This is a genomic window from Rhodanobacter sp. Root627, from assembly GCF_001427835.1.
In the GTDB taxonomy this organism is placed as follows: domain Bacteria; phylum Pseudomonadota; class Gammaproteobacteria; order Xanthomonadales; family Rhodanobacteraceae; genus Rhodanobacter; species Rhodanobacter ginsenosidimutans.
Genome location: NZ_LMGW01000002.1, coordinates 226384 through 284054 on the forward strand (window position 1 = coordinate 226384; position 57671 = coordinate 284054).

46 protein-coding genes (1 of these 46 running past the window's edge) are annotated in these 57671 nt (G+C 67.1%); 16 read left to right on the top strand and 30 right to left on the bottom strand.

The genetic code is table 11. The features are described from left to right. The first annotated feature begins 53 nt into the window (after positions 1-53). Positions 54-1085 carry a putative sulfate exporter family transporter gene (locus tag ASD68_RS08450; protein WP_056605666.1) on the top strand — a complete coding sequence of 344 codons (1032 nt, stop codon included), beginning with the start codon at positions 54-56 and terminating at the stop codon, positions 1083-1085. 8 nt (positions 1086-1093) lie between these two features. Here the strand turns inward: ASD68_RS08450 and tsaB are convergent, their stop codons facing one another. The 6 genes from tsaB to ASD68_RS08480 form a co-directional block, all read right to left on the bottom strand. Continuing rightward, positions 1094-1789: a tRNA (adenosine(37)-N6)-threonylcarbamoyltransferase complex dimerization subunit type 1 TsaB gene (gene tsaB, locus ASD68_RS08455; RefSeq protein ID WP_056605669.1), complete on the bottom strand. Its 696-nt coding sequence runs from the start codon at positions 1787-1789 to the stop codon at positions 1094-1096. Then, entirely contained in the window at positions 1786-3147 is a 1362-nt protein-coding gene (creD, locus tag ASD68_RS08460) for a cell envelope integrity protein CreD (protein ID WP_056605672.1), read from the bottom strand. The genes tsaB and creD overlap by 4 nt, the downstream gene beginning before the upstream one ends. Before the next feature lie 134 nt (positions 3148-3281). Continuing rightward, positions 3282-5285 carry a discoidin domain-containing protein gene (locus ASD68_RS08465; RefSeq protein ID WP_200945359.1) on the bottom strand — a complete coding sequence of 668 codons (2004 nt, stop codon included), beginning with the start codon at positions 5283-5285 and terminating at the stop codon, positions 3282-3284. A gap of 297 nt (positions 5286-5582) precedes the next feature. After that, positions 5583-6395 carry a class III extradiol ring-cleavage dioxygenase gene (locus ASD68_RS08470; protein ID WP_056605675.1) on the bottom strand — a complete coding sequence of 271 codons (813 nt, stop codon included), beginning with the start codon at positions 6393-6395 and terminating at the stop codon, positions 5583-5585. A 64-nt stretch (positions 6396-6459) separates the two neighbouring features. After that, positions 6460-6849 (bottom strand): DoxX family protein, encoded by a 390-nt coding sequence (locus ASD68_RS08475; protein ID WP_056605677.1) that lies wholly within the window; start codon positions 6847-6849, stop codon positions 6460-6462. A 45-nt stretch (positions 6850-6894) separates the two neighbouring features. Next, positions 6895-7527: an NAD(P)-binding domain-containing protein gene (locus ASD68_RS08480; RefSeq protein WP_056605680.1), complete on the bottom strand. Its 633-nt coding sequence runs from the start codon at positions 7525-7527 to the stop codon at positions 6895-6897. A 123-nt stretch (positions 7528-7650) separates the two neighbouring features. Between ASD68_RS08480 and ASD68_RS08485 the strand changes: the two genes are divergently transcribed. Further along, the gene (locus ASD68_RS08485) at positions 7651-8559 is read left to right on the top strand and encodes a LysR family transcriptional regulator (RefSeq protein WP_056605683.1); all 909 of its coding nucleotides are present in this window, start codon (positions 7651-7653) and stop codon (positions 8557-8559) included. A 524-nt stretch (positions 8560-9083) separates the two neighbouring features. On the opposite strand, the gene ASD68_RS08490 is transcribed toward ASD68_RS08485, so the two are convergent. The 4 genes from ASD68_RS08490 to ASD68_RS08505 form a co-directional block, all read right to left on the bottom strand. Beyond that, positions 9084-13640: an AAA domain-containing protein gene (locus tag ASD68_RS08490; protein ID WP_056607414.1), complete on the bottom strand. Its 4557-nt coding sequence runs from the start codon at positions 13638-13640 to the stop codon at positions 9084-9086. Between the two features lie 572 nt (positions 13641-14212). Beyond that, entirely contained in the window at positions 14213-15586 is a 1374-nt protein-coding gene (locus ASD68_RS08495) for a sorbosone dehydrogenase family protein (RefSeq protein WP_056605685.1), read from the bottom strand. Beyond that, positions 15583-15999, bottom strand: coding sequence for a hypothetical protein (locus tag ASD68_RS08500; RefSeq protein ID WP_056081643.1), 417 nt, complete (start codon positions 15997-15999; stop codon positions 15583-15585). The genes ASD68_RS08495 and ASD68_RS08500 overlap by 4 nt, the downstream gene beginning before the upstream one ends. 80 nt (positions 16000-16079) lie before the next feature. Beyond that, complete coding sequence (locus ASD68_RS08505; protein WP_056081646.1) at positions 16080-16349, bottom strand: metal/formaldehyde-sensitive transcriptional repressor; 270 nt, start codon at positions 16347-16349, stop codon at positions 16080-16082. 54 nt (positions 16350-16403) lie between these two features. Here ASD68_RS08505 and dmeF point away from each other — a divergent pair, with 54 nt between their 5' ends. From dmeF to ASD68_RS08520, 3 genes are all read left to right on the top strand, one after another. Continuing rightward, on the top strand, positions 16404-17357 hold the full coding sequence (gene dmeF / locus ASD68_RS08510; RefSeq protein ID WP_056605688.1) for a CDF family Co(II)/Ni(II) efflux transporter DmeF: 954 nt from the start codon (positions 16404-16406) through the stop codon (positions 17355-17357). An 80-nt stretch (positions 17358-17437) separates the two neighbouring features. Then, positions 17438-18364: a rhodanese-like domain-containing protein gene (locus tag ASD68_RS08515; RefSeq protein WP_056605690.1), complete on the top strand. Its 927-nt coding sequence runs from the start codon at positions 17438-17440 to the stop codon at positions 18362-18364. 64 nt (positions 18365-18428) lie between these two features. Continuing rightward, a complete protein-coding gene (locus ASD68_RS08520) occupies positions 18429-19322 on the top strand; it encodes a pirin family protein (RefSeq protein WP_056605693.1) in 894 nt (297 codons plus the stop codon). Positions 19323-19435: 113 nt separating this feature from the next. Here ASD68_RS08520 and ASD68_RS08525 read toward each other — a convergent pair whose 3' ends face one another. Beyond that, positions 19436-21382 (bottom strand): ATP-dependent DNA helicase, encoded by a 1947-nt coding sequence (locus tag ASD68_RS08525; protein WP_056605696.1) that lies wholly within the window; start codon positions 21380-21382, stop codon positions 19436-19438. A 107-nt stretch (positions 21383-21489) separates the two neighbouring features. Here ASD68_RS08525 and ASD68_RS08530 point away from each other — a divergent pair, with 107 nt between their 5' ends. Beyond that, a complete protein-coding gene (locus tag ASD68_RS08530; protein WP_235578687.1) occupies positions 21490-21933 on the top strand; it encodes a pyrimidine dimer DNA glycosylase/endonuclease V in 444 nt (147 codons plus the stop codon). 66 nt (positions 21934-21999) lie between these two features. Here ASD68_RS08530 and ASD68_RS08535 read toward each other — a convergent pair whose 3' ends face one another. The 6 genes from ASD68_RS08535 to ASD68_RS08560 form a co-directional block, all read right to left on the bottom strand. After that, complete coding sequence (locus ASD68_RS08535; RefSeq protein WP_056605699.1) at positions 22000-22527, bottom strand: tetratricopeptide repeat protein; 528 nt, start codon at positions 22525-22527, stop codon at positions 22000-22002. Between the two features lie 2 nt (positions 22528-22529). Next, a complete protein-coding gene (mrcB, locus tag ASD68_RS08540) occupies positions 22530-24911 on the bottom strand; it encodes a penicillin-binding protein 1B (protein ID WP_056607417.1) in 2382 nt (793 codons plus the stop codon). Positions 24912-25164: 253 nt separating this feature from the next. After that, complete coding sequence (locus tag ASD68_RS08545) at positions 25165-26007, bottom strand: NAD-dependent epimerase/dehydratase family protein (protein WP_056605701.1); 843 nt, start codon at positions 26005-26007, stop codon at positions 25165-25167. Positions 26008-26095: 88 nt separating this feature from the next. Then, positions 26096-27811: a hypothetical protein gene (locus tag ASD68_RS08550; protein WP_056605704.1), complete on the bottom strand. Its 1716-nt coding sequence runs from the start codon at positions 27809-27811 to the stop codon at positions 26096-26098. Positions 27812-27896: 85 nt separating this feature from the next. Beyond that, positions 27897-30041, bottom strand: coding sequence for a bifunctional (p)ppGpp synthetase/guanosine-3',5'-bis(diphosphate) 3'-pyrophosphohydrolase (locus ASD68_RS08555; protein ID WP_056605708.1), 2145 nt, complete (start codon positions 30039-30041; stop codon positions 27897-27899). A 58-nt stretch (positions 30042-30099) separates the two neighbouring features. Next, entirely contained in the window at positions 30100-30336 is a 237-nt protein-coding gene (locus ASD68_RS08560) for a glutaredoxin family protein (RefSeq protein WP_056605715.1), read from the bottom strand. A gap of 72 nt (positions 30337-30408) precedes the next feature. Here ASD68_RS08560 and ASD68_RS08565 point away from each other — a divergent pair, with 72 nt between their 5' ends. Then, positions 30409-31791: an L-serine ammonia-lyase gene (locus ASD68_RS08565; RefSeq protein WP_056605719.1), complete on the top strand. Its 1383-nt coding sequence runs from the start codon at positions 30409-30411 to the stop codon at positions 31789-31791. Between the two features lie 226 nt (positions 31792-32017). On the opposite strand, the gene ASD68_RS08570 is transcribed toward ASD68_RS08565, so the two are convergent. The 4 genes from ASD68_RS08570 to ASD68_RS08585 all read right to left on the bottom strand — a co-directional run bounded on the left by ASD68_RS08570 (position 32018) and on the right by ASD68_RS08585 (position 36404). Continuing rightward, on the bottom strand, positions 32018-32587 hold the full coding sequence (locus ASD68_RS08570; protein WP_056605722.1) for an SCO family protein: 570 nt from the start codon (positions 32585-32587) through the stop codon (positions 32018-32020). 9 nt (positions 32588-32596) lie between these two features. After that, positions 32597-33361: a formylglycine-generating enzyme family protein gene (locus ASD68_RS08575; RefSeq protein WP_056605728.1), complete on the bottom strand. Its 765-nt coding sequence runs from the start codon at positions 33359-33361 to the stop codon at positions 32597-32599. 153 nt (positions 33362-33514) lie between these two features. Continuing rightward, positions 33515-35038 (bottom strand): copper-containing nitrite reductase, encoded by a 1524-nt coding sequence (gene nirK, locus ASD68_RS08580; RefSeq protein ID WP_056081694.1) that lies wholly within the window; start codon positions 35036-35038, stop codon positions 33515-33517. Between the two features lie 118 nt (positions 35039-35156). Beyond that, entirely contained in the window at positions 35157-36404 is a 1248-nt protein-coding gene (locus tag ASD68_RS08585) for an NnrS family protein (protein ID WP_056605730.1), read from the bottom strand. Positions 36405-36591: 187 nt separating this feature from the next. Between ASD68_RS08585 and ASD68_RS08590 the strand changes: the two genes are divergently transcribed. The 5 genes from ASD68_RS08590 to ASD68_RS08610 all read left to right on the top strand — a co-directional run bounded on the left by ASD68_RS08590 (position 36592) and on the right by ASD68_RS08610 (position 43026). Next, positions 36592-37353, top strand: a complete 762-nt coding sequence (locus ASD68_RS08590) for a glucose 1-dehydrogenase (protein ID WP_056081699.1) — start codon at positions 36592-36594, stop codon at positions 37351-37353. 26 nt (positions 37354-37379) lie between these two features. Then, positions 37380-37814 carry a universal stress protein gene (locus ASD68_RS08595; RefSeq protein ID WP_056605735.1) on the top strand — a complete coding sequence of 145 codons (435 nt, stop codon included), beginning with the start codon at positions 37380-37382 and terminating at the stop codon, positions 37812-37814. Positions 37815-37836: 22 nt separating this feature from the next. Then, positions 37837-40362: a cation-translocating P-type ATPase gene (locus ASD68_RS08600; protein WP_056605738.1), complete on the top strand. Its 2526-nt coding sequence runs from the start codon at positions 37837-37839 to the stop codon at positions 40360-40362. Between the two features lie 67 nt (positions 40363-40429). Continuing rightward, on the top strand, positions 40430-41836 hold the full coding sequence (locus tag ASD68_RS08605; RefSeq protein ID WP_082546010.1) for a bifunctional enoyl-CoA hydratase/phosphate acetyltransferase: 1407 nt from the start codon (positions 40430-40432) through the stop codon (positions 41834-41836). Continuing rightward, the gene (locus ASD68_RS08610; protein WP_056605740.1) at positions 41833-43026 is read left to right on the top strand and encodes an acetate/propionate family kinase; all 1194 of its coding nucleotides are present in this window, start codon (positions 41833-41835) and stop codon (positions 43024-43026) included. Before ASD68_RS08605 ends, ASD68_RS08610 begins: the two co-directional genes overlap by 4 nt. Positions 43027-43052: 26 nt before the next feature. Here ASD68_RS08610 and ASD68_RS08615 read toward each other — a convergent pair whose 3' ends face one another. After that, positions 43053-45452 (bottom strand): phosphoketolase family protein, encoded by a 2400-nt coding sequence (locus tag ASD68_RS08615; RefSeq protein WP_056607420.1) that lies wholly within the window; start codon positions 45450-45452, stop codon positions 43053-43055. 155 nt (positions 45453-45607) lie between these two features. On the opposite strand from ASD68_RS08615, the gene ASD68_RS08620 reads away from it, so the two are divergent. Both ASD68_RS08620 and ASD68_RS08625 read left to right on the top strand, forming a co-directional pair. Then, positions 45608-46888, top strand: coding sequence for a divalent metal cation transporter (locus ASD68_RS08620; RefSeq protein WP_056605744.1), 1281 nt, complete (start codon positions 45608-45610; stop codon positions 46886-46888). A gap of 100 nt (positions 46889-46988) precedes the next feature. Then, the gene (locus tag ASD68_RS08625; RefSeq protein WP_056605747.1) at positions 46989-47732 is read left to right on the top strand and encodes an STAS/SEC14 domain-containing protein; all 744 of its coding nucleotides are present in this window, start codon (positions 46989-46991) and stop codon (positions 47730-47732) included. 9 nt (positions 47733-47741) lie between these two features. Here ASD68_RS08625 and ASD68_RS08630 read toward each other — a convergent pair whose 3' ends face one another. From ASD68_RS08630 to ASD68_RS08660, 7 genes are all read right to left on the bottom strand, one after another. Next, the gene (locus ASD68_RS08630; RefSeq protein ID WP_343123440.1) at positions 47742-49412 is read right to left on the bottom strand and encodes a L,D-transpeptidase family protein; all 1671 of its coding nucleotides are present in this window, start codon (positions 49410-49412) and stop codon (positions 47742-47744) included. 80 nt (positions 49413-49492) lie between these two features. Beyond that, positions 49493-49924: an OsmC family protein gene (locus ASD68_RS08635; protein ID WP_056605750.1), complete on the bottom strand. Its 432-nt coding sequence runs from the start codon at positions 49922-49924 to the stop codon at positions 49493-49495. 37 nt (positions 49925-49961) lie between these two features. Next, entirely contained in the window at positions 49962-51338 is a 1377-nt protein-coding gene (locus ASD68_RS08640) for an ATP-binding protein (RefSeq protein WP_056605753.1), read from the bottom strand. Further along, on the bottom strand, positions 51335-52009 hold the full coding sequence (locus ASD68_RS08645; protein WP_056605758.1) for a response regulator transcription factor: 675 nt from the start codon (positions 52007-52009) through the stop codon (positions 51335-51337). Before ASD68_RS08645 ends, ASD68_RS08640 begins: the two co-directional genes overlap by 4 nt. Positions 52010-52013: 4 nt before the next feature. Continuing rightward, positions 52014-52610 carry a cytochrome b/b6 domain-containing protein gene (locus tag ASD68_RS08650; protein ID WP_056605762.1) on the bottom strand — a complete coding sequence of 199 codons (597 nt, stop codon included), beginning with the start codon at positions 52608-52610 and terminating at the stop codon, positions 52014-52016. 30 nt (positions 52611-52640) lie between these two features. After that, the gene (locus ASD68_RS08655; RefSeq protein WP_056081726.1) at positions 52641-52913 is read right to left on the bottom strand and encodes a PepSY domain-containing protein; all 273 of its coding nucleotides are present in this window, start codon (positions 52911-52913) and stop codon (positions 52641-52643) included. Between the two features lie 68 nt (positions 52914-52981). Further along, positions 52982-54355 (bottom strand): GGDEF domain-containing protein, encoded by a 1374-nt coding sequence (locus tag ASD68_RS08660; RefSeq protein ID WP_056605768.1) that lies wholly within the window; start codon positions 54353-54355, stop codon positions 52982-52984. 182 nt (positions 54356-54537) lie between these two features. Here ASD68_RS08660 and ASD68_RS08665 point away from each other — a divergent pair, with 182 nt between their 5' ends. Together ASD68_RS08665 and ASD68_RS08670 are read left to right on the top strand one after the other, a co-directional pair. Beyond that, positions 54538-55929: an MBL fold metallo-hydrolase gene (locus tag ASD68_RS08665; RefSeq protein ID WP_056605771.1), complete on the top strand. Its 1392-nt coding sequence runs from the start codon at positions 54538-54540 to the stop codon at positions 55927-55929. A gap of 334 nt (positions 55930-56263) precedes the next feature. Further along, entirely contained in the window at positions 56264-57022 is a 759-nt protein-coding gene (locus tag ASD68_RS08670; RefSeq protein WP_056605773.1) for a cyclic nucleotide-binding domain-containing protein, read from the top strand. Between the two features lie 12 nt (positions 57023-57034). Here ASD68_RS08670 and ASD68_RS08675 read toward each other — a convergent pair whose 3' ends face one another. Next, a protein-coding gene (locus tag ASD68_RS08675; protein ID WP_056081737.1) for a helix-turn-helix domain-containing protein crosses the window boundary here: on the bottom strand, positions 57035-57671 show its 3' portion. 125 nt of this gene lie beyond the right edge of the window; only the last 637 of its 762 coding nucleotides appear in the window; its start codon lies beyond the right edge, outside the window — the gene reads right to left on this strand; the stop codon is at positions 57035-57037.

Sequence of the window (57671 nt, forward strand, 5' to 3'; positions counted from 1 at the left end):
ATTTTGTTGATCGCCGGCGGCGGCCACAATGCACGGGTTCCCACGGAATCCCCATGCACGCCACCGCTTTCGTACCCACGCATCCACGCACTGTTCTGCCCGGCCTGGTGCTGGCGGCGGCGATCGCCGTGCTTGCGCTGCTGCTGGGTCGCTGCCTGCCGCTGATCGGCGGGCCGGTGTTCGGCATGGTGCTGGGCTTGCTGGTGCGCAGCGTGTTGGCGCCTGACGCGCGGTTTGTCTCGGGCATCGCGTTTGCCAGCACCACCGTGCTGCAGGCGTCGATCATCGCGCTGGGCTTCGGGCTGAGTCTCGATCAGGTGGTGGCGACCGGAATGCGTTCGCTTTCGGTCACCGTGGTCACCCTGAGCGTGGCTTTCTTCAGTGCGTGGCTGCTGGGCCGCTGGCTCGGCGTGCACGACAAACTGAAGATCCTGGTCGGGGTGGGCACGGCCATTTGCGGCGCCTCGGCGATCGCCGCGGTGACACCGATCATCCAGCCGGATGAACACGACACGGCGTACGCGATCTCCACCATTTTCCTGTTCAACATCGTGGCCGTGCTGTTGTTTCCGCTGCTCGGCCACCTGATGCACATGGGCGACCTGGGCTTTGGCCTGTGGGCCGGCACCGCCATCAACGACACCTCGTCGGTGGTCGCCGCCGGCTACAGTTTCAGCAAGGCGGCGGGCGACTACGCCACCATCGTGAAACTGACCCGCGCCACGCTGATCATCCCGGTGTGCCTGCTGCTGGCGCTGGTAGCTGCCGTCCGCGCACGGCGACAGCGTCGGCTGGACGGGTCGGCCAGCCAGTTCAGCCTGCTGCGCATCTTTCCCTGGTTCATCCTGTGGTTTCTAGTGGCGTCGGCGCTGCGCACGGCGGGGCTGATTCCCGCCGCGATCCAGCCCGACCTGCACCTGGCCGCGGAATTCCTGATCGTGGTGGCGCTTGCCGCCATCGGCCTGTCGGCGAACCTGCGCAGGATGATCGCCAGCGGCCCGCGCCCGATCCTGCTGGGCCTGGGCGTATGGATCGCGGTAGCGACGAGCAGCCTGCTGGTGCAGGTGATCACCCGCCAGCTATAGCGGCAGGCTCAGGCTTTGCCCTGCTCCACCAGGGTCAACGCCACCTTGTCGCGCAGATAGACGGGCAAGGCCAGTTCGGGCGCCTGCGCGCGGCCGGCGTTGAATTCCGCCAGCGCCAGTTCGGCCACATGCGCGGCCTGCGGATAACGCACGCCATCGGCCGAGTGCAAGGTGCCGGTGAGGCGCTGACTCAGTTCGGTGGCGTAGGTGGCCCAGCCGGTGCCGACCACCTGCCACGCGGATGCTACGGGCAGTTGCAGCGAATCGGCGGTGCAGATGCGCTCCTCGTCCAGCGCGATCAGGCCACCGTGACCATCGCGCCGATAGCTGGCCGCGTAGATCTCGCCCATGCGTGCATCGATGACCGCCAGGATGGCCGTCTCCTCGCCCTCTTCCGGCGCCTCCAGCGCCAGCGCAGCCAGCGAGGAAATGGTGATGACCGGCAGATCCAGCCCCAGCGCCATGCCTTGCGCCAGCGACACGCCCAGCCGCACGCCGGTGAACGCGCCGGGGCCGCGGCCCACGGCGATCGCATCCAGCGCGTGGCGATCGATGCCGGCCTCGGCCAACAAGGCGTCGGCCATCGGCAGCACCAGCTCGGTGTGACGACGCGGCGCGATCTCGCTGCGGGCGATCAGCTCCTGGCCGTGGATCAACGCAACGGAACAGGCTTCGGTGGCGGTTTCTATCGCGAGCAGGTTCATGATCCGCCCATGATAGCGGCTGGCGCTTCGGTCGACGCAGCCGACGCTTCCGGAATGCTCGCGTACCAGTCGATGCGGCGGGTCAGGTACATCATCAGCGCCACCGTCGCCAGCAGCACCAGCGCGCCGATCAGCAGCGCGTATTGTTCGGCCGCGATCAGCCCGTACAGCATCGCGTAGATCAATCCCAGCACGCCGCCCAGCAACGCACCGGCACGCCACGCGCGCAGTACCGCCATCGCATAGCCGCCCACCATCAGTACCACGGCGGACGCGGCCAACGCGTAGGCCGGGCCGAAACCGATCTGCTCGGACAGCGCCAGCAGCACCACGTAAAACGTGGCCAGCGCCGCGCCCACCAGCAGGTACTGCACCGGGTGCACGCGCAGGCGCTTGAGCACCTCGAACAGGAAGAACGCCACGAAGGTCATCGCGATGAACAGCAGGCCGTATTTCCCCGCGCGCACGTTGCGCTGGTACACGTCGACCGGCTGGTACAGCTGCACGCCGAAGGTCGACGCCTGTAGAGCATCATTCATCCCGGCATCGCCATCGCTCCAGTGCTGGCCATAGCTGCGGTTGAGATCGAGCAGATGCCAGTGCGCGCTGAAACCATCGGCATCGATGGTGTGTTCCAGCGGCAGCGCGGCACCGATGAAACCGGGATCGCTCCACGGCGCACGCATGGTTACGTCGGTGCTGCGCGCCAGCGGCAGCAGCTGCAGCGCTTCGGTGCCGGCCAGTTTCAGCACGATCTGCACGTCGATCGGCTGGTCGACCAGCGTGTCCGGATCGATCGGCACCACCACGGTCGGCCAGTGGCCCAGTCGGTCGGCCGAGGATTCGAAGCGCGCCGGCTGGCCGTTGACGCGCAGTTCGGAAATTTCCTGCAGGCCGCGCAGGTCACCGATCGGCAACCGCAGCTCGGCTTTGCCACCCTGCCACGAAGCATCGCCGGCGTGGCGATACTGGGCGACGTCCTGCGCGCGGAACTGCGCCGCGATTTTCACCGTGGCCACAAACACCGGCGCGCTGTAGATGCCATAGCTGCGCGTGGTCACCACCATCGCCACGTCCTGTTTCAGCGCATCGGCCAGCACGCTTTCGCTGCCAGTCTGCCAGCGCGGCGTCAGTTGCCCTTCCACCGCCACCTGGCGCAGCGTCGGCACCACCAGCACCGGCCCGCCGATGACCTGCTTGCCGCCCCAGCCCTGCGCGATCTGGCTTATCGCATCGCTGCGCAATTGCTGGCGCTCGCTCACCAGCTCGCGCACCTGCAGCAGCGGTATCGTCATCAGCAACGCCAGCGCGCCGATACCCAGCACCTTGGCGGTAACGGTCTGTGTCCACTTGCCCATGTCGCGGCACTCCCCTGATCGGAGCGTCCATCACAACAGCGCCGGCGGCGCCGCAGCGGGCAGACAGGGGCGAAATGCGGGCGGACAGGCGGCGATGGCCTGTCCGCGGTGGTGGGTCAAATCACGCGATGGACCTACGGGTGCTGCGTCGCGCCGACCAACTGATGCACGGGCGCGCTCGCGTACAGCTTCCACTCCAGCAGACGCACGGCGCGCTGACCGGCCGGCGGGGTGAACAGCACGCGGAATCGGCGCGCCGTCACCGGTGCCCAGCCGAGCGCATTCACACCATTGGCCAACGGTTTGCCGACCGGTTCGCTGCCAACCGCGTGCCAGGCGCCATCCTTGAAATACTGGATGGCGTAGGACGCGGGCGCGGCGAAATGCGTGGCGTCATCGAGGAAGTAGATTTGCGACGAAGCGATCGTGGTCGGCGTTCCGAAATCGAGCGCGTACCACTGCGGCTTGTCCGCCGCACCCGCCGTGCTCCAGCCTTCCTGAATCTGCGGAAAGAACCACATGCGGCCGTCGATGCTCTGCCGCAGGACTTTCTTGTCATCACCGTTCACCGACGCCGACGGCTGGGGAAAGCCGTCGGCAACAAGATTCACCGCCAGGTCGACATGACGCGTCACCGGCGGCAACGGCGCCTGATCGATCGGGGGAGTCAGGCGCGCAAGCACGGGCGATGACGCCACCTTGCGACCGTCGATGAACACCTGCAGCCCCGCACCGCGGTGATAGTGGCTGCCATCGCGGTCGTACAGCACCGAAACCAGGTGGCCGTGATACGGCGCGTTCTCCAGCGCAAACCAGGCCATGGCGTTGGGATCGGACGCATCGCGCGGCAGCAGCGGATTGACCTCGAGCACGTTGTCGGCGCGCGGGCGAATGCCGACCAGGCCGGTGATGATCAGGTCGTCGTAGGCGGAGTGGTAATAGTGGTGGCTGCGCGGCAAGCCGACGATGGGCTTGCCGGTGGCGGGGTCGTAGTCTTCCTGGATGTCGGGATGACCGTCGACGTAATGCAGGTCGGTGTATTGCTTCAGCAGCGACATGTAGTCGGCGCGAGTGATCACCGTCTGGCTACTGGTGTTGAGCAGGTTGGCCAGCCCGATCAGCGCCTGCGTGGTCTGGAACGGCCAGACCGGCCCATTCCACTGGCATTCGCGCAACCCGGTGGCCTCGTCGTAGCGGAATTGCTGCATGTAGTGCTTGTAGCTGGGCTCGACCGTGCGCAGGCCATGAGGCCCATGCAGTTGATCGGCCTTCAGCGCGTGCGCCCATGCCACGGCATATTTCGGATCGTCGACGAGCCCGAACGTCCACGGCGTATAGCCGGCCAATTCTCGGCCGCCGACCGGGTCCCAGTAATGCACGAACTCGTTGTCGACCTTGTAGCGGTCGATGAAGTGGCCCAGCTCCGTGCTCCACAGGTGCTGTTCGACATGGCGGCGCAGGTCGTCCGCCTTGGCCGCGTAGCGGCTGGCGGTGGTGTCGTCGCCGGCCAGTGCTGCCAGCCGACTGATGGCGCGGGCGTTGGCAAACATGTAGCTGTTGATCGAGGGGCGGAACGCGTCCCCGCCCCGGAAACCATCCTTGCCGCCGCTGGCGTCGATCGAGGCGATCGAGTACTCGGTGGCATCCAGCAGGGGTTCGATCCAGTACAGGTGCTTGTCGAAATCGTAATGGTCGTCCCACAGGTTGTAGGTCTGCTCCATCGAGGGCAGGAAGCGGGTGGCGAATGCCGCATCGCCGTCGACTTCATAGCGCTGCCAGGTCGCGTCCGCGATGGATTCGGAGAAGTGCCGGTTGTTGCCGCCACCGGTCCACAGGTAGCTGATCCAGTCGTCCAGATAGCTGCGATCACGAAGCCAGCGGCCGTCGTAGATCGGGAAGATGGCCGAGTCGTTGAGCGTGGAATAAGGGTCGCGATCCCACGTCATGTCCTGCAGGAATTCGGTGAACAGGTTCCCCTGCGCACCCACCGCGCGGATATGCGCGCGAAATACTTCCCAGCGGTAGTAGTAGATCTGGTTGGTTTTCGCATCCGGGGAATCGAAGAACGGGATGTTGTTTTCGTACCAGGGCGCGTCATTGCCGAAGTAGCGCCGCGCGATGGCGGCCTGCGGAAGCATCGTGGGAGCGCTGCTGGCCGTGGCGGGCGGCGTGGATCGCGCAGCGCCGCCGTCATTCATCCCTCCGGCCCACAGTGCAAACGGTACCCATGCAGATGCAAGAAGAACGGCCAGGCGCATGAAGATCCCCATCGAATGATTTGCCGCGCGGCGGCAGCGGTTGGCGAAACGCGGCGGGCCGCGACACCGTGAAGTCGAACAGTCACAACCTCATCGACCTTCGATTCTATGTCCCCTGCCCGCGAAACCGCGAGGAAGGACGTCGCAACACCGGCCTTCCCCGCAGCCATCAGCGCTTCACGCCGCATCCTCCAATGCCGCCTGCGCCGCATGGGGCAGGCCGAACGCGAACGAATCCATCGACAGCACGCCGTAGGTCATGCCGCCTTCGACCAGCCGCGGCGCATCCGAATCGGCGCTGGCGCCCACGGCCACCAGCAGCGGCAGGTAGTGTTCCTCGGTGGGATGCGCACGCTCGGCGTGCGGTGCGCGGCGGCGGTAGTCCACCAGCGCCTCGACGTCGCGCGCGGCCACCACATCGCGAACCCAATCCACGAATTCCTGCGCGTATTCCGGGTTGCGAATCTCCTGGCGGAATTCATACAGGTTGTGGGTGAGGCTGCCGGAACCGATCACCAGCACGCCACGCTGGCGCAACGGCGCCAGGGCCTGGCCCATGCGCAAGGCGCCGGCCGCATCGATGTGCTGCGGCAGCGACACCTGGAACACCGGCACGTCGGCGCGCGGGAACAGATAGCGCAGCGGCACCCACGCGCCGTGGTCCAGACCGCGGCGTTCGTCGAGCGCCGCTTCGAAGCCGGCGTCCGAAAGCAGGCGCGCCGCATCCTGCGCCACCGCCGGTGCACCCGGCGCGGGGTACTGCAACTGGTACAGCGGTGCGGGGAAGCCACCGAAATCGTGGATGGTTTCCGGCGCGGCGCTGCTGCCCACGCGCACGCCCCGGGTCTGCCAGTGCGGCGACACCACCAGCACGGCGGTGATGTCCGTCAACGACTCACCCACCGCACGCAGGTTCGGGCCGAGCAGGCCCGGCTCCAGCGCAAACATCGGCGAACCGTGGGAAATGAAGAGCGAGGGGGCGGTAGCCATGGTGTTTCCTCCACAGACGGCGGGCGCAATGGCGCCCGCCGGGTTGAACTGCTCGTTGCGGAACTCAGGCGTTGCGACGCCTGGTCCACAGGTGATCGAGGCTGAGCGCGCCGGCGCCGTGGGCGGCAAGCATCAGGAAGCCACCGGCCATCGCCACGTTCTTCCAGAAGTTGATCGCCTGCGCAGCGTCGCCGAGGTTGGCGTGGAACAGCGCGGCACTGGCCAGCGAGAACGCGGCAAGCGCCAGTGCAATCCAGCGCGTGAACAAGCCGCCAAGGATGGCCAGGCCACCGCCCAGCTCCAGCGCGATCACCAGTGGCAGCAAGGCGCCGGGCACACCCATCGCCTCCATGTATTGCTGGGTGCCGGCGTAACCGGCGATCTTGCCCCAGCCGGAGATGATGAAAACAAGCGAGAGGCCGATGCGGCCGAACAGTGCGAGCGAAGCGTTCATGAGGATTCCTTGGATGACAAGTAGTAAGTGGATGACGCGGATGTGTCAGGCCTTGCTGATCCAGGTCGGCGCGATCGACGTGCCAAGACCGGCGCCGTAGCCAAGGTAGATGTTCAGCGCGGCCAGCGGTTCCAGATAGCGAGAATTTTTCAGCGGGCCGGCATCGACCGGCGTGTAACCGAGGCTTTCGATCAGCGCCTTCGCCGTCTGCTTCGCCCGCTCGCTGTCGCCCGCAAAGAACGCGGGGGCCACCTGGCCATCGGCAAACTGCGGGCCATCCGCCAGCACCTGCGCGAACAGCGTGTTGAACGCCTTCACCACCTCGGCTTCGGGCACGGCCTTGGCGATCTCCTCGGCGGCCGAGGTGTCGTAGCCCAGGGTCAGGCCCATGTAGTCGGCGGTCAGCGGATTGGTGATGTCGATGACGACCTTGCCCGCCAGCGAACCCAGCGAACGCAACGCCGGCACCGCATCGGCGTAACCGGTGGCGACAACGACGACGTCCGAACCGGCCAGCGCCTCGGCCGGGGCCGCAGCCACGGCGCCGGGGTTGGCGGCGGCCAGCGCCTGCGCCTTGGCCAGGTCGCGGGCGGTGATGCGCACGGCGTGGCCGGCGCGGGTGAGTTGTTTGGCAAACGCCGAGCCCATGTTGCCGGTGCCGATCAAAGTGATGTTCATGGAAGTCTCCGTCAGTGGCCCAGGGCGTCCGGGCATGGGACTTACTCTATTGACCAACCAAGCATCGATAAACTAGCTTTGAATTGACTTACTGTCTCGTAATTCGAGATAAATGGAGGCGACGTGGACAAATTCCAGGAAATGACCAGCTTCGTAGCCGTGGTCGACGCCGGCAGCTTTGTCGGCGCGGCCGATGCCATCGGCTTGTCCAAGGCGGCGGTATCGCGCCACGTCGCCGAGCTTGAACAGCGCCTGGGCGCGCGCTTGCTGCACCGGACCACGCGTCGACTGTCGCTGACCGATGACGGCCAACTGTTCTACGCCCGCGCGAAAGAGATGCTGGCCGCCGTCGACGAGGCGGAATCGGAAATCAGCTCGCGCAGCGGCGAACCCAGCGGACGCCTGCGCATCAACGCGCCGCTCAGCTTCGGCGTGCTGCACCTCGCCCCGCTGTGGCCGCGCTTCGCGCAGCTGTACCCCAAGGTGTCGCTGGACATCGAACTCAGCGACCGCGTGGTCGACCTGGTCGAAGAGGGCTACGACCTGGCCATACGCATCACCAACCTGCCCAACTCGCAACTGGTCAGCCGGCAACTCGCCACCACCCGCATGATCGTCTGCGCCTCACCGCAATATCTCGCACAACACGGCACACCCGCGCACCCCGACGAACTGGCGCAGCACGAAGTCATCTCCTACAGCTACTTCGCCGCCCGCGACGAATGGACCTTCACCGCCCCCCAAGAAACCCCCGTCGTCGTGCACACCCACGCCCGCATCCACGCCAACAACGGCGACACCTGCCGCGCCGCCGCGCTGGAACACCAGGGCATCATCCTGCAACCCGATTTCATCGTCGCCGACGACCTGCGCCGCGGCGACCTGGTCGAACTGCTGCCAACCTGGCGCACGATGACCCTGGGCATCCACGCGGTCTATCCCTCACGCAAACACCTGCCGATCAAGACGCGGAGGCTGGTGGATTTTCTGGTGGAGGCGTTCGCGGTGCCGGGATGGGATGTGGCGCGGTGATCGCCATGCAGAGCGGTCGATCGCTTGCAGCGACCGAGTCACTTTTCCTGCAGGAGCGTACCCTGTGCGCGAAGCTCCCTTCCTGCCCTTGCCATTCAGATCTGAAGAGCTTTCGTCTGCCTGCGGCAGCCGAGCCACCTTCTCTGCGTGGCCAGAGAAACGCGGCCCACTGCGCCGCAGGAGCGGCGCGAACGACGAAGCCGGCCCGAAGGGCGAAGGGCTGGATGCCCGGAGTAAAAAAGAGAGGCCATTCCCCCTTCGCGCTTGAGCCGGAACCAGGCTTTTCGGCAGCGTCTCCATGTGCTGACGAAAAGGCATCCATACCGATGCCCGCTACGCGGCCTTCCGTCCCCACCTCACCGCCGCACAGGGGCCCCGGGTAGAGCAGTGGGCCATCCTGAACCGCACTTTTCAGAAGAGCCAGAGCAGAGCCGGAGTAACGCGCCGGCTGCTAACTTTCCAATTCAACTTCCTCCGTCCCGGCTTCCGGATCCGGTTAACCGCGCCCCATTTCCCCGACGGGATCATTCCTGCACCCCCAAGTCGCTCTCATCCTCCTTAACCCTGGCGATGGCTTCACCAATCACTCGATCCACTTCATCTGCTTCACGATCAATTGAGGGAGGTTGCCAGATTCGGCGCTCGACCAAAGTTGCCAGCTGGCCCAGCGCCCCAATCGGCTCGATCTGCATCTGGTGGAGCCGTGAGAGCAGTTCGGCGAATACTTCCTCTTTGTGCAAAGACCACGTGGAGGCAAAGCAGCGCCAGAACGTCCAGCCAGCGCGCTCCAAGATGCGCTGACGGTTCATGTCATGCGTCCAGCGATCGGGACCGTGAAACTCGTCGCCGTCCAATTCGATCGCCAGTCGTTTGTCGTCTGCTCCCTCGACCACCATGTCAATCCGGAAGCCACCGACTTGGACTTGGGGGACTACTCGGTAGCCTCTCTCCGTAAGCCTCGTGTACACGTCCCGCTCGAACCCGGACTCACACAGGTTAATGGGGTTGTCATCCCGCTCCTCTTGGGCCACTGCAGGCTGACTAAAGTGCTCGATCAAGCTGCGGCGAAGATCAACTGCCGAGAGGTCTCCCAACTCGACCGATCTAACCAAGTACATGCGATCGCGGGCTCGGCTGGCTGCCACGTTGAAGCGTTGCTCATGCCCCATGCGCGACAGCGCGTGATGACGCTCCCGATCAGCCACCATTGATAGAAAAACGATGTCCCGCTCACTGCCTTGGAATGCTCGCGGCTCTCCACAGGTGAATTTGCGGTGCAGCAACTCAGTGGCAGGGAAGCGCGACCGGACCAGCTCATCAATATATTTGGCCTGCTCCACGCCGAGAAGCGATACCACGCCGAGGGTTCGACCTTCCAACGCAGGATTGGCCAAGATCGCATCGATCTCATCGGCAATTGCCTCAGCTTCGTACCTGTTGTGTTCCTTGCTATCGCGAAAGCCAGCGGGAACGAAAATATCTACCAGAGGCGGATCTATCCGCTCCGACGCCAAGGGGATGCGGAGCGGGCGGATAGCATTGCCATAGAACCGATTCGAATAGGCAATGATGGGAGCGACGCATCGGAAATGCTCGCGAAGCATCACCTGATTGTTCGCGAAAATCCGTGCAGCTAGATCGTAGAGGGATTTCTCCGGCGTCATGTCTGAGGCGAAGGGCTGATCGCTCAGAAAACGCTGGCGCAATAATGCAATCTGTTGAGCGGCAATAAATCCGCCATCGGGTGAAACTTGCTTGTCGTCGCCCACGACCAGGATCTTCTTGCCACGCAGAATGGCGGGGAGAGCCCACAGGTCCGACTGGCTTGCTTCGTCCACGATCACGAGGTCGAAGGCACCGATGTCTGCCGGCATGGCTTCCGAGATGCGGATATGGGGCATGATCCAGCAAGGCACGGCACTCGCCGCATCGCCCATCGCCTCACGGGCGTCACGCCGGTAACGAGGCGCGTTGGCTCCCGTGCCTTGCCCAATCCGTCGGATGGCAGTGGCGTAGCCGCTCAGTGCCGACAGGATCTTTGGCGCCGCGTTTTCCTTTGTTTTGAGCCAAGCGGATTTGGAGACCAGGTCGGAGTACAGCCGTTGAAGCCCTTTGGACAGCTCCGCTCGACGGTTTGCCAGTTCGCGTAACTCATGACGCGCTTCGATGTGTTCCAAGTGCCCGCGTAGCCGTGCCCAAGTCCAACTCTTGCGCCAATGCGGTGGCAGCACGTGATCGTCGCCAGATGCACCGCAGGGCTGCTGCAGGATGCGCTCGGCCCATCGCACGGCGCCCGCCGTGCGCAAACTCGCGGCTGCCACGGTGATGGTCCGCAGGTGCGACGCCAAACCAGTGACGCGGCGAAGTTCCGCCATCAGCGCGATATATTCGGAACTGACCTGCTCAGCGGGACAGTGCGCCTGACCGAGCATGTGCGTCACGAATTGACGTAACTTTTCGGAGATGACGCCGGTTTTTCCTGCCAGTCGTTCCTGGATTGCGGTCATGCCCTGCGCGGCACGCGCCATCTTCGACCGCTGCAAATGCTTCTTCAGGCATTGCGCGACTTCCCGAAGGCCACCGAGGTCACCTTGAAGTCTTGAGGTCGGCACTTCTACGAAAACCGCCGCCGCCTGGTTCACCAAGAGGCGATCGAGATGGATGCTGAGCCGGTGCGCCTTTCGCGCAGTCGTGGTTAGAGTCTCGATGTTACGAAGATCAAGGGTTCCTTCCGACAGCGAAGGCAGGGATAGGGATTCGGCAAACATATTCCAGCGAGCCACGAAGGACGCAAGCTCCTGATGAAGAGCCACATAGCGCTGCACATGCTGCCAAGCATCCGCATCCTGCGGGGCGAGACCGGAGACCTTCACAGCAGCAAGATGGCGCTTCGCGTCACCAGCGCCGACCGCAATCAGACTGAAGGGTTTGCCGGTCTGCGCCGCACGCACGACGGCCTGTACAGTTTTGGGTGAGTCGATGCCCTCCGCTGGAAAAACGACAGGGCGACGGAGAAACTCCGCTCGCGCGTCCGCTAGACGGTCAATGTCCGCAAACATCGCCTCGAAGGCGAGGCGCTCGGCAGCATAGGCGTCGCTCCTGCATTTTGACCGGAATGATTGTCCCCACTTGGGAGCTGCCTTCTCCAGCGTCTCTACCTCGCGGCAGGCTAATTCGACGCTCTTCAAGAGATCCTGGACAGCCTGATGCACTTCAGAGGTATTTCCTCGAACAGCTAAACCGGAGATTTCCGAAATCTCGTGCTCAAGGGTTTTGAGGCCGGTTAACGTCTGATGCAACTCGCTCAGTTGCTCTGTACTGGGTAAACCGTCGGCTTCTGGCAGCTCGGCTCCCAGATAGGCGAGATCGGGGCCGACTTCGCGCCGCGCAAGACGAAGCGCGGCCATGGTGTCCTCATCCAACGGCGGCTGGTGTTCGGACGCGAGAGTCAGTTCGTCATCGAACCATCCATGCACTTCTTCGCCTTGAATCAGAAGGTCAGCCGCCTTTTGAGCCCTGATCTTTTCGCCGTCCACCTCGATGTCACTCAACTGCGCAGCCGCAATCTCATCCATGCGGCGCCCAATGTCGGATAGCTCGTGGTGCGTACGATCAATGGCAGTCTTCAGGGTCTCGATTTGTCGAGAGGTCTCCTGCCTGTTCAACTGGGAAACGCTGTGTTGGATAGCCTCGATCGACGCTTGGAACTGACGGGTGCCGTCGCGATCACTGGACAGAAGCGCCACGGTTAAGGGGCGGACTTCGGGAGGCAGTTTCTCTTGAAGAACCTGCAACGCAGGTTCGCCGCGAGACGTGACCAACACACGGCGTCCCGTAGCCAAGTAGTGGCAGATTACATTGGCGATCGTGTGAGTCTTGCCCGTGCCGGGAGGGCCTTGGACAGTGACGCCTGGCGCGCGCTCCAGGTGTTCAATGATCGTGATCTGCTCTTCATTGCTAGGCAGGGGGAAATACAACTCCTCCACCTTGGTGGTGCCATCGCTTCCGGCGCTGTTGGTAGACAGACCACGAAAGTGGATCGGATCTGTTATCAAAACTTCGTTGGATGGAGGCGTGACTAGCGCCAAGGGGCCACCAGGCAACTTCGTTGCCTCCTGCACCTTTGCTTTGAGGCGCTTCAGATCTTCCAACAGAAAGTTGTTCTGTCGTGGGCGTGCCAAAAGTATCCAAGCGTCGGACACCACCAGATGAGGTCCGGGCGCCGGCCATGACTCGCCGGCAGCGAGAACTTCACGGTAGATGCCTTTGGCGTCCAAGTTGGAGGCCACCAGCTTGAGGATGTGCGCGTAAGAGCTGGGGTCGAACGGCGACAGTTCAGTCGCTCCCTCCCGGCTTAAAAGCTTCTTAGCCGTCATCTCGACTTCCGCGGCGCCAGCCACCGATGCGGTGACCAAGGCATCCAACTCCAGCCGGGGCTCCACGTCGCGAGGTCGAATCTCAATCGCCATGGTCCGCTCATCTACCGCGATTTCCATGGCTTGGGTCAGCACGGGGTATTCGAAGATCAGCGAGCCCTCATCGGCGGAGCGCTTCCAGGAAGTGACACCGATGCCCCACACCAACTCCAGAGGCTTAGCAGTCTCCTCTGCCTCCATCTGCTGCTTGAGAGCAAAAAATGAGGTGTAGAAATCGATGGAACGTCGGCGAGGCTTTTCCTGCTCGGACCATCCCCACCAGCTGTGTGCGTAGGCGTCGAACTGGTTTGCTAGAGCGACGCGAAATGTCTGCCCGTCCAAATCGGGCTGCGCAGCCAAATGAGCCTCCACGAACGCATCAAGGACAGCGGGCGGTTGGCCGCTCGGATCTTGGGAGATCGATACGAAGGGTGCAAGCTCCGTCGGAGCTGCAGGCGGGGCGAATGCCTCTAGGCGCTCGATGCGAAGCCAAGCGGCTTCGCCAGCGTCGCTCAGATTGAAGCGGAATGCAGGCAGGTTTGCCAAATCCGACGGCGCGAATTTGGGTCCAGGGATCTTGCTGAGCTGGAATCCATCGGGTTTGACGAGTTTCGCTTGCTCGCCGATGTAATCGAGCAGATCCGTGAGTAATTGCTTGGCTGTCATCTCGCGCTCTTCATGGCGTCGCATCAACCAAGGGCGCTGCTCAATCGAGGAAGCGGGCTCGGCGTTGCACCGATAACAGAACAGTAGCGGAACTAAAGAGGGCATGGCTAACTAAACATCTCAATCGAAAACCGAGACGGACGAGGTCAAATTGAGAAGGCAACGGCCGGCGTGCGGCTCCTGTTCTGCTCTGCTCTGGCTCTCCTGATTAGTGCGGGCCAGGATGGCCCGCTGCTCTACCCGGGGCCCCTGTGCGGCGGTGAGTCGGGAACGACAGGCCGCGTAGCGGGCATCAGCATGGATGCCGATGCCTCTTCGCCAGCACATGGCGAGTGCATGGATGCACGAGTTGAGGCAACGCAGGAGCGGCTGCCCAATGCCCGCAAGGCGCGGAAGCGGGGTGCCCCTCTTTGCTCCGGGCATCCCTTCCCTCTGCCCTTCGGGCCGGCGTCGTCGTTCGCTTCGCTCCTGCGCCGCAGTGGCCCACGTTTCTCTGGCCACATCGAGAAGAAACGGGGCTCGGCCAGCAAGAGCGCACTCATCAACCAGAGCGCGCCCTTGCCGCCAGCAGCTTATGGCGCGCTGGACGGCGCCGCCGGCGCGGGCGACGATGCCGCTGGTGCCGGAGGTGTTGCCGCCGGCGCGGCCACAGCCGCCGTTGGCGTGACGCGCCAGATCGTGTTGGAGAGATCGTCGGCGACGATCAGCGCGCCGCGTGGGTCGACGGTGACGCCGACCGGGCGGCCGCGGGTCTTGCCGTCTTCCGTGCGGAAACCGGTGACGAAGTCGATGGGTTCGCCGGATGGACGGCCATCGTGGAACGGCACGAACACCACCTTGTAGCCCACCGGCGGGTTGCGGTTCCAGCTGCCGTGCTCGCCGACGAACACACCGTCACCGAACCGGCCGCCCATCGTGGGTGCCGAGAACGCCACGCCCAGCGCGGCCACGTGCGAGCCCAGCGCGTAATCGGGCTTGATGGCGGCGGCGACCTTGGCCGGGTCCTGCGGCATCACACGGGTGTCCACGTGCTGGCCCCAATACGCATAGGGCCAGCCGTAGAAACCGCCCTCGCGTACCGACGTGAGGTAGTCGGGCACCAGGTTCGGACCGATCTCGTCGCGCTCGTTGACCACCACCCACAAGGTGTCGGTGCCGGGCTGGATCGCCAGCGCGGTGGGGTTGCGCAGGCCGGTGGCGTAGACCTTGTGCGCGCCGGTGGCGGCGTCCACTTGCCAGATGCGCGCGCGGTCGACTTCGGCGGTCATGCCGCGCTCGGTGATGTTGCTGTTGGAGCCGATGGCCACGTACAGGTAACGCCCATCGGGGCTGGCCGCCAGCGCCTTGGTCCAGTGGTGATTGATCGCCGATGGCAGGTCGGTGACCTTCACCGGCGCACCGCTGGCGTGCGTCTGGCCCGCCTGGTAATCGAAGCGCACCAGCTCGCCCTGGTTGGCGACGTACAGGTTGTTGCCGACCAGGGCGAGGCCGTAGGGCGCGTCGAGGTTGTCGGCAAAGACGGTCTTCAGTTCGTACTTGCCATCGCCATCGGCGTCGCGCAGCAGGGTCAGGCGATTGCCGCTCTTGACCGAGGTGTTGCCCTTGGCCTTGATCTTGCCGGCGATCACGTCCTTGGGCTTGAGCTTGGGCGCATGGCCGCCGCGACCTTCGGCCACCAGGATGTCGCCGTTGGGCAGCACCAAAGTCTGCCGCGGAATGCCCAGGTCGGTGGCGATGGCGGTGACGCTGTAGCCCTGCGGCACGGTGGGCACCTGGTCACCCCAGGCGGCAGGTTTGGCGATGATCATGTCCGGCATGACGCCGCGCGCCGGCGACGGCAACTCCGGGCTGGCGCCGTACTGGTTCAGATCGGGTGCCTTGCCGCAGGACGCCAGCAACATCACGGCGGCGGCGATGGGCAGGACTTTCAGGCTGGAAATTTTCATCGTGCACCTCCCGCGCGCAGGCTTGCGAAACCGATCCAGGTCGCCACGAAGGCCAGCACGACGACAATCACCGAGAACACCAGCGCCATGGGCATGATCGCCCACGCATCCCTGGCGTGATACAGCGCATCAAAGAAGCCGACCAGCCAGGTCGCCACCAGCACCACGATATGAACGATGCTGCGCCCGCCACGGACGAGGGCGAAGATTTCGCAGATGACGGCGACGGAAGTGAGCACCATCGCACCAACCAGCAGCCAGGAGGCGAAGTTGCTCCACTGGATCAGGTAGGTGGTCCAGTAGGCGTAGTCGGTCAGCAGCGCACCGAGGAACAAGGCCAACGCGCCGGCCAGGACAGCCGCATGAAAAAGACGCGCGCCGCCGGGGCGCACGCGATCGACGATCGAAACCATATCAGTCTCCTCCGGACGAGTGCCGAGCCCCATGCTGCATGAGTCAAGGGACGTTTGGCGTGAAGACGACAGCCCGGCGACTACTTGAGGTAGCTTTTCAGCACCGCCAGCACCGGCAGCAACTCGTCCTGCCGTTTGCTGCTGCCGGGCCCGGCCACGTGGGCGCGCAGATGACCTTCCATCACCTGCAGGATCAGCCCGTTGACCGCGCCGCGCACGGCGGCCAGTTGCTGCAGCACGGCGCCGCACTCCGTATCACCTTCGATCGCGCGCTCGAGCGAGGCCATCTGCCCATTGATGCGGCGCACGCGGGCGACCAGCTTTTTGCGATTTTCATGGATATGCGACATGGAGTGGCCTCGCGCTCATATACTGCGGGGCAGTATATGGCCCGAGACCACCTCATGCCCGCGCCCGACATCGCCCCGTTCACCCACAGCCACCAGTTCAACCACGTCGATGCGAAGGCGGAGCGCAATACCCGGCGCGTGGTGTACATCACCGCGGCGATGATGGTGGTGGAGATCGTCGGCGGTTACTGGCTGAATTCGATGGCGCTGCTGGCCGATGGCTGGCACATGAGTTCGCATGCGCTGGCGATGGGGCTGTCCGTCATGGCTTATGCGCTGGCGCGGCGCTACGCAAAGGACGGCCGCTTCGCCTTTGGCACGTGGAAGATCGAGATACTCGGCGGCTACAGCAGCGCCATGCTGCTGGCGGTGGTTGCCGCGCTGATGATGATCCAGTCGCTGCAGCGCCTGTTCGTACCCGCCACGATCCACTACGACGAAGCCATCCCGATTGCCGTGCTCGGCCTGGGCGTCAACCTGCTGTGCGCATGGCTGTTGAAGGGAGAGCATGGTCACGGGCACGGGCACGACCACGGGCACGACCACGGACATGCGCACGGCCACGCGCATGGCCATGGTCACCACCACGACGTGAACCTGCGCGCGGCCTACCTGCACGTGATCGCCGACGCGGCCACGTCCGTGCTGGCCATCGTGGCGCTGGTGGGCGGCAAGCTTTACGGCGCCGCATGGCTCGACCCGGTGATGGGTATCGTCGGGTCGATCCTGGTGGCGCGCTGGGCGTTCGGGCTGTTGCGCGAGTCCGGCAAGATCCTGCTGGACGCGGAGATGGATCAGCCGGTGGTCGAGGAAATCCGCGATGTGGTGCGCGGGCAGTTTGCCACCGCTGCCGTCAGCGACCTGCATGTGTGGCGCGTCGGGCGCAACAGCTACGCCTGCATCCTGGGGCTGGTGACGACAACGCCCATCAGCGCCGAGGACGTGCGCCGGCAACTGGCCATCCACGAAGAGCTGGTGCACGTGACGGTCGAGATCGCCGCCGCCTGAGCGCGGTGCGGTCCACTTTCGCCTCGGTGCGCCGGGACAAGTAAGCTGGGCTGACAGGTTCACCCGAGGCGGCATGTCAGATGATCGAAGCGCTGAACGCATTGCTGTCGACCTACGGGCTGTGGCTGGTCTTTCTGGTCGTGCTGCTCGACCAGGGCGGCATCCCGATTCCCGCCTGGCCGCCGCTGGTCGTGGCCAGCGCGCAGGCCATGGAGCGCCAGGAACCGGTCTGGCCGATCCTGCTGGCCGCCACGCTGGCCGCGTTGTTGGCCGATACGTTGTGGTACCTGGCCGGGCGTCGGCATGGCGCGCACATGTTGCGGCTGATCTGCCGCGTCTCGCTGTCGCCCGACAGCTGCGTGTCCAGCACGCGTGCGATCTACGCGAAGTGGGGAGCGCCGTCGCTGGTGCTGGCCAAGTTCATTCCCGGCTTTGCCGCGGTCGGCACCACCCTGGCCGGCCACCAGCGCACGCCACTGCGCCGCTTCGTGGCGTATGACGGCACCGGCGCCGTGCTGTGGGCGGGCGTGGCGATCGCCACCGGCGTGGTGTTCCATGGCGCCGTCAACGAGGCGCTGCTGACGCTGGAATCGCTGGGCCGGGTCGGTATCGGCGTGGTGCTGGTGGCGCTGGCGGTGTTCATCGTCCGCAAATACTGGAAACGGCGGCTGTTCCTGCGCGAGCTGCGGATGGAGCGCATCTCCGTGGCCGAGCTGCAGGCGTTGATGGCCAAGCCCGGCAGCCCGCTGCTGATCGACGTGCGCAGCGCAGCCGAACGCGACGCCTCCGGCTGGATTCCCGGCGCGGTCCACGCGGCGCGCGTGGCGGACCTCGTCGCCGACGCCGGCGCTGAAGTGGTGGTCTATTGCGACTGCCCGAACGAAGCCTCGGCGGCGCGCGTGGCCAGCCAGCTCAAGCAGCTGGGCTTCGTCCGCGTGCGACCGCTGGCGGGCGGGCTGGAGGCGTGGCGTTCGCACGGCCTGCCGGTGGAAACCACCTCCGCCTGACCTTGCCGCACCATGGTGCGATAGTGGTCGCCTGCATTCCCCTGCTGCCACCCGGAGGTACTCCATGATCGAGCTCATCATCGAACAGCGCCGACGCGACCTGGGTTCCTTCGAAGTCGGCCGCGTGCTGCCATTCGCGCAGCGCCGCATGGTCGGTCCCTACATTTTCTTCGACCGCATGGGACCGAAGCAGATCGCGCCGGGCCTGCCGCGCGAGGCGGACGTGCGCCCGCATCCGCACATCGGCCTGTCGACCATCACCTACCTGTTCGACGGCGAGATCATGCACCGCGACAGCCTCGGCTCCGAGCAGGCCGTACGCCCGGGCGAGGTCAACTGGATGACCGCCGGCCGCGGCATCACGCATTCGGAGCGCTTCGAGAAACTGCGCGCACAGGGCGGGCCGCTGGACGGCATCCAGGCCTGGGTGGCGCTGCCGGACGGGCGCGAGGAAATGGACCCGGGCTTCTGGCACTACGCCAACCACGACTTGCCGGTCTTCGACGACGACGGCCTCACCGGGCGGCTGATCGCCGGCAGCCTGGCCGGCGTGACGTCGCCGGTGAAGGTCGATTCACCGCAGTTCTACGTGCACTGGCAACTGCGCGCCGGCGCGCGGGTGTCGCTGCCGGCCGAATACCCCGAGCGGGCGGTCTACGTGGCCAGCGGCGAGGTGGAGATCGACGGCGAGCGGGTCGAAGCGGGCAAGATGGCGGTACTGGTGCCCGGCAAGGCCGCCACCATCGCCACCCGCAGCGGTGCGGTGGTCATGGCGCTGGGCGGAGAGCCGGTAGGGCCGCGCTACATCGACTGGAACTTCGTCTCCTCATCGCCCGAACGGCTCGACCAGGCCCGCGCCGACTGGGCCGCCGGGCGCATGAAACTGCCGGATCTGGACAACGGGGAATTCATTCCGCTGCCGCCGAAACTGGGGGCGAAGCCCGAGCCGATGTCCTGATTCACGGCATGCAGGAGCGCACCCTGTGGGAGCGACTTCAGTCGCGATGCTTTTCCTTTGAAGCCCCAGAGCAGAAGCATCGCGACTGAAGTCGCTCCCACAAGATTCGCTTCCTACGGTGGCGTGATCGCGTCACCGAAGAACGCCTGTACGTCGGCCAGTTCGCGGGTGCGCGGCATGGGTGGCACGCTGGCGAGGAACAGTTTGCCGTAGCCCTTGCCGGTGAGGCGCGGGTCGCACAGCATCAGCACGCCGCGGTCGTGGATGTCGCGGATCAGGCGCCCTGCCCCTTGCTTCAGCGCGATCACCGCGCTGGGCACCTGCCAGCCCATGAACGGGTTGATGCCGGAGGCTTCCAGCGCGGCCAGGCGCGCCACCAGCACCGGATCGTCGGGCGCGGCGAACGGCAGCTTGTCGATCACCACCACGCTCAGCGCCTCGCCCACCACGTCCACGCCTTCCCAGAAACTGGCCGCGCCCAGCAGCACGCCGTGGCCGCTGGCGCGGAAGTCCTCCAGCAGCCGCGGCCGTGGCGCGGTGCCCTGCACGAACAGCGGCCAGGGCACCCTGTCCTGCAGCAATTCGGCGGCGCGGCGCAACGCGCGGTGCGAGGTGAACAGCAGGAACGCGCGGCCGTTGGACGCCTGCAGCACCGGCAGCGCGGCCTCGATCACCTGCTCGGTGTAGTCGCGCGCGTTGGGATCGGGCAATCCCGAAGGCAGGTAGCACAGGCCCTGTCTGGCGTAGTCGAACGGGCTTTCCAGGCTCAGCGTCCGCGGCTCGTCCAGTCCCAGCTGGCGGGCGAAATGATCGAAATTCCCGGCCACCGACAGCGTGGCCGAGGTGTGTATCCACGCCGCCTGGGTGCGTTCGCGCAGGGCACGCATCGGCGTGGCCAGATCCAGCGGCGTGGCATGCAGGGCGAAACCGCGCGTCCATGACTCGTACCAGCGCACGTCGCGCTCGCTGCGATCCTCCACGATGCGGTCGAGCCTTTCGGCCAATGCAGTGGCGCGCTCGCTGAGATTGGAGAAGCCGCGCGAACGCTCGGCCTGGGAGACCAGCAGCTCGGTCAGCGTGGCCAGCAGCTCGCGCAAGTCGTGCAGGGCATCGCGCACACCGGCGCGATCCTCCAGTTCCTGGAACGCGCCACGCTGCGGCAGCGGCGCCATCGCCAGGCGCAGTTGGCGCAGGGATTCCTGCAACGCCTCCACCGGTTCCAGCAGCAACCCGATCGCGCCGGTGACGCCTGTGCATTCAGCCAGCGCATCGTGCGCCAGGTCGGTCAGCTGGCGGGCACTGAGGCTCTGCGAAAAGAACTGCCCGGCCAGCTCGGGCACCTGGTGCGCCTCATCCAGGATGAAGGCGGCGGCACCTGGCAGGATCTCGCCGAAGCCTTCCTGTTTCAACGCCAGGTCCGCGAACAGCAGGTGGTGATTGACCACCACCACGTCGGCCTCCATCGCCTCGCGGCGCGCCTTCACCACGTGGCAGTCGTCGAAGAACGGGCATTCCACGCCCAGGCAGTTTTCCGGGGTGGAGGTGACGCGCGGCCACAGCGGCGACTCCTCCGGCACCTCCGCCAGCTCCATGCGGTCGCCACGACGGGTGCGGGCGGACCAGGCGCGGATGGTGGCCAGTTGCGCGGCCTGGGTGCGCTCGAAGGTGGCGCCCTCGCGCACGGTCTGGTCCAGCCGGTACAGGCACAGGTAATTGGCGCGGCCTTTCAGCAAGGCGGTTTTCAGCCGTGCGCCCAGCACCGAGCGCACGCGCGGCAGGTCGCGGAAATACAGCTGGTCCTGCAACGTTTTGGTGCCGGTGGAAATGATCACCCGCTCGCCCGACAACAATGCCGGCACCAGATAGGCGAAGGTCTTGCCGGTGCCGGTACCCGCCTCGGCAATCAGCGTTTCGCGCCCCGCAATGGCCTGCGCCACGGCTTGGGCCATCCGCTGCTGTGCCTCACGCGGCGCGAAGCTGGGCACCTCGCGGGCAAACGGGCCATCGGTGCCCAGCAGCGCCGCAACATCCGTGGTCGCGGGGTCGTCGTGATCAATCATCACGCCAGTATCGCCGAGCGGCCGCGGCGGCGAAACCTTAGCGCGCCGCTTTCGAGCGGATGCCGCTTGCGGCGACAATGCGCATACGCGGCGCGGAGGTTCACATCATGCGGTTATGGACACTGCATCCGAGTTATCTGGACCGACAAGGCCTGGTGGCGCTCTGGCGTGAGGCCCTGCTGGCGCGCGCAGTATTGCGGGGCGAGACGCGCGGCTATCGCAATCATCCACAACTGCAGCGTTTCCGCGCCCATCCCGCGCCGTTGTCCGCGATCGAATCCTATCTGTGCGCCGTTTACGCCGAGTCGCTGGCGCGCGGCTATGTTTTCGACCGCAGCAAGATCGAACCGGTTCTCGCGGTGACCCCCATCGCCGCCAGCGACGGTCAGTTGGCGCACGAATGGGCGCACCTGATGGCCAAGCTGCGACAGCGCTCGCCGCAGCTGCACCGGCAATGGCAGGCCTGCAAGCAACCAGCCTGTCACCCGCTGTTTCGGCTGGAACCGGGTCCGGTGGCGGAGTGGGAACGCGGCGGTATCATCGAAGCCTGAGTGCCGCCAGACCACCGCTGAGCCGGCGATCAATGACTTCAGCATATGGACGCCTTGACGTCCATATCAGTAACGCGGCACGCCCGCCTTGTGGCACTGGGCCAGCCATTTGCGCGCGGTGGCGGCGCCCGCCTCGTCCCTGGCGTGCAGCCGCAACTCCACGATGGTCTGCCAGTTGCGGGCGCACAACGGGCCCAGCTTCGGCCCCAGCGACCATGAGCGATGGGCCAGTTTTTCGGCACCGCTGAAATCACCCAGCCGGATGGCGATTTCGGCACGGTCCTGCAGCAGGGCGGGCGAATCCGGGCTGAGCTTCAAGGCCTGGTCGAGCTTGGCCCCGGCATCGGCGTAACGGCCGGCGTTGGCGTCGGCGCGGGCGGCATCCTGCAGCCCGGTGACACCGGGATCGCCCAGCGGATTGACGGCGATCACCGAGCTTTCGCGGTCACCGGCGGCACGGATGGCGGCCACCATGTCGTGGGCAGGAGCGGCCGCGCGCGATGGAGCGGGCGGCGGCGGCGTGGCACAGCCGGCAAAAAACGCGACAGCCACCAACAAGGCGCCGCTACGCGCGGTGTTTACAAGGTACGACATGGTCAATTCCGGTACGGATCAGCGGGGTTCGAGGGGGCAGCGGGAGCAACCGGTGCCGCCGGAGCGGCCGGGGCGCCGGGCGCGCCGTTGGTGGTGGGCTGACCGACGCCGAACAGGCCTTGCACGGTTTCCCAGGCGCAGCCATCGACATCGGCGGACAGGCTGCCGGCCACCACCGGCACCTGTTGCGCGCCAGCGCATTGCGGATCGGTGCGGCGGCCGCTGGTCGGGTTGATCCAGGCCATCTCCAGGCCGCTGCCCGGTGCGCTGGACAACGGCCGGGTGGGCAGCTTGGCGAACAGCTCGCGCCACGCACGCAAGGCACCGGTGGAACCGAACAGGCCGGCCGGCTTGTTGTCGTCGCGGCCCATCCAGAACACCGCCAGGTGTTCGCCGGTGTAGCCGGCAAACCAGCTGTCGCGCAGGTCGTTGCTGGTACCGGTCTTGCCGGCGGCGTGCAGCCACGCCAGCCCCGAATTGCCGATCGAATGCGCGGTGCCGTACACCGCCACCTGTTGCAACGCCCAGGTAGTCAACCGCACCGCGCTCTGGTATTCGCCGTCGCCGGGCTGCACCTGATAGCGCTTGATCGTGCGGCCGTTGCCGTCGAGCACGCCGCTGACGGCAACCAGCGGCAGCGCGTGGCCGTCGGCGGCCAGGTACTGGTAGAGATGAGTGACCTGCAGCGGCGAAAGATCCAGCGCACCAAGCAGCAACGACGGGCTGGGGTTGACGCCGGTCAGCCCGAACGACTGCAGGAACGACCTGATCCGCGGCAGCCCCAGCGCCATGCCGAGATGGATGGTGGCCAGATTCCACGACTTCGCCAGCGCATCCACCATCGGCACCATGCCGTGGCTCTGGTTGTCGTCGTTCTGCGGGTTCCAGACGGTGCCATTGGGCTGGCGCAGCGAGATCGGGCCGTCGTCCAGCAAGGTGGCCAGGTTCCAGCGCTCGGGCTGGGTCAGCGCCACCAGATAGATGAACGGCTTGATCGTGGAGCCGATCTGCCGGCGCGCATCCAGCGCCCGGTTGAAGCCCTGCGCGCCCGGCCGCTTGTCGCCCACCACGGCCAGCACGTTGCCGGTTTGCGCACTGGTCACCACCGCCGCCGCCTGCACCGCCTCGCCCCGCTTGCCCAGCGCCTTCACCGTGCTGCTGATCGCCTGCTCGGTGTAGATCTGCGCCGCCGGGTCGAGCGTGGTGAACACCGACAGGTGGCCGCCGCGCAGCGTTTCGTCATCGAAGTCGCTGGTGATCTGCTCGCGCACCAGTTGCATGAAAGCCGGGAAACGGTTGTGCGGCAGCTGGCCGTTCTTGATCACGTCCAGCGGCGCCGCCTGCGCCGCATTGGCCTGTGCACCGGTCAGCAAACCGGTGGTCTCGAACTCCTGCAGCACAAGATTCCGGCGCGCCAGCGCACGCTCGGGATAGCGGCGTGGGTCGTAATAGCTGGGGCCTTTCACCAGGCCCACCAGCATCGCGATCTCCTGCGGCCGCAGCGCTTCCAGCCGGCGCCCGAAATAGAACTCCGACGCGGCCGCGAAACCGTGCACCGCCTGGTCGCCCTGCTGGCCGAGGAAAACCTCGTTGATGTACGCCTCCAGGATCCGACCCTTGCTGTAGTGCAGCTCGATCAGCACCGACATCAACGCTTCGTTGATCTTGCGGGTGAAGCTGCGCTCGCGGGTGAGGAACAGGTTGCGCACCAGTTGCTGGGTCAGCGTGGACGCGCCCTGCACCGTGCGGCCGGCGCGCAGGTTGGCGAACGCCGCCCGCGCGATGGCCGAGAAATCGACGCCGATGTTGTGCTTGAAATCGCGGTCTTCCACCGCCTGCAAGCCGCTGACCAGCAGCGGCGGCACATCGGCCAGATGCACGATGCGCCGCTCCACCTGGCTGGCGCCGTACAACGTGGCGATGCGCGCGGGGTCGAGATGCGCGATGGCCATCGCCTTGTCGCTGGCCGCGTCGGTGACCGAACGCACCTCGCCCTTGCCCAGGGTCACCTCGATCCGCTTCGGCAACTCGCCGCCAGCGGGCCCGGCGTAACCGCGCGAGGCGATGGTGTAGCGCGATCCGTCCTTGACCCAGCTACCGGGCAAGTTGCCGCGGTCGCCACGGCGGTAGCCGGCAAAGGTCAGCTCCAGCTCCAGCGCAGCAGGCGTCATCGGCACGCCCGCGGCCAGCGGCAGCGGCCGCGCGTACACCCGCGTGGGCACCGCGAACACCAGGTCGTTGAAACGCTCCTGCACACGCTTGTTCAACACCAGCATGTACGGCAGCACGAAACCCACCAGCAGGCCCATGCCGATCCAGAACGGGATGCGCAGCCACGGCCACATGCGGCGCGCCAGGGAACGGGTACGGGTCAGGAAGGCCAACGGCGGGGAGTCCTCGATCAAATGCGTCGATCATAGGGCCTGCTACCCGAGGCGCATATGAATGGTGCGGGTATTTTGCGGGCAAAACGCGGTCATCGCAGAGAATGTTGGGGTGACCATCAATAATGTGGGGGCGACTCCTGTGGGAGCGACTTCAGTCGCGATGCTCTTGCTTTGGAGCGCCAGAGCAGAAGCATCGCGACTGAAGTCGCTCCTACATGTCCTCGTACAACCCCGCCGCTCGGGCCTGGCGTCACTGGCCAGCCGGAAACCACATCGACGGATCGGGATCGAATGCGCGCGGGTGGATGCCGAGCAGGTACTGCAACTCGCTGTTGTCGGCGATCAGGTCGGTGTCCAGCCGGTTCAGCGGCCCGCGCAGGCGCGGCAAGGCGCTGGCGCATGCACGCAACAAACCGCCGGGCAGCGGCAGCGGCAAGGTGGCGCACGGCTGGCTGCGGCGCACGCGGCGGAACATCTCGACGAAAGACAGGCGCTCGCCGCCGCCGATCGGCAGGATGCGGCCGGCAACCGCCGGGCAAGCCAGCGCCGCCACCACGGCCTGGGCAATGTCGTCCGCGTGCACCGGCTGGCGCAGGCCATGCCCGCCGGGCAGCGGGAAAACCCGCAGGCGGCGGGCGCGGCGGGCGATTGGTGTCAGGCTCTTGTCCAGGCCCGCGCCATAGATCAGCGTGGGCCGCAGCACGGTCCAGGCGCAGCCATGACGGGCACAGGCGGCCGCCAGCGCCGACTCGCCATCGCGCAGCAACTGCGAGATGGCGCGCTCGGCCGATACCGCCGAATCACGCTTGGTCTCGGCGCTCATCGAGCTGGTGGCGATCACCCGCGGCGCGCCTTCCAGCGGCGTGGCCGCCAGCCAGTCCGCGAACGGTTGCAACGGGCCGAAGCTGATGATCGCCGACAGCGCCGGCAATGTGGGCACCTGGTCGGGAAGCTGGCCGTGCAGCCAGATCACGCCAGGCTGTTCCGGCCGCGGTTGCCGGCTCAGGGAAATGATCGACTCGCCGCGCTCCAGCAGCCGCGGCAACAGGAAATGGCCGATCTGGCTGCTGCCACCGAACACCAGGATTGTCATGGCGCGCTCGATGGGCGACTGACCAGCGCACGACGCCAGCCTGACGCTGCGCCGTACCCGATCGTGGATTGGATGCCGCCAGCAGGGCTCACGGACCGCCCTGCAAACGGACGGCCATATCCTGCACCCGCGCGCTGTCGGGCGTGAGTTTGCGGGCGCGATTCAGCGATTGGGCAGCGCCCACGCGATCGCCGCTGGCCAGCTGGCGGTCGGCCTGATCGAGCCACGCGCCGGCCAGTCGATTGGCCAGCGCGCCCTGCGCGGGGTCGCCCGGTGCCAGCTCGGCCAGGTTCGCCAGCATGTCGGTGGCCTGGCCCAGCTGGCCGGCGGCCAGCGCCTGGTTGAACCGCTGCTCCACCTGCACCGGCAAGGCCTGCAAACCACGGCGCGCCTCGACGTTGTTGCCATCGATGGCCAGTGCCTGGCGATACAGGTCGTAGGCGCTGCCACCTGGCGGCAGCATGATGTCGCCGCGCGTGGCAGCCGCCTGCGCGCCTTGCAGCAACTGGGTGATCTGCGCCTGCTGGGCGGCCGACAAGGTTGGCGATACCAGCCCCGCATCATCCGGCGCGGCCGCGGCGGTTGGCGCGGCCTTCTCGTCCGGCGACGACGTGGCGGCAGTGGCCGCGTCGATGCGTGCCCGCGCCGCGGCGAGGTCGGCGGATTTGGGGGCCAGCGCCGCTGCCTGGTCGAGCAGGCCGGCGGCCTGGCTGCGGTCGCCCGCTTCGATCGCGGCGTTGGCACGCACGATCATCGCCTGCGCCACCATGCCGAGGCCGGCATGCGCCTCGCGGCTGTCGGGATCAATCGCCAGCGCCGCCTTGAAATGCGCCAGTGCGGTGTCGTCGCCGGCACCGCTGACGCGGCCCTCGGCGAGCGCGGCGCGACCCTGCTTGATCGCCTCGTCCAGCGCCTCGGTGTTTTGCTGGCGCTGCTGCGCCTGCTGCGCGCGCAAGGCAGGCAAGGCGCCGTGGTTGGGTTGCAGCGCAGCCAGCCGATCGATCAGCGCGGCGGCTTCACTGTCCTGCTTCGTATCGAGCGCCTTGCGCGCCTGCTCGGCAAGCGCGTCGCCGACCTGGTTGAGGCCGTGGGCGGCGACTGCATTGCCGGGGTTGGCGCGCAGCATTTTCTGGTACAGCGCACCGGCACCCTGCTCGCCATCCAGCTGGCCAGCGGCAAAGGCCTGGCGCGCGCGATCGACGAGATCATCGGTCGGCAGGTGCGCCGCGCGGGCTTTATCGATGGCGCGGTCGAGCCGGTCGATGTCGCTGCCGCCACCCAGCAGCTGGCGCGCCACGGCGGCGTGCTGCGCGGCCTGGTCGAGCTGGCCGGCCTGCAATGCCGTATCGCCTTGCGACAGTTCGGCGCGACCGACCTGGTGCAGGCCGTTGCGCGCGGCATCGTTGTCCGGCTCCAGCGCCACGGCGGCCTGGTACAGCTCGCGGGCACTGGTACCATCCTGGCCGTCCAGACGTCCATCCTGCAACGCCTGTTCCGCCCGGCTCAGCACGTCGTTCAACTCGGTGCGCGGCAGCATGCCGCGCAGGTCGTTCTGCTTGAACCAGACGATGGCGATCAGCGCCACGAACACCAGCAGCAACAAGGCCATCAGCCAGCCGCGGTGGCCGGACTCCGACCGAGGTGCACGGGTGCGGGTGCGCGACACGCGCGGCTCCACCGTCACCTGCGGCAATCCGTCGGATGCCGGCGCGGGCGCCGGCGCATCCATCCGGTCGATATCGCCGAGCGTAGGCTCGGTGCGACCGCGCGGATCGTTTTCGTGGTTTTCCCTGTTTCCGCTCATGGGCCCATCGTCCGGAACAACTGGCGCAGCTTAACATCGGCCCGACGACACCCCGGGGTTGCGGGCGCCGGTATTGCAGGTGGATTCAGCCGACGCCCACGCGGCGCGCGTCGATCACGTTGGGCAGCGCCTGCAGCTTGGCCAGCAGGATCGACAACTGCTCGTAATCCCGCACGCGCAGGGTGAAGCGCATTTCCACCTCGCCGGTGTGCACGAACAGGCGGCTGGACGAGGCGATGATGTGGGTATTGGCGTTGCTGATCACGCTGGTGATGTCTTTCTGCAGGCCTTTGCGGTCGTAGCCGCGCACTTCGATGTCGACCTCGTACGCCTGTGCCGACGCGGTGCCCCAGTTCACCTCGATCACCCGATCCGGATCGCGCCGCGCCAGCCGCGCCAGGCTGGCGCAGTCGGCCCGGTGCACCGACACGCCGCGGCCGCGGGTGATGAAGCCGCGCACCGGATCGCCCGGCAGCGGCTGGCAGCAGCGCGCCAGCGTGGTCAGCAGGTTGCCGATGCCCTGGATGCTGAGCGCGCTGTGATCGAGCGTGGCGTGGCGCGACGCCACCGGTGTGGCCGATTGGGTGACGAGCGGCGCCGGTGGTTGCGCCGCCTCCTGCAAGACGCGGGTGAGCTGGCCGGGCGTGACTTCGCCCAGCGCCACCGCCACCAGCAGGTCGTCCGGCGTTTTCAGGTTGAAATGGGCGGGCAGTTTCGCCACGTCGACGGCGGAAACGGCGGGCAGCGCCATGCGCTTCAGCTCACGCTCGAACATGGCGCGGCCGGCCGCCACGTTGGCGTCGTGCGCCAGCTTGCGAAACCACACACGCACCTTGTCGCGCGCCCGCGAGGTGTTGAGATAACCGTGATGCACCGACAGCCAGTCGCGGCTGGGCTCGGCAATCTTGGTGGTGAGTATCTCCACCCGGTCGCCACTCTGCGGCTGGAACGTCAGCGGCACGATGCGGCCGTTGACCTTGGCGCCGCGGCAGCGGTGTCCCACCTCGGTATGCACGTGGTAGGCGAAATCCAGCACGGTGGCGCCGTGCGGCAGGTCGAACACCTCGCCCTTGGGCGTCAGCAGGTAGACGCGGTCTTCCAGCAACTCGGTGTGCAGGTCGGCGGCGAGTTTGCTGTCGTCCTCGCCGCGCGCGTCGAGCAGCTTGCGCATCCAGGCGATCTTGGCCTCGAACTCGGCGTCGGCGCTGCCGCCTTCCTTGTAGCGCCAGTGCGCAGCCACGCCCAGCTCGTTGGCGCGATGCATCTCGTGGGTGCGGATCTGCACTTCCAGCGTCTTGCCCGACGGCCCCAGCACGGCAGTGTGCAGCGACTGGTAGCCGTTGCCCTTGGGCCGCGCGATGTAGTCGTCGAACTCGCCCGGCAGGTGCGGCCAGCGCGCATGCACCACGCCCAGCGCGGCGTAGCAGTCGGACACGCTGTCCACCAGCACGCGCACGGCGCGGATGTCGTACAGGTCGGAAAACTCCAGCGCCTTGCGCTGCATTTTTTTCCAGATGGAATAGATGTGCTTGGGTCGCCCGGCCAGCTCGGCATGGATGCCGGCGGCCTCAAGGTCGTGCTGCAGTTCGTCCAGCGACTGGCGGATGAACGCCTCGCGGTCGGCGCGGCGCTCGTCCAGCAGCTTGGCGATGCGGCGGTAGGTGTCCGGCTGCAGGTAGCGGAACGCCAGATCCTCCAGCTCCCACTTCAGCTGCCAGATGCCGAGCCGGTTGGCCAGCGGTGCATGGATGTCGCGGGTGAGCCGGGCCAGCGCGGCGGCCTCCTCGGCTGGCCACGCCACGGCAGCGCGCATCCGCGCCAGCTGCCGCGCCAGCAGGATGAACACCACGCGCAGGTCGCGGATGATCGCCAGCAGCAGCCGGCGCAAACCTTCGGCCGCCCGTTCCGGCGTGCGCTTCTGCGCATGCAGCGCCCATACCTGCTCGGCCGCCTGCTGGCCGGCCACCAGCCGTTGCACGTCGACCGGCAGTGATTCGCTGCGGGCAGTCCATACCGCCGGCGCCACCCGCGCCAGCTCGAACCACAGCGCCGCCGCCAGCGTCTGCGCATCGCAGCCGAGCATGTCCAGCAGATCCAGCACATCGGCGCAGCCGGCCTCATCCAGCGGCTGCCCGACGCAGGCATCCAGTGCGTCGGCCAGCAGCGGCGACAACGCCGTGGCGCGATCGCGCCAGCGATTCAGGCTGGAAGGTTGGGCGGCACGAACCATGATGGGGAATGTTCCAGGCGACGCTCCATTCTAGGACACGGCGAGCGCCAGCCCCGTGTCAGCCAGGCTGACCGAGAAACGCCCGCACTGCGGCGGCATCGAACGGCCAGTCCAGCTCGCGACCGGCGCGGTTGTCGCGCAGCACCGGGACGCGGACGCCATAGCGCGCTTCCAGCTCGACCGAATCGTCCACCCATGCGCTGTCGAAATCCGGCGCGCGCGCCTCGGCCAGCACCGCCAGGGCCAGGTCGCAGAGATGGCAGTAGTCGCGCTGGTACAGGATCAGGTCGGGCATGTGTTTCGGCAGGGGCTGCGTTCAAGGGGGCCCGCGTAGAATAGCGCGCACCTTTCCTCCCTCGGCAGCCACATGGCCGTCAGCGTATTCGACCTGTTCAAGATCGGCATCGGGCCGTCCTCCTCGCACACGGTGGGGCCGATGCGCGCCGCCGCGCGTTTCGCCGAACGCTGGCTGGAGGAAAAGGGCGTGCTGGACCAGGTCGCCCGCGTGCGCGCCGAACTGTTCGGCTCGCTGGCGCTGACCGGCCGCGGCCATGGCACCGACAAGGCCGTGCTGCTGGGGCTGGAAGGCCAGCATCCCGACACCATCGACCCGGATGGCATCCCCGCCACGCTGGAGCGCATCCGCTCCAGCGGCCGGCTGCAGCTGCTGGGCAAGCGCGACATCGCGTTCGACGAGAAAAGCGACCTGGTGTTCAACAAGCGCCAGAAGCTGCCGTTCCACACCAACGGCATGCGCTTCTCCGCGTATGACGCCGACGGCAACCTGCTGGCCACGCGCGACTACTACTCCGTGGGCGGCGGTTTCGTGGTCAACAAGGACGAGGCCGCCGAAGACCGTATCGTGGCCGACACCACCGAACAGCCCTACCCGTTCAGCAGCGGCGACCGGATGCTGGCGCTGTGCGAACAGCACGGCACGACCATCGCCCAGTTGATGATGGCCAACGAATCGGTGTGGCGCAGCGAAGCGGAAACCCGTGCCGGCCTGCTGACCATCTGGCAGGCGATGCAGGATTGCGTGACCCGCGGCCTGCGCTCACCCGGCACGCTGCCCGGCGGCCTGCACGTGGCACGCCGCGCGCCGGCGATGGCGGAGGAACTGCGCAACCAGCCCGAGGCCGCGCTGCGCGATCCGCTCACCATCCTGGACTGGGTCAACCTCTACGCGCTGGCCGTCAACGAGGAGAACGCCGCCGGCGGCCGCGTGGTCACCGCGCCCACCAACGGCGCGGCCGGCATCATGCCGGCGGTACTGCATTACTACCAGCGCTTCTGCCCCAAAGCCGACGAAAACGGCATCATCGAATTCATGCTCACCGCCGCCGCCATCGGCATCCTGTACAAGGAAAACGCCTCCATCTCCGGCGCTGAAGTGGGCTGCCAGGGCGAGGTCGGCGTGGCCTGCTCGATGGCCGCCGGCGGCCTCACCGCCGCGCTGGGCGGCAGCATCTGGCAGGTCGAGAACGCCGCCGAAATCGGCATGGAACACAACCTCGGCCTCACCTGCGACCCGATCGGTGGCCTGGTGCAGATCCCCTGCATCGAACGCAACGCGATGGGTTCGGTCAAGGCCATCAACGCCAGCCGCATGGCGCTGAAAAGCGACGGCAAGCACCGCGTCAGCCTCGACAAGGTGATCAAGACCATGCGCGACACCGGCCGCGACATGAAGGACAAGTACAAGGAAACCAGCCGCGGCGGATTGGCGGTGAATGTCATCGAGTGTTGATTCACCCTGCTGCGCAGCTACTGGGCGACGCGTTGCCCGTGTCCGGCGAAACCATCCATTGCGTTTCGCAGCCGATCGAGGGCGCCCAGTTCGTGTGCGGCATCCGTCCCCTGAAAAGCCCCGTCGATTGCTGCAGCCATTTAAAAAAAATCCGCCCACGAGGGCGGTTGGAAGGAGACGGGTGTGTGGACTTTCAGACGTCCATACAGATCATGCGATCACGTTTTCAATGTGGCGCAAGCGCCTTGTCCACTGCGGCCACGAAGGCGGGATCGACGCGACCGATGACGCTGGTGCGGGCGGCGATGCGGCCGTCGGTGTCGAGCAGGATCAGTTCGCTGCTGTGGTTGAAATCGCCATCGGGGAGCTGGCGGTATTGCAGGCCGAACAGCGCCGCCAGCGGGCGGGCGTCTTTGAGTTCAGTGCGGGCCAGGGTCCAGTAGCGCATGTCGAGCTTGCGCGTGGCGGCGTAGTGGCGCAGCGCGGCCACGCTGTCGCGTGCGGGGTCGAAGCTCACCGCCAGCAGGGCCAGCTTGTCGCGGCCGGGCTCGGCCACGGCCTTGCGGGTGAGCTTCATGGTGTCCACGATCATCGGGCAGACCATGGCGCAGGAGGTGTAGATCATGCTGACCAGTTGCACCTGCCCGCGACGCGCGGCCAGCGGTTGCGCGTGGCCGTCCTGGTCGGTGAGGGCGACGTTGAACTGGTAGACCGAATCGGGCGGCAACGGCGTGGCGGCGGAGGCCTGGCCGGCCAGCAGCAGCGTCAGGAGCAACCAAGGGGCAAGGCGTTTCATGGAAAGACCTCAGTCGGGCTTCGCACAGCGGAAGCCCATGTTGTTGGTGGTGTCCACCGCCTTCAGCGCGCTCAGCATGGCGATGCGCATCAAGGTGGCGTAGTTCTCTTTTTCCTGCATGCTTACGGCGCCGGCGCCGCAGAACTTCATCTTGTCGGCGCCGTCCTGGTCGCGGCTGTCGCTGCCCACCAGCAAGGCGTTGAAGTCGTCCACCCACTCCCACACCACGCCGTTGAGATCGCGCACGCCGTGCACGTCGGCCGCGCCGCCCACGGTGGGCAACGCCTGGCTGGAGGGGCGGCTGTACCACTGCAGTACGCGTTCGCGCCAGGCCGGATCGCTGCGGGCGTCGGCGCGCCGGGCATCGGCCGCGGCGGCGTATTCCCATTCGTACCAGTTGGGCAGGCGGGCGTGTTCGCTTTCGCAATAGGCCTGGGCGGCAAACCAGCTCACCCGCGTCACCGGCTGTTGCGGCAGGGCATCGCCCAGTGCATCGGGCGCGGCCCAGTGGGTGAGATAGCGGCGGTCGGCGAAGACCGGGGCCACCTGGTCACGCCGCCATTGCGGGTGGGCTTTCACGAAGGCCAGGAACTCGGCGTTGGTCACCGGCTCGGTACGCAGGCGGAACGGCGCGATCTTCGCCGGCGCGGCCTTGCCGTCGGCGGGCAGCACGCTGGTGAACGTGCCACCCGGCAGTGGGGCGTATTCCGCCGCCACCACCGGGCCGGCCAGCAGCGCGCCCAGCATCAGCATCGACAGCTGCCAGGCGCGCATCCTCAGGGTCTGTGAAGAAAACCACTTCCTGTGGTTTTCTTCTATCGCGAGTCCGGTACACGCCCGGACTCGCTCACGCGGATCAGTCACCTGCGTGACCGATCCGCGCCCGGCCATCCTTGGCCGCGACTGAGAAGTTGAAAAAATCACTTCTCAGTGCTCCGGTGCCGCGGCGGGTGCCGGCTGCGCGCGGACCTTGGCCACCTCTTCCTTGGTGATCTGGCCGCCGGCGTTGTCCCAGCTGTTCAGCACGTAGGTGAGGATGTTGGCCACTTCATCGTCGTTGAGCTGGCTCATCGGCGGCATCACCGAGTCGTAATCCACGCCGTTGACGGTGATCTTGCCGTGCAGGCCGTGCAGCGGGATCGAGATCAGGTGCTCGCGATCCTGCTTGACCAGGTAATCCGACTTGGCCAGCGGCGGGAACACGTTGGTCATGCCCTTGCCGTCCGCCTGGTGGCAGACCGAGCAGGTGCCGGTGAACAGCTGCTGGCCGGCCTTGACCTGCTCCTCCTTGGTCAGCGTGCCGGCGGCGTGTGCCTTGGCCGCCGCGCTCACCGCCTGGAGGTTGGGTTCGGCGCGGTCGCCCAGGTAGACCGAATCCACCTCCTTGCCCGAGTAGATCGCCTTGTTTTCCGGCCCATCCACCTTGAGGATGCCCAGCGCACCCTTGTTGAAGGCGCGGAAGATCGAGTGGTCCACCAGCACGTAGCTGCCCGGCACATCGGTGTGGAACTCGACGATGGCGGCGCCGCCGGACGGGATCAGCGTGGTCTGCACGTTCGACTGCGGATGCGTGCCGCCCTCCTGCTGCACACGATCGAAGATCTCGCCGATCACATGGAAGCTGGAGATCAGGTTGGGGCCGCCGTTGCCCACGAACAGGCGCACCGTTTCGTTGGTCTTGGCGGTGAGCGCGTTGTCACCGGTGAGCGCGCCTTCGTGGCCGTTGAACAGCACGTAGGTCGGGTGCTCGTCGATGGCCTTGTCCATGTCGAACGGCTGGTGACCCTTCTCGCGGTACTTGCCGGTGGTGTAGAAATCGCCCTGCATCACGTAGTACTCGTGATCGACCTTGGGCAAGCCCTCCGGTGGCTCGACCAGGATCAGGCCGTACATGCCGTTGGCGATGTGCATGCCCACCGGCGCGGTGGCGCAGTGGTAGACGTAGATGCCGGCGTTGAGCGCCTTGAAGGTGAACTGCGACGCATGCCCGGGTGCCGTGAAGCTGGACGCCGCGCCGCCACCGGGGCCGGTGACGCCGTGCAGGTCGATGTTGTGCGGCATCTTGCTGTCGGGCGCGTTCTTCAGGTGGAACTCCACCGTGTCGCCCTGGCGCACGCGGATGAAGCTGCCCGGCACGGTGCCGCCGAACGTCCAGTAGGTGTAGCTGACGCCTTCGGAGATGGGCATCTCCTTTTCGATCACTTCCAGCTCCACGATGACTTTCGCGGGGTAGTTGCGATTGACCGGTGGCGGGACGTGTGGCGGGCTGGTGAGTACGGCGTGGATCGGCTCGCCCTGCGGCGGGCCGAAGCTTTCCGGCGGGGTGATGGCCGCCGCCGCGGCACTGCCGAACGGGACTTCACCGGCGCCGCCACTTGCGGGCTTTTCGGAGCAGGCTGCAAGGGCCATCAGGCCGGCTGCAGCGAGGATGAGTGACAACTTACGTGTCATGGCGCTTCTCTCTGTGGAGTTCGGCGCCAGACTAGGTGATCGCTGTTTGTCCCAATTGACGCGGGTCAACTTCCGCCGTCGAAACCCTCTTCTGCGTCAAGCTGCCACAGCGCCCTGCTCACCCCGGTTTGCCGTCGCGGCGCGGGGTCAGGTAGATCCATGCCGAGCGCAGCACCCACGGCAGAAATGCCACCAGCCAACCGTAGGCGGCGATCACCAGCCACAGGTACACATCACCGCCCAGCTCGGCGCGGATACGCAGCAGCGCCACGATCTGCAACAACGCGAAACACAGCCACGCGATCTTGCCCATCTGCAATGGCCGGCCGGAGTGGCCCATCGTCACGCGCGTCACCATCGCCACCAGCATCGAGCCGAAATAACCGATGGCCAGCGCGTGCAACGGCGCGCGCATGAACAACAGCTCGCCGCGCGTGGCATAGATCACGTCCTGCACCGCATACAGCACGAAGGCGATCGGCAGCCAGGCGAACGCCAGGTGCAGCACCGCCAGGATGCCGGGGCGCATCGCCTTCCACGGCTGCCACGCCACCGCATGCCACGCAAACACCAGCGCCAGCGGCACGTCGACCACCCAGCGCCAGGCCAGCAGCCCGCGCCACTCCATCAGCAGGTGCCCCAGCAGCAGCACCCACACCACCGGCAGGCTCCAGCGCGGGCGTACCACGTGATAGTCCTTCACCACGTTGCCGCTGAAGAACGGCAGCATGCGATGCGTCACGGTGAAGAAGATCGGCAGCAGCAGCCCGAACGTGCCGATGTGTATCGCCAGCAGCGCACAGGTCTCCGGGCCACCGAACAGGTACACCAGGAACGCCACCAGGCCCACGCAACCGAGCGCCAGCGCCAGCAGGCACGACTTTGCGTGATCGATGCGGTTGCCGGCCGCCAGCAGCACCCGGCCGAGAATGGTGGTGCCGATCAGGTAACCGGCCAGCATCACGATGAAGCCGGCCTTGACCAGCCACGGCATGCCCACCAGACCGACATTCGCCAGCACGTAGCCGCCGAACACGCTCGCCGCCACCGGCACATAGTGACGCCGCGACAGCGCCGGCAGGTTCATCCAGCGCGGAAACACCGTCAGCAGAAAGCCGAACATGAACAGCGGAAACAACCCGTACTGGATCACCATCGCATGCGCCCAGCCCGGCGGAATCGATGGCTGCGGCCACCCGCCCAGGCCGAAGCGCATCCAGGTCAGCTCCACCGCCCACCACGCCATGCTCAGCAGCACCGCGATAGCGCCGGCCAGGAACAGCAAACGGTGCGGCGCCGAGGCGAGCAGGGCGGGCAGTTCGGCGAACGTCGCCGGCTTGACGCTGGAAGTGCGTGATTCGGCCATGAGCCATCTCGAATGAGAATGATTTCCACATAGTGGCAGATCGACGTACGCCACGACATTGACCTGTATCAGCGCGCGCACCGCGCGCTTTTGCCGCGCCGGCGCAGGGCGGAAGGTTGACCACGATCAACACCCACCCGCGCGATCGGGCTCAGGCTGTACCTGACATCCACATGGAGACACGACCATGGGCAGACTGAGCGGCAAGGTGGCGCTGGTGACAGGCGGCGCATTGGGCATCGGCGCGGCATGCGTGACACGGATGATCGAGGCCGGCGCGAAAGTGGCCATCGTCGACCTGCACGACGACGCAGGGCAGGCGCTGGCCGCGCAGCACGGCGGCAACGCGCGCTATTTCCACGCCGACGTATCCAGCGAGGCCCAGGTGGCCGCGGCGATCGCCGGCACGGTGGAGGCGTTTGGACGTCTGGACGTGCTGGTCAACAACGCCGGTATTGCCGGGGCGAACAAGCCCACGCACGAACTTACCGAAGCCGAATGGGACCGCGTGCAGGCGATCAACGTGAAGGGTGTTTTCTTCGCCACCAAACACGCGATCGCGCCGCTGCGCGCGGCCGGTGGCGGCAGCATCATCAACCTGTCGTCGATCTACGGACTGGTCGGCGCGGCGGATTCGCCGCCCTACCACGCGTCCAAGGGTGCGGTGCGGCTGATGAGCAAGACCGACGCCATGCTGTACGCGGCCGACAGGATCCGCGTCAATTCCATCCACCCCGGTTTCATCTGGACGCCGATGGTGGAACAGCACATCGCCTCAATGGGCGGCGACCCCGTGCAGCATCGCCACGAAGTCGGCGCCCTGCATCCGCTGGGCCATATGGGCGACGCGGACGACATCGCCTGGGGCGTGGTCTATCTCGCCTCCGACGAATCCAAATTCGTGACCGGCAGCGAGCTGGTCATCGATGGTGGCTACACCTGCCACTGATTTGCCCCGACATAGAGGAGTTCGCCATGTTCAAGCGCATCCTGCTACCCATCGACGGTTCCGAGCTGTCGCTGCGCGCCGTCGACCTCGGCGTGGGGCTGGCCGCCAAAGTCGGCGCCAGCGTGTACGCATTCCATGTGATCGCCCCGTTGCCCGCCTCCGCCTACGCGGTGGAATTCATCCAGGTCGATCCCGAGTACACCATTGAGGCCAGCGCCGCCGCCGAACGCTACCTGGCCGAGGTGCACCGGCGCGCCGAAGCCGCCGGCGTCCACTGCGACAGCAGCTACCAGACCGACGCACGCCCCTACTCCGCCATCGTGGAAATGGCGCGCAAGCAGCACTGCGACCTGATCGTGATGGCCTCGCACGGCTGGCGCGGCTTCGACCGGCTGCTGCTGGGCAGCGAGACGCACAAGGTAATCCTCAACGGCGACGTGCCAGTGCTGGTTTGCCGCTGAGCAACGGCCCGCAGACCGCGGCATGAACGAGAAAGGAGCAGCGCCCGCCCGCCCCGGCCTCGACCCGGCCGAGGCAGCGCGCCGGCTGGCCGCGCACGGTCCGAACCTGCTGCCGGGCAACGCGCCCCGCGGCATGCTCGCGATCGTCGGCGGCGTGCTGACCGAGCCGATGTTCCTGATGCTGCTGGTCGCCGGCGGCCTGTATCTGGCGCTGGGCGATCGGGCCGAGGCGGCGTTCCTGCTGTCGTTCGTGTTCGTCGTCATCGGCATCACGCTGGCGCAGGAGCGCAAGACCCAGCGCGCGCTGGAATCGCTGCGCGAGCTGTCCGCGCCGCGCGCGCTGGTGATTCGCGGTAGCGAAGAAGTGCGCATTCCCGGTCGCGAAGTGGTGGTTGGCGACTTGCTGGTGCTGCATGAAGGCGACCGCATCGCCGCCGATGCGGTGTTGCTGGACGGCCATCTGGACGTCAACGAATCGCTGCTCACCGGCGAGGCGGTGCCGGCCACCAAACTTCCCGGCGAAGACACCGGCCAGCTGTTTGCCAGCACCGTGGCGACCAAGGGCGTGGGCGTCGCCGAGGTCCGCGCCATCGCCGGCGCTACCGCGGTCGGCCGCATCGGCCAGGCGCTGGTCGATACAGCCGAACCGGTGTCCGGCCTGCAGCGTGCGTCGCGCCGACTGATCCGCAACCTCACCGTCGGCGGCCTGCTGCTGGCCACGGCGTATACGCTGCTCGGCTGGTTGTGGGACGGTCACGGCCTGCTGCAGAGCGTGCTGGCCGGCATCGCGCTGACCATGGCGATCCTGCCGGAAGAAATCCCGGTGATCCTCACCGTGTTCCTCGCGCTGGGCGCTTGGCGGATCTCGAAACACAAGGTGCTGACCCGGCGCGTGCCGGCAGTGGAAGCGCTGGGCGCGATCTCGGTGCTGGCTGTGGACAAGACCGGCACGCTGACCCAGAACCGCATGCAGGTGGCCGAGCTGGACCTGAGCGGCGACAGCTTCCGCGACGCCGGCGCCACCGAGTTGCCCGAGCCGTTTCACGCCCTGGTCGAGTTCGCCATGCTGGCCACGCCGGCCGACCCGTTCGATCCGATGGAAAAAGCGATCCAGCAATTCGGCCTGCGCTGGCTCACCAACACCGAGCACGTGCACGCCGAGTGGGCGCCGGAACTCGAATACGCGCTGTCGCCCGAAATTCTGGCGATGACCCACGTGTTCCGCGGCGACGCGCACGATGCGCATCTGCTGGCCACCAAGGGTGCGCCCGAAGCGGTGATCGACCTGTGTCACCTGGATGCGGACGCGACGTCTGCGATCCTGCGCCAGGTCGAGACGATGGCCGAGCGCGGCCTGCGCGTGCTCGGCGTGGCGCGCGGCGAATGGCAGGGCGACGCGTGGCCGCGCAGCCAGCACGATTTCGATTTCCGCTTCCTCGGCCTGCTCGGCTTCGTCGACCCGCCGCGCCCGGAAGTGCCGGCGGCAATCGCCGAATGCCGCAGCGCCGGCATCCGCATCATCATGATGACCGGCGACCACCCGGCCACCGCGCGCGCGATTGCCCGCGAGGTCGGACTGAGTGAGCGCGCCGAAGTCATCACCGGTGCGGAAATGGCCGCGCTGGACGACGCCGCGTTGCGCGAACGCCTGCATCACGTCGACCTGTGTGCACGGCTCAAGCCCGAGCAGAAACTGCGCCTGGTGCAATTGCTGCGCGAAGGCGGCGACGTGGTGGCGATGACCGGCGACGGCGTCAACGACGCGCCCGCGCTGAAGGCCGCCGACGTCGGCATCGCGATGGGCGAGCGCGGCACCGACGTGGCGCGCGAGGCCGCCGCGCTGGTGCTGCTGGACGACAGCTTCGCCAGCATCGTCACCGCCATCGCCCAGGGCCGGCGCATCTACGACAACATCACCAAGGCCACCCGTTTCGTGTTCGCCGTGCACATGCCGATCATCGCGCTGGCGCTGGTACCGGCCCTGCTGCACTGGCCGGTGCTGCTGATGCCGGTGCACATCGTGCTGATGGAACTGCTGATCGATCCGGCCTGCTCGGTGGTGTTCGAAGCCGAGCCGGCCGCCGACGACCTGATGCAGCGACCGCCGCGCGCGCTTGCCGACTCCCCGTTCGCCCCCGCCAACCTGCGCCTGGCGGTAATCCAGGGGCTGGGCGTCGCCGCCCTGTTGCTGCTGGGCTACGGCGTCATGCTGGGCCAGGGGCTGGACGCCGCCGTCGGCCGCGGCGCGGTGTTCGTGGCGCTGGTGGTCGGCCTGTTCCTGCTCACCCTGGCCAACCGCGACCTGTCGCGCCCCGCGCTGTCCCGCGGCGCGGCGAAGAATCCCTGGCTGCCGCGCATGTTCGGCGGCGTGGCGTTGATGCTGGCACTGGTGGCCGTGGTGCCGTTCTTCCGCGGCGTGATGGGCATGGCGCCGCCCGACGCCACCCTCCTGCTCGCCGCCGGCGCCATGCTGCTGGCCACGCTGATCTGGCTGGAACTGCTGCGGCGCCTGACACGCCGCCGTGCCCGCGCGACGGCGCCCGGCTGACCCGGCACCGCAGCTCATCGGCCCGCATGGGATGATCATCGGGTCCCGTCGTTACCGGAAGCCATCCATGGACAAGACGCCGGCCGCAGCGCCCGCCGCGACATCCGAGGCCGATCCCGCGGCCGCGTGCAATCACCTGTTCGACGAGATCAGCGTCGGCGACAGCGCCACGATCACGCGGCGCTTGCGCGCCGAGGATGCGCAGGTGCTGGGGGCGCTGTACGGCGGAACCGCCCTCGGCGACCCGGCGCCGGGACTCGGCCATGGCGGCTGGGGCACGGCGCTGCTCCACGCGGTGCTGGACACCCGGCTGCCCGGCCCGGGTTCGGTGTGCATCGAGCAATCGCTGCGCTTCCTGGCGCCGGTGGCGATCGGCGACACGCTGGCCGCCAGCGTGCAGGTGACCGCCCGCGATGCCGTCAACCGAAGGCTGCGTTTCGATTGCCGCTGCATCAACCAGCACGGCGCGCTGGTGATGGAGGGCACGATCGAGGTGCAGGCGCCCGCGCAGCGGATCGTGCAGGCGCCCCGCCAGTTGCCCGAAACGCGCGTGCTCGACAGTGACGGGCAGTCGCTGCTGGAGCGTGCGCGGCGCTGGGCGCCGATCCGCGTGGCCGTGGTCCATCCCTGCGACGCCACCAGCCTCGGCGCCGCGCTGGATGCGTCGCGGGAAGGCCTGATCGAACCGGTGCTGGTCGCGCCGCGCAGCAAGCTGGAAGGCGTCGCGCGGGAGGCCGCGCTCGACCTGACCGGCATCCGCATCGAGGACGTGCCGCACAGCCACGCGGCCGCCGCCAGGGCGGTGGAGCTGGCGGCCGGCGGCCACGTCGACGCACTGATGAAGGGCAGCCTGCACACCGACGAACTGATGGCCGCGGTGGTGAGCGCCAGCGCCGGGCTGCGCACGTCGCGGCGCATCTCGCATTGCTACCTGATGCAGACGCCGGCGTATCCGCGCCCGTTCATCATCACCGACGGCGCCATCAATATCGCGCCGACGCTGGAGGAAAAGGCCGACATCGTGCGCAACGCGATCGAGCTGGCGCACATCGTCGGCGTGGCCCAGCCGCGGGTGGCGATCCTGGCCGCGGTGGAGACGGTCAACCCGCGCATGCAGGCCACGCTGGATGCCGCCGCCCTGTGCAAGATGGCCGACCGCGGCCAGATCACCGGCGCCGTGCTGGACGGTCCGCTGGCCTTCGACAACGCGATCTCCGCCGCCGCGGCGAAGATCAAGGGCATCGTGTCGGACGTGGCCGGCCGCGCCGACATCCTGCTGGTGCCCGACCTGGAAAGCGGCAACATGCTGGCCAAGCAACTGGAATACCTGGGCGGCGCGGCCAGCGCGGCGGTGGTGCTGGGCGCGCGCGTGCCGATCGTGCTGACCAGCCGCGCCGACCCGCGCGAATCGCGCATCGCCTCGTGCGCGCTGGCCGTGCTGATCGCCCACCACTACCGGGATTGCCCGCCATGACCCACGCCGCCGGCCGCCAACTGATCCTGGTGCTGAACTGCGGTTCGTCCAGCATCAAGTTCGCGCTGTTCGACGCCGCCGACGCGCCGCTGTCGCGCACGCCCGCCTGGAGCGGCCGCATCGAGGGCATCAGCGGCGATGCGCCGGAGTTCAGCGCCGACGGCAGCGCCCAAGAATCATTGACGCTGGATCGGGAGCGTCCGTATTTCGCCGCGCTGGCCTTCCTGCGCCAGCGCATCCGGGACCGTCTCGACGGCCGCCAGGTGGTGGCGATCGCCCATCGCGTGGTGCACGGCGGCAGCAAGTATTTCGCGCCGGTGCGGGTGGACGCCACCGTGCTGGCCGACCTGAAAAGCTATATCCCGCTGGCGCCGCTGCACCAGCCGTTCGCGCTGGAGGCGATCGACGCGCTGCTGAGCGAATTGCCCGGGTTGCCGCAGGTGGCCTGCTTCGATACCGCCTTCCACCAGAGCATGCCCACGGTCGAGAAGATGCTGCCGCTGCCGCGTTGGGCATGGGACCAGGGGCTGCGCCGCTACGGTTTCCATGGCCTGTCCTACGCCTACCTGGCGCAGGTGCTGGGCGAACGTTACGGCGACGGCGCGCGCGGCCGCACCCTCGTGGCGCACCTGGGCAGCGGCGCCAGCCTGTGCGCCATGCACGGGCTGCAAAGCGTGGCCACCACCATGGGCTTCTCGGCGCTGGACGGCCTGATGATGGGCACGCGCTGCGGCGCACTGGACCCGGGCGCGGTGATCCACCTGATGGAGATGCGCAAGCTGTCGCTGGAGCAGGTGGCGCGGATGCTGTACCACGAGTCCGGCCTGCTCGGCGTTTCCGGGATCTCGTCCGATCCGCGCGTACTGCTGCAACATGAAGACGAAGAACACGCGCGTGAAGCACTGGCGCTGTACGTGCGCAGCGCGGTGCGCGAGATCGGCGCGCTGGTGGCGGCGCTGAATGGCCTGGACATGCTCGCCTTCACCGCGGGTATCGGCGAGCACAACGCGGCAATCCGCGAACGCATCTGCGCCGGGCTGGGCTTTCTCGGCGTCGAGCTGGACCCGTCAGCGAATGCGGCCCACGCGCCGGTCATCTCCAGTGCGTCGAGCAAGGTACGCGTGGTGGTGGAACCGACCAACGAGGAATGGGTGGCGGCAACCGCTGCCACCGCCATCATTCACCACTGAAGCAAGCTTTCCGCACACCGCGGCGGCTACGCCAGCGTGCCCGCATCCTCCGCGCTCCACGTCCAGTCGCGGATCTCGGGCAGGTCCTGGCCGTTCTCCTCGATGTAGCGCTTGTGCTCGACCAGCTTGTCCAACAGCTTCTGCTTCAGCCGGATGCCCGGCTCGCCCGCCTGCGGCACGCGGTTGATCACGTCGATCACCAGGTGGAAACGGTCCAGCTCGTTGAGCACGGTCATGTCGAACGCGGTGGTGATGGTGCCTTCCTCCTTGTAGCCGTGCACGTGCAGGTTGTCGTGGTTGGCGCGGCGGTAGGTGAGGCGATGGATCAGGCTGGGATAGCCGTGGTAGGCGAAGATCACCGGCTTGTCGCGGGTGAACAACTGGTCGAAATCGTCATCGTCCAGGCCGTGCGGATGCTCGCTGGGCGCCTGCAATTTCATCAGGTCGACCACGTTGACCACGCGAACGTTCAGCGCCGGCAGGTAGCGGCGCAGGATCGACACCGCGGCCAGTGTCTCCAGCGTCGGCACGTCGCCGGCGCAGGCCATCACCACGTCGGGCTCGCCGTGCGCGTCGCTGCTCGCCCACGGCCACAGCCCGATGCCCTGGGCGCAATGGCTGGCCGCCGCATCCATCGCCAGCCACTGCGGCGCGGGATGCTTGCCGGCCACCACCACGTTGACGTAATGGCGGCTGCGCAGGCAGTGATCCATCACCGACAGCAGGCAGTTCGCATCCGGCGGCAGGTACACCCGCACGATGCTGGCCTTCTTGTTGACCACATGGTCGATGAAGCCCGGGTCCTGGTGGGTGAAGCCGTTGTGATCCTGCCGCCACACGTGCGACGCCAGCAGATAGTTCAGCGACGCAATCTTGCGCCGCCACGGAATCGCCGCAGTCATCTTCAGCCACTTCGCGTGCTGGTTGAACATCGCGTCGACGATGTGGATGAACGCCTCGTAGCAGTTGAACACGCCGTGCCGCCCGGTCAGCAGATAGCCTTCCAGCCAGCCCTCGCACTGGTGCTCGCTGAGCATCTCCACCACGCGCCCGCGCGGCGCGAGGAACTCGTCGTTCGGCAGGGTTGCCGCCTGCCACTGTCGCCCGGTCGCTTCGAACAGCGCGCCCAGGCCGTTGGACACGGTCTCGTCCGGACCGAACACGCGGAAGTTGCGCTGCGCGTCGTTCAGCCGCACCACGTCGCGCAGGAACGGCCCCAGCACGCGCGTGTCGCCGATTCCCGGCACGCCGGGTGCGGCGACGTCGACGGCGTAATCGCGGAAGTCCGGCAGGCGCAGGTCACGCAGCAACAGGCCGCCGTTGCTGTGCGGGTTCGCGCTCATGCGCCTGGCGCCGGTGGGCGCCAGCGCGGCCCATTCGGCGCGGAAGCGGCCGTGCTCGTCGAACAGCTCCTGCGGGCGATAGCTGCGCAACCACGCCTCCAGTTGCGCCAGGTGCTCTGGCGGGCTGGACGGTGACACCGACAACGGCACCTGGTGCGAGCGGAAGGTACCTTCGTTTGGCCGTCCATCCACCATCGCCGGGCCGGTCCAGCCCTTGGGCGAACCGAGCACGATCATCGGCCACCGCGGCCGCGCGGTGATGCCGCCGGTACGCGCGTCGCGCTGGATCTGGCCGATCTGCGCCACCGCCGCATCCAGCGCCGCGGCCATCGCCTGGTGCATGGCGACGGGATCGCTGCCGACCACGAAATACGGCGTCCAGCCGTAGCCGCGCAGCAGCTGCTCCAGCTCCTCGCGGCCGATGCGCGCCAGCACGGCGGGGTTGGCGATCTTGTAGCCGTTGAGGTGCAGGATCGGCAGCACCGCGCCGTCGCCCACCGGGTCCAGGAACTTGTTCGAATGCCACGCGGTGGCCAGCGGCCCGGTCTCCGCCTCGCCATCGCCCACGACGCAGGCGACGATCAGTTGCGGGTTGTCGAACACGGCGCCAAAAGCGTGGCTGAGCGAGTAGCCCAGCTCGCCGCCTTCGTGCATGGAGCCGGGGCATTCCGGCGAGGCGTGGCTGGGGATGCCGCCGGGAAACGAGAATTGCTTGAACAGCCGCTGCAGCCCGGCTTCATCCTGGCTGACCTCGGGATAGACCTCGCTGTAGGTGCCGTCCAGCCAGGCGTTGGCCACCACGGCTGGCCCGCCGTGGCCCGGGCCGGAGATGTACAGCATGTCCAGGTCGTGCTGCCGGATCGCCCGATTGAGGTGCGCGTAGATGAAGTTCTGCCCGGGCGTGGTGCCCCAATGGCCGAGCAGCATGCGTTTGACGTGGTCCAGCGCCAGCGGCTCGCGCAGCAGTGGGTTCGCACGCAGGTAGATCTGGCCCACCGCCAGGTAGTTCGCGGCGCGCCACCAGGCGTCGACGGCCTGCAACTGATCGGAGTCAAGCGGTGAGTGGTCCGGAAGGTCGATCATCGTCGTCGCTCCATCCTCGCAGGCGGCCGCCTGCTTCAGCGCAGTATGTACATCGCAGGCAGTGAAATTCGACGCAGCATGTTGTCGCAGCCGACCAACCGCGAGCACATCGCGTTCCATCATCCGCATCTTCGAACCGGCCACCGGAAGCACCCATGACCCCACGCAGCAACACCGAGGACGGCGGCGCCGAGAAGCCGGTGTGGGCCAATCTGAGCGCGGGCCTGGTCACCGGCGCGGCGGACGACGACCCCAGCGGGATCGCCACCTACTCACAAGTGGGCGCCGCGTTCGGCTACGGCATGCTGTGGTGCATCGCGGTGACCATGCCGTTGATGATCGCGATCCAGGCGGTCAGCGCCGGCATCGGCCGCGTCACCGGCCACGGCCTGATGGACGGCATGCGCAAGTATTATCCGCACCGGTTGGTCTACGCGCTGACGGCCTCGCTGGTGGTCGCCAACGTGATCAACCTGGCGGCCGACATCGGTGCGATGGGCGCCGCGCTGCAACTGCTGATCGGCGGACCGGCGCTGGTCTACGCGGCGGGTTTCGCGTTGTTGTCGCTGGTGCTGCAGGTGTTCATACCGTTCACTCGCTACGCGCCGTTCCTGAAACTGCTCACCCTCAGCCTGTTTGCCTACGTGGCCACCGTGATGGTGATCGACGTGCCGTGGCTGGCCGTGCTGAAGAGCCTGGTGTTGCCGCCCATCCGCTGGGATGCGCAATATGCGGTCGGCCTGGTCGCCCTGCTCGGCACCACCATCAGCCCTTACCTGTTCTGCTGGCAGGCGGCACAGGAAGTAGAGGAAATGACATCCAGCAAGCGCCGCAAACCCTTGCGCCGCGCACCCAAACAAGCACGCAGCGCCTTGCGCCGGATCGGCATCGACACCACGGTCGGCATGATCTTCTCCAACCTGATCGCCTTCTTCATCATCCTCACCGCCGCGGTCGTATTGCACGCGCACGGCAAGGTCGACATCCAGACGTCCGCCCAGGCGGCCGAGGCATTGCGACCACTGGCGGGCGACCTGGCCTTCGCGCTGTTTGCCGCCGGGATCATCGGCACCGGACTCCTCGCCGTACCCGTGCTGGCCGGCGCCACCGCCTATGCCGCCGCCGGCGCCTTCGGCCAGCGCAGCGGACTGGAATACAAGCCGCAGAACGCACGGTTTTTCTACACCGTGCTGATCGTCGCCAGCCTCGCCGGCATCGCGCTGAACCTGACCCCGCTCGATCCGATCAAGGCGTTGTACTGGAGCGCGGTGATCAATGGCGTGACTGCCGTGCCGCTGATGATCGTGATGATGCTGATGGGTTCACGCCGCAAGGTCATGGGCAAATTCACCCTGCCCTGGCCGCTGAAGATTTTCGGCTGGCTGGCCACCGGGGTAATGGCCACGGCGGCCGTGGTGATGTTTGCCACCTGGTGAAGTCGCCGACGACAGCGGATTCTTCGCATCCGCCCGACAGGCCGGGCGGTACACTCCGGCGCAACTCGTACCCATCCGCACCGCAACGGGAGCAAGCACCATGTTGACCCTGATCGATGGACTTCCGGACCACGTCATCGGCATCCGCATCACCGACAAGCTGCGCGCGGACGACTACGAGAAACAGCTCATCCCGCTGGTCAACGAGCGGCTGGAAAAACATCGAAAACTCGACTTCCTGTGCTGCATCGACGGCGAATGGAAAGGCATGGAGGCCGGCGCGGTGTGGCAGGACCTGCGGCTGGGCCTGGGCCGGATCGGGCACTGGGCGCGCCTGGCGATCGTCACCGACATCGGCTGGATGGAGAACGCGGTCAAGCTGTTCAGCGTGTTTTCGCCGGGCGAACTGCGCCACTTCGACAGCGACGATTACGATGAGGCCAGGGACTGGGTCTGCGAAAGCGGGCGCGCCCGCATCGGCATCGCGCTCGATGCGGACACCGGCATCCTGGTACTCGAGCCGGCTGCCGACAAGGCGCTGAGCGAAGACGATTTCGAGGCGGTGGGCAAGGCGATCGGCCACTACCTGGAAGACCACGAACGGTTGCGCGGCATCATGATCCACAGCCGGCGGTTTCCCGGCTGGCGCAGCATGGGTGCGCTGTTTGCGCACCTGAAGTTCGTCAGCAGCGTGCACGACCGGATCGAAAGGCTGGCCGTGGTCACCAGCAGCCCGCTGGGATCGATCGCCGACCATGTGCTCGACCCGTTGATGCTGGCCAAGGTGCGCAAGTTCGATTACGACGAGCGCGACCAGGCCATGGCGTGGCTGAAGGAGCCGTAGCGCCTTCCGTTACTCGTGCCCGGGCGCGGCCATCGGTGGAGCGGCGAAGGCCTGCCACGGCGACTTCCGCGCATGATCCAGCGCGGCAAGCACGGGCGCATCGCGCCGGTAGATGTCGGGCCGGAAACCGATCCTGTCGTCATCGCGCAGGTCGACCGTCCAGTACGCCAGCAACACCGGCACCGGCTGGCGCAAGGTCACGGCCCGCGTCTTGCCGCTGTCGATGGCGGCGTCGATCGCCGCCCGATTCCATTGCGCGGGGTCGTCCAGCAGCAACTCGGCCAGCTCGCGCGGACGCTCCACCCGGATGCAGCCGGAGCTGTTGGCGCGTTGCGGGTTGGCGAACAGCTCCTGGTGCGGCGTGTCGTGCAGGTAGATCGCGTAGTCGTTGGGAAAGCGGATCACCAGCCGGCCGAGTGAGTTGCCCGGCCCGGCGTCCTGGCGCAGCACGATGCCGCGCGGGTTGGCCCAGTTCACGCTGCCCGGCGACAGCTCGCGGCCCTGGCCGTCCAGCACGCGGATGCGGTTGGCGGCGAGGTAGCCGAGGTTCTTGCGGACCTTGGGCAGGATGTCGTTTTTCAGGATGGTGGGCGGCACCGTCCAGGTCGGGTTGAGCGTGAGGTAGGTGATCTGTGATTTGAACACCGGCGTGCTGCGGTACGGCTTGCCCACCTGTACGCGCGCGCGCCAGATCGGCTTGGCATCCTTGTAATAGGTGACGCCGTAGCCGGCGATATCCACCATCACGAAGTTGCCGTGCAGCTGGTGCAGCAACCAGCGCGCACGCTCCAGGTTCACCCGCAGCTGATCGACACGCACCGCCGGCGCCACGTTCAACACGACCAGCGTGGCCGCCCCGACCCGGCCATCGTCGGTGAGGTATTGCTCGCGCTGGAATTGCCTGAGCGCCTGCTGCAACGCCGGGTCGTAACGTTCCGGAGCATCCGTGGTGGCGGCGCCGACGTCGTAGCCGAGCCGCTGCAGCCGAAGCCGCAATGCCGGCACGCGCGGGTCGGGCGCATCCGGCTCCAGCGTGGGGCCGCCGGCGATCGGCTCCCAGTCGCCCTGCGCCGCTATCTGCCGCCACCGTGCCAAGGCGTCGCGCAGCCTGGCGTACAACGCATTCTGCGGTCGCGCCTGCGCAAACAACTCGCCGATGCGGCCCTGCGCCAGCGCGTCGCGCACACTCTGCACGCCGCGCCCCGCTACCGGTTGTCGCGCGTCGAAATTCCAGTGCGTATCCAGCGAGGCCGGATCGACCTTGCCGCGGTACAGATGGGTCAGCGCGGCAAGGCAGGCGTCGGTGGCGAGCAGGTCGAATTGCGCGCGTTGCAACGCGGTGGCGTGCGGGTCGGCCAGCAGCGCGCGGCCACGCGACAGCGCGTCCACCGCATAGTCGTCCGGGTTCAACCCATCGGCGGCCACGCCACGCAAGGCCGCCAGCAACTGGTCGACATCGGCCGGCCGTGTCCATGCGGGCGCAAATTGCGCTTGCGCATAGAACGTTGCCAGCGCCTTGTCCATCCCGGCCCCGGGTCCGTTGAGGGCCGGCTCGACGTGTTCGCGGATCAGCTCGGCCACCGGATCGGGCGGCGGCACGGGGTCCGCGTGCGCGGGCCGCACCACGCCGAATGCCAGCATCAGCACGACGATGAAGGGCAACGCCCGGATAACAGGCACGGCAGTTTCTCCCGATGGACCTGTTGCATGGTGCCACGCCCCGTCGACATCACGCGAAGATCCACTGTGACGTGAAAGCGTCAGCTCTCCTCCGTCTGGCGCCGCAACACCCCGGAAAGCCGGGTGCCTGGCGCCACGGTATTGAACACCGTGCCGTACTTGCGCACGTTGTCGTGCAGCAGGGCCAGGCGCTGCTCGCTCTCGTCGCTGTCCACCAGGATTTCGTAGTCGATCGATTCCAGCCGGGGCGGCACGTCCTGGCGCACGCCATGGATGCGCACCTGCACGCCACGCAACCGAAACTTCAACATTGGCGTGACCCGCTCGATGCCCTTGATGATGCAGGCCGACACGGCGGCCAGCAGCAGTTCGGCGGGGTTGAACGCATCGACGCGACCGGCCAGGTCGGTATCCAGCGACAGTTCGGCGCTCTTGCAGCGGGCGATGCTGCCGTGGGCATCCGTGCGGTGCGCCACGACATGGAAACTGAGTTTGCGGGTGGTTTCAGTCACGTGATTCTCCGTGGACGCCCGATGCAGGGCCGATAGCTCAAACATAACCAGGTACGTGCGGCGCCTGGCCGGCGACGCGCGGCAGGCTCAGGCTGACCTGCGCGCCGCCCAGCGTGGAGCGACCGAAGCTCAGCTCGCCGTGATGCAGGCGGGCGATCGCCTGGGCGATGGACAGGCCCAGACCGCTGCCTTCACCCACGCTGCCCTCGGGTCGATGGAAGCGTTCGCCCAGCCGCGCGGTATCGACCGCGAAGCCGCCGCCGTTGTCGTTCACCTCCAGCGCCACCCGCTCGCCGTTGCCACCGACGCGCACGTTCACCTGGCCGTGTTCGGGTGCATGGCGCACGGCATTGTCGACCAGGTTCTGCACCAGGATGCCGAGCAGGCCGCGGCTGCCCAGCACGAAGTCGTTGCCGTCGTGATCCAGCGACAGTTCGATGGAGCGCGCCGCCGCGCGCTCGCTGGCGTCGCGCAGGGCTGCTTCGGCCACACCGACCAATCGCAACGAACCGGCGTCGTCCAGCTCGACCAGCTTCTCCACCCGCGCCAGCATCAGCAGTTGCGTCACCAGCCGCTGCATGCGGTCCAGCGCCTGCTGCGCGCGATGCAGGTGCAGCGCGCGAGCGGGCGCATCATCACCGTGGCCGGCCAGATCCAGCTCCAGTCTCAGCGCCGCCAGCGGGTGGCGCAATTCGTGCGCGGCATCGGCGGTGAAGCGGCGCTCGTGTTCCAGGCTCAGCCGCAGGCGATCGACCAGTTTGTCGATCGCTTCGGTGAACGGCGCCAGTTCGATCGGCACCTGCGCGTCGGTGAGCGAGGCGGCGGCGGGATCGGTGCCGACGGCGAGGTTGCGCGTCAGCCGGCGCAGCGGTTTGAGGCCGCTGCGCAAACCGGCGAACACCGTCGGCGGCACCAGCACCAGCAGCGCCAGCAGGGCCAGCAAGGCCGGCGCCAGCAGTTTGCGCATCAACTCGTCGCGCTCGTCCAATGGCGCGCCAACCTGGATCCAGTAGCGATGCTGCGCATCCCAACGCTGGAATACGCGCCAGCGCCGGTCGTCGCGCACGATCGAATGGAAATGCGCCTCATCCGGATCGAAGCGCAGCGGCGGCAGTTCGGCACTCTCCACCAGCAGCTCGCCGCGCGCATCACGCAGCACGATGGCCGGCCGCCCGGCGGTCTTGTCCGACTCGACCAACCGGCCATCCGGCAGGCGTACCGCACCCGCGCGCGATGCCTCGTCCGGCATCACCGCGAATACGCTGGCGGCGGTGCGCACCAGCATCTGGTCGAAGATTTCGTCGACCTCGTGCAGGCTGCGCCAGGCCAGCCAGCCGGCGGCGGCGCACCACACCAGCACGATGCCGGCCACCAGCCGCAGCACCAGTCGGCGGTTCAGCGAGGGGCGGATCACGCGGGCGATCCGTCGGGGCGATTGATCGCATAGCCGATGCCGCGCAAGGTGCGGATCCAGCCCGGCCCCAGCTTGTGGCGCAGGTGATGGACGTGCACTTCCACCGCGTTGCTGGCCACTTCCTGATCCCAGCCGTACAACGCTTCCTCCAGCTGGTCACGCGAGTAGGCGCGACCGGGATGGCGCACCAGGGTTTCCAGCAACGCGTATTCGCGCGCGGTCAGCTCCAGCGGCGCGTCGGCCAGGGTGGCGCTGCGTGCGGCCGGGGTGACTTCGAGTGCACCCAGGCGGATCGCCGGCTCCACCTGGCCGTCGGCGCGGCGCAACAGCGCGCGCAGGCGGGCAGCGAGTTCGTCCAGATGCACTGGCTTGACCACGTAGTCGTCGGCGCCGGCATCCAGCCCGGCGACGCGATCGGCCAGTTCGTCGCGGGCGGTCAGCAGCAGTACCGGGGTGGCGTCCTGGCGACGGCGCATGCCGGCGATGATCGACGGGCCGCTGCTGCGCGGCAGGTTCCAGTCCAGCACGGCGGCGGCATACGTCGTGTCGGCCAGCGCCGCGGCGGCCTGGTTGCCGTCGGTGATCCAGTCCACGGCATAGCCGAGCTGGCGCAGGCCGTCGGCCAGCGCCTGCCCCAGTGCACGGTTGTCTTCGGCGAGCAGGATGCGCATGGCCTCATTCTTGTCGCGCGATCGGGCCGCTCACTTGATTTGCAGCAATTGGCGCCGTTTTTTCGCTGGCTGCGGCATCCTGCCCCAGCGCCCGCTTGCGGCCGTGGATCATCGCCCCGACCAGGTTCTCGCCGTAATGCACGCTCTCGCCCACGGCGGCCAGCACATGCAGCACCACCAGCCCCAGCACGCCGTAGGCCAGCGTTTCGTGCAGCTCCTCCAGCCAGCCCTCGCCGAAGAACCGGTCGGTGGTCTGCAGCCAGCCGGTGACGCCCACCAGCAACACACCGACCAGCAGCGCCAGGATCATCACGGCCGCCGCCGGGTTGTGCCCGAGTTGCCGCCGCGAGCGCCCGGCCAGGCGCTCGCGCAGGTAGTCACGCACCCGGCGCGGGCCGGGCACCCAGTCGGCGAAGCGCGCGTGCCGCGTGCCGATCCAGCCCCACACGACACGGACGGCGATCAGGATCAGGATGGCGTAACCGAAACCGCGGTGAACCGGCTCGCCCTCCTCGGTGAAAAAGTTGGCGAGGAACAAGCCCGCCAGCGACCAGTGGAACAGGCGGACCAGCGGGTCCCACACCTTGACCATCGCGTTCATGGCTTGTCCTCGCTGAGAGTCAGGTGACGATCAACCGCCCTTCTTCTTGACGATGCGGCCGTCGGTGGGGTCGAAGTAGATCTCCACGTTCTTGCCGGCCTTGTCCTTGCCGTAGATCTCGTAGCAGTTGCCCGAGACCTGGAACACCTTGATGGTGTAGCCCTGGTCGAGCACCTTCTGCTTCATCGCCGCTTCGGTCAGCCACTGCGCGCGCGGCGCGCTGGTGCATTGCGGTGCGGCGAAGGCAGACGCCGACAGAACGGCGGCGGCAAGGAACAACGGTGCGATGACGATGCGCTTCATGGTGCGTCTCCGGTATCGGCAGGGATTTGCCTTGGGGGACATTGCAACCGCGAAGGCTTATGTGGGTCTTAAGGCACGGCCACCACCGCCTGGTTGCGGCCCGCGTCCTTGGCCGCGTACAGCGCCTTGTCCGCACGCTGGATCAGATCCGCGGCGGTGTCACCGCGGGCGGCCTGTGCCACGCCGATGCTGACGGTGACCGCGCGCTGCGGCCAGGCGAAGTCGCGGAACGCGTGCAGGATGCGCTCGGCCGCTTCGCGCGCGCCGGCCGCATCGGCCTCGGGCAACAGCAACGCGAACTCCTCGCCGCCATAGCGCGCGGCCCGATCCGACGGTCGCAGCGAGGCACGCAACAGCTGGCCGGTGATGCGCAATACCTGGTCGCCCGCCAGGTGACCGTAGTCATCGTTGTAAGACTTGAACCGGTCCAGATCGAGCATCAGCAGCGCGAACGTGTTGTCGCGTTCGCGCTGCCCGTGCAGCAGGCTGGCCAGTGCGCCATCGAACGCGCGCCGGTTGGCCAACCCGGTCAGCACATCGGTGTCGGCATCATTGCGCAGCAGCGCCGACTCCATCCGCTGGCGCTCCAGCTTGTCCAGCAGGCTGGCCACCCACCACACCAGACCGGCCAGGGCGCCGCCACTGCCCAGCGCCACAAAGGCGAACGCCAGTGTCTCGGGCAGGCCCAGCAGCGATTGCAGCAGCTCCAGCACGAAAACAAAGATCACCGGCAGCAGCAACGACGGCAGCAGCAGCCGGCGCGCCAGCGCGCCACCGAACGTATCCGCCGTGGCCACCCGTGTGAGTCCGGTGGTGGGCGATGAGGAAAGCCAGCCCAGTACCGCCAGCAGCAGCATGAGCAAGGTCGGCAAGGGCACCTGCGCGAACGGCCCGCCGATCTTGCTGGCCAGGGCAACCGCATACGAGGCCAGGCCGCTCACCACGATGGCCAGCAATACCATCGCGATGGTCTCGCGCAGCACCAGGTAGCGCCGCGTGGACACCAGCAAACCCAGTACGCCCAGCAAGGTCAGCGCGAACGCCGCGGGTGCCGCCATGCGTCCCGGCGGCCAGCCGGCGGCCCGGGCCACGGGGTCGTCGAACAAATGGTCGAAACCCGGATCCAGCGACCACAGGTGCTCGCCCAGCGTCACCGCGCCGATGCCCGCCACCACGATCGACAGCCACGGACCAGGACGCCACCGCGGGGGCACGAAATCCTGGGTCAGGAAAAGGGCCAGCCCGGAAAGCGCGAACGCAATCGCCGCGTTCGCCTTCATGGCATGTTGTCCCGGCACCAGCGTGGTCAGCAGCGGCACGCCCAGGCACCAACCTGTCAGCACCACCAGCGCGACCGTGCCGATCAACACCGCCACCACGCGCGAGAACACGACGAAGCCACGAACGGCCTTCGCGTTCTGATGAAATGGCACTGCGATCATGCCCCGTTGTCCCAGCAAAGAGTGATTGTGGTTGGTTTGCCAGACTATTCCGGCGTCGACAAGCCCCGCCGAAAGATCGCAGCGAGCCCTGTATCTGACGCCAGTCAAGCCGCCCCGTGCCCCGCCCTGCCACAGTGTCGTTGCATCCCGTCCAACAACTGTCGTCCGGAGTGTCGCCGATTATGATCATCTACAGCTGCCACGGTGCGGCCAAACAGGTAACCGGCTCCTGCCATCTCGTCACCTGCAACGACCGCCGCGTGCTGATCGACTGTGGCATGTTCCAGGGCAGCGAGGAGGTGGAACGGGCCAATGCCGAGCCGTTCGGCTTCGACCCGGCCGGCATCGACGTGTTGCTGCTGACCCACGCCCACCTCGACCATTGCGGACGGATTCCGCTGTTGGTGCGCCAGGGTTTTCGCGGCCGCATCATCACCACCGCCGCCACCCGCGAACTGGCGCGGGTGGTGATGCTCGATTCGGCCGGCCTGCAGGAGGAGGAAGCGCGCCGCGCGCAACGCCGCAACCGCCGCAGCGAGGAGCTGGCGCCGCCGCTGTACACGCTGGATGACGCGCTGCACGCGCTGGATTTCTTCGGCCCGGATGTCGGCTATGACGAAACCGTGCCGGTGGTCGAAGGCGTCACCGCACGTTTTCTCGACGCCGGCCACATCCTCGGCTCGGCCTCGATCCTGCTGGAGCTCGACGACGGCAAGCTGCAACGCCGCATGCTGTTTTCCGGTGACCTCGGCAACCCCGGCCGACCACTGCTGCGTGACCCGACACCCGCGCCACCCGCCGACTACGTGGTGATGGAAAGCACCTACGGCGACCGCCCGCACCGCTCGGTGCCGGATTCGATCGACGAGATGTACCAGGCGATCCGCGACACGGTGAACCGCCGCGGCAACGTGGTGATCCCCACGTTCGCGCTGGAGCGCACGCAGGAACTGCTCTACTACCTGCACCGCGGACTGCGTGACGGTGCGATCCCGGCGCACGTGCGCGTGTTCCTGGATTCGCCGATGGCGATCTCCGCCACCGAGATCTTCCGCCGCCACCCCGAGTGCTTCGACGAACGCTTCCTGGACGAACTGCGGCACGGCGACCCGTTCGCCATGCCCGGCCTGCATTTCACCCGCGACACGGCCGAGTCGATGGCGATCAACAACATCGACGGCGGCGCGATCATCCTGGCCGGCTCGGGCATGTGCAACGGCGGCCGCGTGCGCCACCACCTCAAGCACAACCTTTGGCGCGAACGCAGCAGCGTGGTGTTTGTCGGTTACGCCGCCGAAGGCACGCTGGCGCGGCGGATCATCGACGGCGCCGCCAGCGTGCGCGTGTTCAACGACGAGATCCCGGTGCGCGCGCAGGTGTGGACGATCAACGGCTTCTCCGCCCACGCCGACCGGCCCTCGCTGCTGGCCTGGCTGGGCGATGCACCACGGCGCAAGGTGTTCCTGGTGCACGGCGAATACGACCGCGGCATGCGCGCCATGCAGGACGTGCTGGCCGAACGCGGCGTCGCCTGTCAGCTGCCGGGCCTGCACGAGCCGATCAAGATCGACTGAGCGTATTGCTCACGCGGTTCCGTTTTTCCGCCCGCATGCGGGTCGATCGGGTAATAGCCGATCGTGCCGATGGTTTCGTGGCGGTCCCAGGCAGGCGTTTCCGGTCACGGGGCGATACATGGGCGCCCCATGCCGGATGACACGCCGCCAGCATGGCCGTGCCCGCAAGGTGCCGGCTTGAGCCTGGTCGAGTTTTCGCGGGCGATGGCTGGGCGCCGCTTGCGTCGTTTCGTCACGCGCGGCAGTCCCCTTTCACGACAGAAAGAGCCTTATGCTAGGGCTTGAAGATGGTGATTTCCCCATCAACTGGCCGCTTCGGCCTGTGCGAGCTCCGATGGAACCCGCCGCCACCGTGCTCGACCTCAATCAGCTGCGCCGCAGTTGCAGCTCATGCGCGCTGTATGAACTGTGCCTGCCGGCCGGCATTGGCGGCGACGACCTGGACCGCCTCGACGCCACGGTGAAGGACAAGCGCACGCTGGAACGTGGCGCCATGCTGTACCGCGAGAACGACACGTTCGAGGCACTGTACGTGGTGCGCTCCGGTGCGCTGAAAACCTTCGTGCAGAACGAGGCGGGCGACATGCAGATCCTCGCCTTCCATCTGCCTGGTGAGATCCTGGGTTTCGACGCATTGGCCACCAACCTGCACGTCAGCCAGGCGGAGGCGCTGGAACGGTCCAGCATCTGCGAGTTGCCCTACGCCAAACTGCAGCAGGTCACCAGCGAGGTCCCCGCGTTGCACCGCCAACTGATGCGGGTGATCAGCCGCGAGGTGGTCGAGGAGCACCGGCACCTGGTGATGATGGGCAAGCAGCAGGCGCAGGAGCAGCTGGCCAGCTTCCTGCATGGCCTCGCCGATCGCTACCAGCGCCTGCATCGCGACGGCACCGCGCTCAACCTGCCGATGTCGCGCTATGACATCGCCAATTACCTCGGCCTGGTGGTCGAAACGGTGAGCCGGGTGTTCTCGCGGATGGAGGAAATGGGCGTGCTGGAAGTCAACCGCAAATCGGTACGCATCCTGCGGCCCGATTTGCTGGCCGCGCTCTGCCGTACCGATACCGCATCAAGGCGGAAAGACGTCGGCTGAACCGCGACGCGATCAATCGGGCAGCAGCGCCTGGCCGATCTTGCGCAGGCCGGCCGGGTCCAGCAGGTGCAGTTCGCGCCCTTCGATCTGGATCAGCTTCTGGTTGCGGAAACGGCTCAGCACGCGGCTGACGGTTTCCGCCGCAAGGCGCAGGTAATTGGCGATGTCGCCGCGCGACATGCTGAGGTGGAAGCGGGTAGCGGAGAAGCCGCGTGCCGCGTAGCGACTGGCGAGATCCATCAGGAACGCGGCCACGCGCTCGTCGGCGCTGTGATCACCGGCCAGCAGCGAGGCGGTGCCCAGCTCCTTGCTCAACATGCGGAACAGGTGCTGCTGCACGGCGGGCACGCGCGCGGCCAGCGCGCTCATCGCGGGGAACGAGAAGCGGCAGAAGAAGGCCGTATCCAGCGCCACCGCGTCGCAGGGGAAATGCTCGGGGTAGATCGCGTTGAGGCCGATCACTTCGCCAGGCAGGTAGAAGCCCAGCACCTGTTCGCGCCCCTCCTTGTCCACCATGCGGGTTTTCACGGTGCCGCCGCGCACCGCGAAGATCGCGCGGAACGGATCACCGGTGCGGAAGATGTGCTCACCGGCCCGGAACGGCCCCACGTGTTCCACCAGACACTGCAATTCGGCCAGCTCGGGCTTG

Coding starts and splice junctions, on each gene's coding strand:
- ASD68_RS08665 (WP_056605771.1), top strand. CDS start 54,538: ATGATCATCTACAGCTGCCACGGTGCGGCCAAACAGGTAACCGGCTCC.
- ASD68_RS08495 (WP_056605685.1), bottom strand. CDS start 15,586: ATGAAAATTTCCAGCCTGAAAGTCCTGCCCATCGCCGCCGCCGTGATG.
- ASD68_RS08555 (WP_056605708.1), bottom strand. CDS start 30,041: ATGGTTCGTGCCGCCCAACCTTCCAGCCTGAATCGCTGGCGCGATCGC.
- ASD68_RS08470 (WP_056605675.1), bottom strand. CDS start 6,395: ATGGCTACCGCCCCCTCGCTCTTCATTTCCCACGGTTCGCCGATGTTT.
- ASD68_RS08535 (WP_056605699.1), bottom strand. CDS start 22,527: ATGTCGTACCTTGTAAACACCGCGCGTAGCGGCGCCTTGTTGGTGGCT.
- ASD68_RS08610 (WP_056605740.1), top strand. CDS start 41,833: ATGACCCACGCCGCCGGCCGCCAACTGATCCTGGTGCTGAACTGCGGT.
- ASD68_RS08500 (WP_056081643.1), bottom strand. CDS start 15,999: ATGGTTTCGATCGTCGATCGCGTGCGCCCCGGCGGCGCGCGTCTTTTT.
- creD (WP_056605672.1), bottom strand. CDS start 3,147: ATGGGCAAGTGGACACAGACCGTTACCGCCAAGGTGCTGGGTATCGGC.
- ASD68_RS08475 (WP_056605677.1), bottom strand. CDS start 6,849: ATGAACGCTTCGCTCGCACTGTTCGGCCGCATCGGCCTCTCGCTTGTT.
- ASD68_RS08585 (WP_056605730.1), bottom strand. CDS start 36,404: ATGGCCGAATCACGCACTTCCAGCGTCAAGCCGGCGACGTTCGCCGAA.
- ASD68_RS08575 (WP_056605728.1), bottom strand. CDS start 33,361: ATGCGCGCCTGGCAGCTGTCGATGCTGATGCTGGGCGCGCTGCTGGCC.
- ASD68_RS08525 (WP_056605696.1), bottom strand. CDS start 21,382: ATGATTGATCACGACGACCCCGCGACCACGGATGTTGCGGCGCTGCTG.
- ASD68_RS08620 (WP_056605744.1), top strand. CDS start 45,608: ATGACCCCACGCAGCAACACCGAGGACGGCGGCGCCGAGAAGCCGGTG.
- ASD68_RS08615 (WP_056607420.1), bottom strand. CDS start 45,452: ATGATCGACCTTCCGGACCACTCACCGCTTGACTCCGATCAGTTGCAG.
- tsaB (WP_056605669.1), bottom strand. CDS start 1,789: ATGAACCTGCTCGCGATAGAAACCGCCACCGAAGCCTGTTCCGTTGCG.
- ASD68_RS08595 (WP_056605735.1), top strand. CDS start 37,380: ATGTTCAAGCGCATCCTGCTACCCATCGACGGTTCCGAGCTGTCGCTG.
- ASD68_RS08600 (WP_056605738.1), top strand. CDS start 37,837: ATGAACGAGAAAGGAGCAGCGCCCGCCCGCCCCGGCCTCGACCCGGCC.
- ASD68_RS08490 (WP_056607414.1), bottom strand. CDS start 13,640: ATGACAGCCAAGCAATTACTCACGGATCTGCTCGATTACATCGGCGAG.
- ASD68_RS08660 (WP_056605768.1), bottom strand. CDS start 54,355: ATGATCGCAGTGCCATTTCATCAGAACGCGAAGGCCGTTCGTGGCTTC.
- ASD68_RS08590 (WP_056081699.1), top strand. CDS start 36,592: ATGGGCAGACTGAGCGGCAAGGTGGCGCTGGTGACAGGCGGCGCATTG.
- ASD68_RS08645 (WP_056605758.1), bottom strand. CDS start 52,009: ATGCGCATCCTGCTCGCCGAAGACAACCGTGCACTGGGGCAGGCGCTG.
- ASD68_RS08450 (WP_056605666.1), top strand. CDS start 54: ATGCACGCCACCGCTTTCGTACCCACGCATCCACGCACTGTTCTGCCC.
- ASD68_RS08560 (WP_056605715.1), bottom strand. CDS start 30,336: ATGCCCGACCTGATCCTGTACCAGCGCGACTACTGCCATCTCTGCGAC.
- ASD68_RS08530 (WP_235578687.1), top strand. CDS start 21,490: ATGCGGTTATGGACACTGCATCCGAGTTATCTGGACCGACAAGGCCTG.
- ASD68_RS08550 (WP_056605704.1), bottom strand. CDS start 27,811: ATGAGCGGAAACAGGGAAAACCACGAAAACGATCCGCGCGGTCGCACC.
- ASD68_RS08655 (WP_056081726.1), bottom strand. CDS start 52,913: ATGAAGCGCATCGTCATCGCACCGTTGTTCCTTGCCGCCGCCGTTCTG.
- ASD68_RS08625 (WP_056605747.1), top strand. CDS start 46,989: ATGTTGACCCTGATCGATGGACTTCCGGACCACGTCATCGGCATCCGC.
- ASD68_RS08515 (WP_056605690.1), top strand. CDS start 17,438: ATGATCGAAGCGCTGAACGCATTGCTGTCGACCTACGGGCTGTGGCTG.
- ASD68_RS08570 (WP_056605722.1), bottom strand. CDS start 32,587: ATGAAACGCCTTGCCCCTTGGTTGCTCCTGACGCTGCTGCTGGCCGGC.
- ASD68_RS08520 (WP_056605693.1), top strand. CDS start 18,429: ATGATCGAGCTCATCATCGAACAGCGCCGACGCGACCTGGGTTCCTTC.
- ASD68_RS08505 (WP_056081646.1), bottom strand. CDS start 16,349: ATGTCGCATATCCATGAAAATCGCAAAAAGCTGGTCGCCCGCGTGCGC.
- ASD68_RS08465 (WP_200945359.1), bottom strand. CDS start 5,285: ATGCTTCCGCAGGCCGCCATCGCGCGGCGCTACTTCGGCAATGACGCG.
- ASD68_RS08480 (WP_056605680.1), bottom strand. CDS start 7,527: ATGAACATCACTTTGATCGGCACCGGCAACATGGGCTCGGCGTTTGCC.
- ASD68_RS08670 (WP_056605773.1), top strand. CDS start 56,264: ATGGAACCCGCCGCCACCGTGCTCGACCTCAATCAGCTGCGCCGCAGT.
- ASD68_RS08545 (WP_056605701.1), bottom strand. CDS start 26,007: ATGACAATCCTGGTGTTCGGTGGCAGCAGCCAGATCGGCCATTTCCTG.
- ASD68_RS08605 (WP_082546010.1), top strand. CDS start 40,430: ATGGACAAGACGCCGGCCGCAGCGCCCGCCGCGACATCCGAGGCCGAT.
- ASD68_RS08565 (WP_056605719.1), top strand. CDS start 30,409: ATGGCCGTCAGCGTATTCGACCTGTTCAAGATCGGCATCGGGCCGTCC.
- nirK (WP_056081694.1), bottom strand. CDS start 35,038: ATGACACGTAAGTTGTCACTCATCCTCGCTGCAGCCGGCCTGATGGCC.
- dmeF (WP_056605688.1), top strand. CDS start 16,404: ATGCCCGCGCCCGACATCGCCCCGTTCACCCACAGCCACCAGTTCAAC.
- ASD68_RS08650 (WP_056605762.1), bottom strand. CDS start 52,610: ATGAACGCGATGGTCAAGGTGTGGGACCCGCTGGTCCGCCTGTTCCAC.